This window comes from Mesorhizobium sp. AR07, from assembly GCF_024746815.1.
Lineage (GTDB): Bacteria > Pseudomonadota > Alphaproteobacteria > Rhizobiales > Rhizobiaceae > Mesorhizobium.
Map to the genome: position 1 here is coordinate 4685079 of NZ_CP080525.1, position 53697 is coordinate 4738775.

A 53697-nucleotide genomic window follows, 5' to 3' on the forward strand; every position below is an offset into this window, starting at 1 on the left:
ATCGGCCTGTCCGACGGCATCATCTCGATGTTCTTCTCGCCGACGCTGGCCAAGATCATCGCCACGCTTCTGGTCGCCATGGTGCTGGTGTTCCGGCCGCAAGGCCTGTTCGGGACTGCATCGCGATGAGCGAAGCTTCGCCGGCAAAGGCCTACGCCTCACATCTCGGCGTCATAGCGCTGCTGTTCGTGCTGAGCTTCCTTTTGCCGGAATATTATCACGGTCTGCTCGCCCGCATCATGGTGCTGGCGGTCTTCGCCATGGGCTACAACGTGCTGTTCGGCTATGTCGGCCTGCTCAGCCTCGGCCATGCCATGTTCTTTGCCGCCGGGCTCTATGGCGCCGGCCTTGCCGTCATCCAGCTCGGCTGGAGCGTGCCGGCGGCATTCGCCGCGGGTCTCGGCTGTGGTGTTGTTCTTTCACTGGTCATTGGCCTGCTGGCGCTGCGTACATCAGGCGTCGCCTTCATGATCGTCACCATGATGTTCGCCCAGGTCTTTTATCTCGTCATCCTCTATTTCGCGGCATGGACCGGCGGCGACCAAGGCATGGTCGTGCCGCAGCCGGTGCGCGTCCTCACCTTCGGCGCGACGTCGCTCGACCTCACCAATCCGACCGTCCGCTACATGACGGCGCTGGCGCTTTTCTCGCTCGTGCTGCTGATCACGCTTGCGATCGTGCGCTCCCGATATGGCCGCGTGCTGGTTGCCATCCGCGAGAACGAGGAGCGGACGAAGATGCTGGGATACGACACCTTCTCCAACAAGCTCGCCGCCGTCGTCGTCTCCGGCACCATCTGTGCGGCTTCTGGCGCTGCCTATACGCTGCTGTTCGGCTATGTCGGCTCGAGCTTCGCCTCGGTGCAGTATTCGATCCTGCCGCTGCTCTGGGTGCTGCTCGGCGGCGCCGCCACGACGCTTGGGCCGCTGCTTGGCACGCTGTTCATGTACTATATCATCGACATCACCAGCGGCTACACCTCGGCCTATCTGCTGATCGTCGGCGTCGCGCTTATCCTGCTCGTGCTGTTTTTCCCCAAGGGCATTCTGGGCAGCATCCGCCAGCGCTGGCTCGGGTGGCTGCCATGATGCCGCTTTTGACCACCAAGGGCCTGTCGCGCAACTTTGGCGGCCTGCGCGCCGTCGATGGGGTCGACTTCGCGCTGATGCCGGGCGAGATTCGCGCCGTCATCGGGCCGAACGGTGCCGGCAAGACCACTTTCGTCAGCCTGGTCAGCGGCCGCATCCAGCCGTCTTCCGGCATGATCGTCTTCGATGGCGCCGACATCACCGGCCTGCCGGCCTATGTCAGGGTCCGCCAGGGCATCGCCTACACGTTCCAGATCACCAGCGTCTTCGCCAACCTCACCGCCTACGACAATGTCGCGCTGCCTGTGCAGCGCACGCTGAGCGACGGCCGCTCGAAGGGCGCGGTGCGGGCCGGCGTCACAGCGGCGCTCGAACGCACCGGACTGGCTGATCGCGCCCACATGCTTGCCTGGCAATTGTCCTACGGCCACCAGCGCCTGCTGGAGGTGGCGATGGGCCTGGCGCTGAAGCCGCGGCTGCTGATCCTCGACGAGCCGACGCAAGGCCTGGCCGACAGCGAGATCGACAATTTCATCACCCTGGTCCGCGAGATCGCCGGCAGCGCCACCGTGCTCCTGATCGAGCACAACATGCCGGTGGTCATGCAACTCGCCGACCGCATCACCGTCTTCAATGCCGGCAGGATCCTGGCCGAAGGCACGCCCGAGGCGATCCGCGAGAACGCGGCGGTGCAGGAAGCCTATCTGGGGACGGTCCATGACTGATGAACGGTCAGCGGCGCTGAAGATCACGGGACTGGACTGCTTCTATGGCGAGGTCCAGGTGCTCCATGGCCTCGACCTCGTGCTGAACAAGGGCGAGGTGCTCTGCCTGTTCGGCCGCAATGGCGCCGGCAAGACGACGACGCTCAAAGCCATCATGGGGCTGGTTGCCCCGAGCGCCGGTTCGATCAGGCTCGGCGGAAAGGAACTGACCGGGCTGCCGGCGCATGAGGTGCCCAAGGCCGGGGTCGCCTATGTGCCGCAAGGCAGGCGGCTGTTCGCCGAGATGACGGTGGCGGAAAACATCGAGATCGGGCTGATGGCGCGCGGCAAGGGCACGGCGACGCGCGAAAGCGTGCTCGACCTCTTCCCGCTGCTGCGCCAGCGGCTGAGGCAGCGCTCGGGCACACTGTCCGGCGGCGAGCAACAGATGCTGGCGATGGCGCGCGCGCTCTGCCTCGAGCCGCAGGTGCTGCTGCTCGACGAGCCGACCGAAGGGCTGATGCCGTCGATGATCGCAAAAATCCGCGAGACGGTGTCGAAACTGCGCGACTTGGGCGTTTCCACGATCCTGGTCGAGCAGCGGGTCGATGCGGTGCTGTCCGTCGCCGACCGGGTTTCGTTCATCGAGAACGGCCGCAACCGCGAGACCGTCGACGTCGAAGAGTTGCGTGCCGACCCATCGGCGGTCAGGCGCTATGTCGGCGTGGGATAAAGCCGCGTCGGCACAATGCCAGTGAAAAGCCTGCGGACGATAGCGCCGCCCCTCACCCTTGCCGATACCGGGCGAGCCGCTTGTCTCGCCCGTCCTTCGGACCCCGTGAAGAACGGGGAGAAGGGGGGGCGCCAGCGTTGGAGCCTGTCCCTTCTCCCCGTTCCTCACGGGGAGAAGGTGCCGGCAGGCGGATGAGGGGCAGTGCTGACGGCGCAATCCGTGCACTCGGTTCACCGATGGAAGAACAGAAAGCCCGCAACCAGGAATGTCGGGATCAGCATCAGCCCGGACCACAGCATATAGCCGAAGAAGCCCGGCATCTTCACGCCGCGATGCCTGGCAATGGCATAGACCATGAAATTGGGCGCGTTGCCGATATAGGTGTTGGCGCCCATGAACACGGCACCGGCCGAGATCGCCGCCAAGGTCGACGCAAGCTCAGTCATCAGGTGATGCGGATCGCCACCGGCCAACTCGAAGAACACCAGATAGGTCGGCGCGTTGTCGAGGAAGGACGACAGCGCCCCGGTCAGCCAGAAATAGGCGAGGTCGTTGGGCGTGTCTTGCGCCGAGGTGACGAGTGCGACCAGCGGCGCCAGTGCGCCGTCATGGCCGGCCCTGAGGATGGCGATGACCGGCACGATGCAGATGAAGATGCTGGCAAACAACTTCGCCACTTCTGATATAGGCCCCCAGTTGAAGCCGTTTGCTTCGCGGTATTCCCTGCGCGAAACCGCCAGCGAAACGAAGGCGAGCCCCAGGATGATGGCGTCACGCACCAGGTTCTGCAGTTCGAGGCTGACGCCCTGGACGGAGAAGCTGACACCCGGCTTCCAGCTCGCCGATAGCAGGATGGCGCCGATCACACCAGCCAGCAGCGGAAGGTTGGCCAGGCCGCGCAGGCGCACCTTCGTATCCGGTGTCGGGCCCTTGATCTTCGGCGTTCCGGCCTCGCGCCGGTGCAGGATGATGTCGATCATCAGGAACGCCGCCAGCACGACGCCACCGACGAACAGCGTCTCGCGCCAGAGGTAGGCGGTGGTCCAGAAGAAATCGACACCGCGCAGGAAGCCGACGAACAGCGGCGGGTCACCCAAAGGCGTCAGCGAACCGCCGATGTTGGAAACCAGGAAAATGAAAAAGACGATGACATGGGCGTTGAACGGCCTGGCGTCGTTGGCGCGGATGATCGGCCGGATCAGGATCATCGACGCGCCGGTCGTGCCGATGACCGATGCCAGCAGCGCACCGACCAGCAGCAGCCCGGCATTGACCAGCGGCGTGCCATGGATGTTGCCGGCGACAAGAATGCCGCCCGAAATGGTGAACAGGGCGAACAGCAGGACGATGAACGACATGTATTCGGTGAGCAGCGCATGCAGCACCGCTTCGGTCGCCGAGGGGACACCGAAGGCCAATGCCAGCGGCACGATGACCAGCGCCGCCCACAGGGCCGCGATCTTCCCGTAATGATGCTCCCAGACACGGTGGAAGAGCAGCGGCCCGGTGGCGATCGACAGCAGCAAGCCGGCAAAGGGCAGCGCCCACCACAGCGACATCGAGGCGCCGGGCAGGCCGTGTTCCTCCGCCGCCAAGACCTGTTCTGGAAACAGCATCGCGAGAGCGATGACGATCACGGCATTCGCGGATGAGAAAGGCCCCCTCATCCGGCCGCTGCGCGGCCACCTTCTCCCCGCTGGGGAGAAGAGGCGGGCATCAACGCTGGCGCCCTCCTCTCCCCTCGGGGAGAGGTCGGATTGCCCCGAATTGCCCTTCGCAATTCGGTTGGCAATCCGGGTGAGGGGGTCTCTGACCAAAGGCGAGTATGGCAGCTTTACCTGATGCCCCACCGCCGGTTCAGTCCGACAACTGGTCTTCAAGCGTCACGCCACCATCGCGCATGCGCCGCAGCATTGTCTCGAGCGAGCCGTTGAGATCGATGGCGCGGCAGGCATCGAGCCGGACGGTGGTCTTGAAGCCTTGGCTGACGGCATCCAGCGCCGAAAAGCCGACGCAGAAGTCGGTCGCCAGGCCGACCAGGGTCAGCGTGTCGATGCCGCGTTCCCGGAGATAGCCGGCAAGGCCGGTCGGCGTCGTGCGGTCGTTCTCGAAGAAGGCCGAATAGCTGTCGATGGAAGGGCGAAATCCCTTGCGGATGACGAGCTCGGCCTTGGTCCACGCGAGGCCGGAGTGAAAGTCCGAACCCAGGCTGCCCTGGATGCAATGGTCCGGCCACAAAGTCTGCTGGCCGTAAGGCATGTCGATCATGGTGAAGGGCTGCGAACCCGGATGGCTGGAGGCAAAGCTCGAATGGCCGGCGGGATGCCAGTCCTGCGTCAGCACGACATGGTCGGCGCGCCGGATCAGGTCGTTGACCAGCGGCACGATCTCGTCGCCGCCGGCAACCGCCAGCGCGCCGCCGGGACAAAAGTCGTTCTGCAGGTCGATGACGACAAGTGCTTCGTCGGCCATGGGCTTTCCTCTTCCGTATGCAGGCTCCAGTGGAAAATGCCGCTGACGCGACCGGACGCAGAAACTTGACCAGATGGCCGGCCGCGTCAACCTCTCGCGACATAACAAATGCGTGCCGACCGGGTGCCCGCAAACTCCGGCTTTGACAATTCCTGCCGGCTTGATATCATTTGCATACGAATGAATTTTGCCCGGCACCGGCGCCGGCAGGGTCTTTCGAAATACCGGTTTCTGGAAGGCCTCTTTTCTGGAAGGCAAAGCGTGATCCGTTACGCGAAACCCACCACGGTCGACGAGGCGCTCGCTCTGCTTGGCGAGGGCGCCTGGCGCATCCTTGCCGGCGGCACCGATTTCTATCCGGCACAAGGCAGCAAGCCGTTCCGCGATGACGTCCTCGACATCAACGGCCTTACGGCGCTGCGCGGCATTGCCGAGACGGATGACCACTTCGTCATCGGCGCGCGCACCACCTGGACCGACATCATCCGCCATCCCTTGCCGCCCGCCTTCGATGGGCTGAAGCAGGCGGCGCGCGAGGTTGGTTCGGCGCAGATCCAGAACGTCGCCTCGGTTGCCGGCAATCTCTGCAATGCCTCACCTGCCGCCGACGGCGTGCCGGCCCTGCTGACCCTCGATGCCGAAGTCGAACTGTGTTCAGTGGCGGCGACGCGTCATCTGCCGCTGCAGGACTTCATTCTCGGCAACCGCCGCACCGCCTTGCGGCCCGGCGAGATGGTTACGGCCATCCGCGTGCCGAAACCTGCTGCCGCCGGCACGTCGGCTTTCGTCAAGCTCGGCGCCCGGCGCTACCTCGTCATTTCCATCGCCATGGTGGCGGCGCGGCTGGTCGTGGACGACGGCATTGTCGGCCGTGCGGCTGTCGCCGCCGGCTCCTGCTCGGTGGTGGCCAGGCGGCTTGCCGGCGTCGAGGCCGCCTTGCGCGGGCTGCCGGCCGGCCAGGCGCTGGCCAATGCGGTCCTGGCCGCGCCGATGGCTGAGCTGTCACCGATCGCCGATGTGCGCGGCAGCGCCGAATACCGGCTCGATGCGGTGCGCGAGATTGTCGCCCGCGCCGTGCTCGCGGCTGCGGGTTATCAGGCTGATGGTAGCAGGGTGGCGGCATGAGCCAGGTCTTGCCTGAAATGCGTGAAGCTCCGACCGATGCGGGCGGCGTTCGGCCTGGCCTCGGCCTTGAGCGAGCCGACATCGCCTTCGAGGTCAATGGCACCGCCATCTCGGTCAACGTGCCGCCGCTGCGCCGGCTGTCCTCGGTGTTGCGCGACGAACTGCTGTTGACCGGCACCAAGGTCGGCTGCGATGCCGGCGACTGCGGCGCCTGCACGGTGCTGGTCGACGGCGATCCTGTCTGCGCTTGCCTGATGTCGGCGGCTTCCGCCGCGGGAACGGCGGTGACAACAGTCGAAGGGCTCGCCAATGGCCGGCTGTCGGCATTGCAGGCATCATTCCTGGCCCATGGCGCGGCGCAGTGCGGCATCTGCACACCGGCGCTGCTGGTCGCGGCAACGGCATTGCTGGACAAGAAGCCCAGCCCGACCGAGACCGAGGTACAGGACGCACTGGGCGGCATCCTCTGCCGCTGCACCGGCTACCGGAAGATCATCGCGGCGGTGATGGATGCATCCCTGCAGGCCGGAAGTCTCGATTTCCGTCTGCCTCAGTCCGGCCATGCCATCGGCTCTTCCCCCGTCAGGCTTGATGGCGTGCCGAAGGTCACCGGCGACGAGAAATTCGGCGGCGATTCTTTCCCCGCCGACGCGCTGGCCGTGCTGGTGGTGCGCTCGCCGCATTGTCATGCCAGCTTCGCGTTCGGCGATCTTGACGGCTGGGCGAAGGCGCATCCTGGCATCGCCGGTGTGTTTATTGCCGCCGACATTCCGGGGAAAAACTGTTTCGGCGTTATCGGCCCATTCGCCGACCAGCCGGCGCTGGCCGAGGGTTTTGCTCGCCTTCGCGGTGAGGCGGTGGCGCTGGTTGCCGGCGAGCGCGAGGCGATCCTCGATCTCGATTTGTCAGATTTCCCGATTCGCTGGACCGAACTGCCGCATGTCCTGCAGCCTCGCGATGCACAGGCCGATGGTGCGGCGCTGATCCATGAGAACCGCCCTGCGAACCTGCTCACCTCCGGCTTTGTCGAGCGCGGCGATCCCGAGGCGGCGCTTGCCGGCGCTGCCGTCACTGTGTCCGGCGCCATCGACACCTCCTATGTCGAGCACGCCTATATCGAGCCGGAAGCCGGCTACGCCTATATGGACGGCGACACGCTGGTCGTCGTCGCCTGCACGCAGGCGCCCTATATGGACCGCGACGAGACGGCGAAAGTGCTTGGCCTCGCCGTCGACAAGGTGCGCATCGTGCCGACCGCGACCGGCGGCGGCTTCGGCTCCAAGCTCGACGTGTCGCTGCAGCCGCTGATCGGCCTCGTGGCGCTGAAGACCGGCAGACCGGCGGCGCTCGCCTACACCCGCACCGAATCGATGATGTCGACGACCAAGCGCCATCCCGCCGAGATGAAGGCGACCATCGGCGCCGATGCCGACGGTATCGTCACCGGCATGATCTTTGCCGGCGATTTCAACACCGGCGCCTATGCCAGCTGGGGGCCGACCGTCGCCAACCGCGTGCCGGTGCACGCGTCCGGCCCCTATGCGACGCCGAACTACCGCGCCGAGGGCCGCGCCATCCACACAAATGGGCCGATCTCGGGCGCCTTCCGCGGCTTCGGTGTGCCGCAAGCGACGATCATGCAGGAGACGCTCTATGACGAGCTGGCCGGCAGGCTCGGCATCGACCGGCTCGACTTTCGGCTGAAGAATTGTCTTCGGAACGGCTCCGAAACGGTTACCGGGCAACGGCTGGACTCCGGCGTCGGCATCGCCGAATGCCTTGAATCGCTGCGGCCGCATTGGGCGCGCGCGAGGGCCGATGCAGATATATTCAATTATGCTAATATAAAGAGAAAACGCGGCATAGGCGTCGCTTCCTGCTGGTATGGTTGCGGCAACACTTCGCTGCCAAACCCCTCGACCATCCGTGTTGGCATCGCGGCAGACGGCGCCGTCATCCTGCATCAGGGTGCCGTCGATATCGGTCAGGGCTCGAACACGGTCATCGCCCAGATCTGCGCCGACGCGCTCGGCCTGCCGCTGGACAAATTCCGGCTGAAAAGCGCCGATACGGCAATCACCCCCGATGCCGGCAAGACATCGGCCTCGCGCCAGACCTTTGTGACCGGCAAGGCGGCCGAGAAAGCCGGCCGCGCCTTGCGCGAAAAGATCCTGCGTTTTGCCAATGTCTCGGAGAAGGCATCGCTGCAGCTGGATGGCTCGGCGATCGTCATCCGCGAGGGCGAGGCCGCGCGCCGCATCGATCTCGCCGCTCTCGACGTGGATGGCGATGGCTTCGTCTTCCGCGCCGAGGAGACCTATGATCCGCCGACGCTGCCGCTCGATGCCAAGGGCCAGGGCAAGCCCTATGCCGTCTATGGCTACGGCGCGCAGATCGCCGAACTCGAAGTCGACCTCAAGCTCGGCACGGTGAGACTGATCAAGATTACCGCCGCGCACGATGTCGGCAAGGCGATCAATCCGCTGCTGGTCGAGGGCCAGATCGAAGGCGGCATCGCGCAAGGCATCGGCATGGCGCTGATGGAAGAGTATATCCCCGGCCGTACCGAGAATTTGCACGATTATCTCATTCCGACCATTGGCGACGTGCCGCCGATCGAGACCATCCTGATCGAGGTTCCGGACCCGGAAGGACCCTTTGGCGCCAAGGGTCTGGGCGAGCATGTGCTGATCCCGACGGCACCGGCGATCCTCAACGCCATCCGCCACGCCACCGGCGTCCTGGTCACCAAGGTTCCGGCGACGCCGACGCGTATCCGCGCCGCCATTCTCGAGGCCGCCATTATCGAGAGGGAGGCACGCCGATGAGCGAGCTTGCCGAACGTTTTGAGACGCATGACCCCGGCGAGAAGCAGGTGGCGGAGAAGATCCGCTGCGATGCCTGCCCTGTCATGTGCTACATCGCCGATGGCCGCACCGGCGCCTGCGACCGCTACGGCAATGTTGGTGGCAAGATCGTACGCATGGACCCGCTGACCATCCTCGACCATGCGGCGGAGACGGGCGCAGCAATCGTGCCCTTCGTCGCCGAGGGCGAGGCGTGGGACGGCGAACTGGTCAACACCGGCCGCCGCTTCGTCACCGCCATCGGTGCGGGCACCACCTATCCCGATTACAAGCCGGCCCCGTTCATCGTCAGCCAGGAAGTCGAGGGCGTCGATCTCGTCACCGTCGTCACCGAGGGCATCTTCTCCTATTGCGGCGTCAAGGTGAAGATCGACACCGACCGTCATCTCGGACCCGAAACGGCTGTGGTGCGATCGCAGGGCGAGGCGATCGGCCATGTCACGACGGGCGAATACGGCTCGCAGATGCTGTCGCTGGGTGGCGTGCATCACCTGACCGGCGGCTCGAAGTCGGAAGGTCGGGCCACCTGCGACGCGCTGCTCAGTCTGTGCAACCGCAAGCCGGTGGAGCTTGCCATCGACGGCGGCGCCACCATCATCGTCCAAGCCGGCAAGCCGCCTGTTATCGACGGCAAGCAGGAGCACCGCATGCGTGTCGGCTGCGGTTCGGCCACCATCGGCATGTTCGCCACGCAATGGCGCGGGCTGGTCGACGAGGTTGTGGTGGTCGACGACCACATCACCGGCGTCGTTTCCGAGCATCAGGCCGGCAAGGTGCTGGGCTGGCAGGATACCGGCATAAAGATCATCGGCCGCCGTTCGACGCCTGGCCGCTATTTCAAGGTGTCCGAGCCCGGCCTCGGCTGGGGTGGCACCAGCATTTCCGACCCGCTGTCGATCCTTGGCGAATGGAACGCCAAGAAGGGCGCGCGTCCTGGGCTGTCGCTGCTGATGGTTTCCACCACCGGCGAGCAATTCGCCTATTACGAACTCGACGACGAACTGAAGCCGGTGCAAAAACCGTTCCCGGAGCGTTTGCAAAAATCCGTCGGGCTGATCGAGGACAATTGCGAGCCGGCGCTGTGCACCGTGCTGTTCATCGGCGGCGCCGGCGGTTCCCTGCGCGCCGGCGTCACCGAGAACCCGGTCAACCTCACCCGTTCCGTGCAAGGCTTGACCACCTATGTGACGGTCGGCGGCGCGCCGGTCTATGTCTGGCCAGGCGGCGGCATCACCCTGATGGTCGATGTCACGAGGGTGCCGGAAGGCGCCTTCGGCTATGTGCCGACCCCGGCGCTGGTGGCGCCGATCGAATTCACTCTGCGCCGCGACGACTATGTCAGGCTGGGCGGCTACGAGGCCGAAATCCGCAGCGTCGACGACATCGTTGCCAAGGGCGGCGAGTACCTCAATCCGCGACGCGGCACGGGTGCTGCGGCCGGCAATCCATGGCCGCCGCTGGCGCAGTTGCGCCGCGCTGTCCCGAACGAGGCCGGGTGATGTCCGGCCCGCAAGCGCATTGGCTGCAGGACGGCAAGCGGCTGCATCTCAACCATGGGCCGATCGACCTGATCGTGGAGGCTTTTGGCGATGAGCACGAATGCCGCGAAGCCTATGAGCAGGCCACAGCGCGTTTCCAGACCATTTTGGCCGAACTGGTTGAGGAATTGCCCGAGTTGCGCCAGCCGGCCACACCGCGACCGCGCGCCTTCGTTGGCCCGACAGCGCGGCGCATGGAGGCAGCGGTTGCGCCGCTGGCGGAAAAATTCCTCACGCCGATGGCGGCCGTCGCCGGTTCGGTAGCCGACGAAATACTTGGCGCCCTGGTTGTCGGGCGGGGGCTTGACCGCGCCTATGTCAACAATGGCGGCGACAGCGCCATCCATCTCGGCGCCGGCCAGTCGATGACGCTTGCCATCGCCGGCACCGGGCACGGTCTGGCTGACCGCATCGTCATCCGTGCCGAGGACGGGATACGCGGCGTTGCCACCAGCGGCTGGCGCGGACGCTCGTTTTCGCTTGGCATTGCCGATGCCGTCACGGTGCTGGCGCGGACCGGTGCCGAGGCTGATGCCGCGGCGACGCTGATCGCCAATGCCGTCGACCTGCCCTTCCATCCGGCCATCCGGCGTGCTCCGGCGCGTGAGCTTGCTCCCGACAGCGACCTTGGCGACCGGCCGGTCACGCAAGAGGTCGGCCGGCTTTCTCCAGCGGAAATCGCCACGGCGCTGGACAGCGGACTTGCCGTCGCCGAAGATTTCCGCCGCAGGGGATTGATTGCCGCATCGGCGCTGTTCCTTGCCGGACAGACCCGCATCGCTGGTTCCATGGCGCTTGCCGCGCCCAACAAAAATCCAGGGAAGGAAGTTGCCCATGCCTGAGTTTCCGATCCGCAAGATCGCGGTGCTGACCGAGGAGATCTTTCACGAGGGCGGGCCGATGGCCAAGGTGCCGCGCCGTCGCGCCGCCGCGATGGCGCTGGTCAAGAACCCGTTCGCCGGGCGCTATGTCGAGGAGTTGCAGATCGCCATGGACGATCTGAAGCCGCTCGGCCTGCTGCTCGCCGACCGGCTGATCGCGGCACTCGGCGGCGACGTGAAACAGATCGACGGCTATGGCAAGGGCGCCATTGTCGGCACGGCTGGTGAGCTGGAACATGGCGCGCTGTGGCATGTGCCCGGCGGCTATGCCATGCGCGAGCGGCTCGGCGACGCCAAGGCGATCGTGCCGTCGGCCAAGAAGGTCGGCGCCTTTGGTTCGCGGCTCGACGTGCCGCTCGGCCACATCAACGCCGCCTATGTGCGCAGCCATTTCGACGCCATGGAAGTCGGCGTCAGCGACGGCCCGCGCCCTGACGAGATCCTGTTCTGCCTCGCCATGACCTGCGGTCCGCGCGTGCATGACCGCATGGGCGGCCTTGCGGCCAAGGATATCAAGGCTTGGGACGGGCTGCGGTGAGCGGCGAGGACAATCTGCTGAAGCTCGTCGAGGCGCAAGAGCCCGACGAAAACGATTATCGCTTGCAGGAGCAGGTCGGTTTCATCCTGCGCAAGGCGCACCAGCGCCATGTCTCGATCTTTGCCGCGCGCATCGCCGACCTGACGCCGCCGCAATTCGCCGCGCTCGCCAAGCTGCACGATGTCGGCGAGACCTCGCAGAACCAGCTCGGCACGCTGATCGCCATGGACGCTGCAACGGTGAAGGGCGTCATCGACCGGCTGAAGGCACGCGGTCTGGTCGAGCTTTCCAAGCATGAGGTCGACAAAAGGCGGCTGCTGGTCAATCTGACCCCCGAGGGCCGCGAGGCGATCGAACGCCTGATCCCGCTGGCGCGCGACATCACCCAGGAAACACTGGCGCCGCTCTCGACCAAGGAGATCGCCACCTTCATGAAGCTGCTGGCGAAACTGGCGTAAGGGCGGCGAGGCAAGGCGTTGGGTTCCTCTCCCCCACTTTCGTGAGGGAGAGGAACCCATATCCTGCGAGGTCGGCGCTCATCTCCGGCGATAGACCTCAGAGGCCGTTGTCCTTCAGCACCTTGGCGGCATTTTCCTTGGTGATCTTCTCAGTCGGCAAAGTGATGGTCTTTTCGACCTTCTCGCCTTTGAGGAATTTGATCGCCTGCCGCAGGCCTTCGGCGCCGGGGGTGACATAGGTGAAGGTCGCCGTCAGTTCGCCCTTGTTCACCATTTGCACACCTTCGTTGGGCAGACCGTCGATGCCGATGAACTTGATGTCCTTCTCGCGGCCGACATCCTTGGCGGCGAGATAGGCGCCATAGGCCATCGGGTCGTTGTGGCCGTAGACGAGATCGATCTTCTCGTTGCTCTTCAGCGCATTGGCCATCAAATTGTAGGCCTGGTCCTGCTTCCAGTCGCCCGACTGCTTGTCGAGCAGATACTTGATGCCCGGTTCCTTGTCGGTGAATTCATGGAAGCCGTCATGGCGGTCATGCGCCGGCTGGGTGCCCATGCCACCCCAGATCTCGACGACATTGCCTGATGCCTTGCCCTTGCCGCCAAGCAGTTCGACGGCATATTCGCCGGCCGCGCGGCCGATCAGCGCGTTGTCGCCGCCGACGAACTGGGTGTAGTCCTTGGTGTCGACATTGCGGTCGAGCACGAAGACCGGAATCTTGGCGTCGATCGCCTGCTGCACCACGCCGGTCAGGCCGGCGGATTCCTTCGGCGAGACCAGCAGCGCGTCGACCTCCTGGCGGATCAGGTTCTCGACATCGGCAACCTGCTTTTCGGTCTTGTCCTCGCCGTCGGTGATGATCAGCTCGACCTCGGGATGCTTGGCGGCCTCGGCCAGGATGTCCTTGTTGAACTGTGCGCGCCATGGCTCGATGGTCGTCACCTGCGAGAAGCCGATCTTCCACTTCTTGTCCTGGGCGAAGGCGTTGCCGCTGGTCAGCAGCGCGGTGGTGGTCAGCAATGCCGCGGTCACGGCGGCAAGCTTCAGCATGTCACGTCGTTTCATTCCTTGTTTCCTCCAAGATTGAGAGACGAGGTCTCTGATGACAGCCGCTTAGCCGCGGCCGTTTCCTTGCGCGCCGCTTGCCCGCCGGGCAGGCGCAGATAGCCGAGAAGATCCGCGGCATTGCGCTCCTGCACGAGCACGGTGCCGATGATGATCATCCCCTTCAGCACCAGCTGAAGGTTCGAATTGATGTTGTGGAGCTGCAAGATGTTGGACAGCAGGCCAAAGATCAGGACGCCGCAGAACGTGCCTGTCAGACTGCCGCGCCCGCCCATCAGGCTGGTGCCGCCGATGACGACGGCGGCGATGGCGTCGAGCTCCAGCCCGGCGCCGGCATCCGGCTTGCCTTGCCGGTACTGCGCGACATAGAGCACGGCGGCGATGCCGGCGAGCAGTCCGGAGACGGCATAGGTGGCGATCTTGACGCGGCCGGCGGCGATGCCGGAAAGCCGCGCCGCCTCCTCGTTACCGCCGATGGCATAGACATAGCGGCCGAAGGGCGTGAAGCGCAGCACGGCGCCATAGATCAGGATAGCACCGAGGAAGAACAGACCCGGCATCGGGATGACGCCGAACACCAGCGAGCGCAGCATCTCGAAATCGGCGGTGGCATTCGAACCGGTATAGACCGGCAGCACCGCATTGTTCTGGCCGGCAGTCAGCCGGGCGATGCCGAGCGCCGTCACCATCATCGCCAGCGTGACGATGAAGGGCTGCAGCCGCCCGGCAACGATGATGAAGCCGTTGAGCGCGCCGAACAGCAGGCCGACGCACGGCGCCACCAGGAGGACGCCGAGCACGCCGAACTTCGGCTCGATCTGCGGCAGAAGGTACCACAGGGAAAGACAGCACAGGATCACGCCGACGACAGCGGGCGTGACCACGCCACGAACGCCATCCAACCTGACGTCACGCGCGGCATCGGCGCCGGCGCGGGATTTTTCCACGTTGAGGAAGATGAAGCGGGTGACAACAAAGCCGAGGCAAAGCGCCACCACGGCGACGGTCGGCACGCCCAGCACAGCGCCCGGCGTCACGCCTGGAACCGTCAGCAGCATGGCGCAGACCACCGAGCAGATGGCCATCAGCGAGCCGACGGAAAGATCGATGCCGCCGGTGATGATCACCGCCGTCATGCCGGTGGCGATCAGCCCGGTTGTCGAGACCTGGCGCAGCACGTCGAGCAGATTACCGTAGGACAGGAAGATGTTGTTGCCCTTCGAACTGACCGGCGAGCCCAGCACGCCGATCAGGAAGATGGCGATCAGGCCCCAATAGAGCTTGGTCCGCGACAGGAGTTTCAGGGCAGTCATGCGGCGGGTCTCGAGATCGTCCGGCGGGGTGCCGCGAGGCGCATGATGGCCTCCTCGCTGGCCGCATCGCGGGAGAGGATGCCTGTCTGGCGACCGTCGGCCATCACCAGGATGCGATCGGAAAGATGCAACAGCTCCGGCAGTTCCGAGCTGATGACGGCGATGGCGAGACCGCCCTGCGCCAATTGGAAGATCAAGTCGTAGATCTCGCGCTTGGCGCCGACATCGATGCCGCGCGTCGGCTCGTCGAGCAACAGCACCCTTGGCCTGGTCGCCAGCCATTTGCCGATGACGACCTTCTGCTGGTTGCCGCCTGACAGCGTGCCGGCGGGCTGATCAATGTCCTGGCAGCGGATGCCGAGTGCCTTGACCGCCTGCCGCGCCAGCCCCTGCTCGCCGGCCAGCGAACGGATGCCGAAGCGCGCCAGCGATCCGACCAGCGGCAGCGCGACATTGTCGGTGATCGAAGCCTGCAGATGCAGGCCTTGTGTCTTGCGGTCCTCGGTCACCAGCGCGATGCCCAGCCGTCTTGCGTCGCGCGGCGAACGGATAGAAACGGGCTCGCCATCGACATGGATCGCGCCGCCGGTACGGCCATTGCTCGAGCCGAAGATCGCTTCGAGGATCTCGGTGCGGCCCGAACCCAGCAGCCCGCCGATGCCGAGGATTTCTCCGGCGGCAAGATCGAAGCCGACGCCGTCGATCACCATGCGCCAACCATGCGCATCGGGCTTCGACAGTGACAAATTGCTGACCGACAGCACGATCTCGCCACCGGGGCGGCGCTCTTCCTGGGAGGAGGCAAGCAGGTTGCGGCCGACCATCGCCGAAATGATCGCATCTTCGTCGAGCTTGGCCATCGGCTCGGTCAGCACATGGCGGCCGTCGCGAAACACGGTGACGCGGCTGGCCAGAAGCATGACCTCGTCGATGCGGTGCGAGATGTAGACGATGGCAACGCCGCTGTCGGCAAGCTGGCGGATGATGCGGAACAGCCGCTGGCATTCGGCCGGCGACAGCGCCGAGGTCGGCTCATCCATGATCAGGATGCGCGCCGACATCGACAGCGCCTTTGCGATCTCGACCAGTTGCTGTTCGCCGACGCGCAAAGCGCCGACCCGCGCCTCCGGATGGAGTTCGATGCCGAGCCGCTGCAAAAGGGCACTCGCCGCGTGGCTGCTCGCCTTGCGGTCGATGATCAGCCCTGCGATCAGCTTCTCGCGTCCGAGAAAAATGTTTTCGGCGACGCTGAGTTCGGGAACCAGGTTGAGTTCCTGGTGGATGATGGCAATGCCGGCATCCTCGGCGTCGCGCACGCCGGCAAAGCTGACCGACCGGCCATCGACACTGACCGTGCCTTCGTAGCCGGTGTAGACGCCGGAGAGGATCTTCATCAGCGTCGACTTGCCGGCGCCGTTCTCGCCCATCAGGGCATGAACCTCACCGCGCCGCAATTCGAAGCCGACATCGACGAGGGCGGCGATGCCGCCGAAGCTCTTGGAAATGTGCTGAGCGCTCAGAACCGTGTCCGAACGATCCGCCGCACTGTGCTCCGAGGACAGGGAACTGCTCTCTTCCATGACAATGGCGGCCTCCCTTCCGTCTTCGTCTGTCTCTCAAACGCTAATCTAAACGTTTCGATCGTGTCAAGCTTATATCTGGTGACGCAAGTTTGATGCGTTTAGATTCTTGCTTAAAAAGGCAGGATTCCGTAGGTATTGGCAGCAAGGGGTGACGAAACGTTTCGAAAATGACAGCGCCAAGGCTAAAAAGACAACGCAAATCGACCGCACCCACCATGCTTCACGTGGCAGAAGCGGCGCGTGTCTCGGTTGCCACCGTGTCGGCGTTGATCAACGGTACCGCGACCGTCAGCCCTGAGCTCAGCCAGCGCATCGAGCAGGCGATCCGCGATATCGGCTACAAACGCAATGCGATTGCCCGCAGCCTGAAGATGGGCACGACCCGCACCATCGGACTGACCGTGCCGCACATCACCAACCCGTTCTTCACCGATGTTGTTTCGGTCATCCAGCAGGCCTTCGACCGGGCCGGCTATGCCGTCATGCTGTGCTGCACGGATGAGGACCTGAACACCCAGGACGACCAGATCAGGCTGCTACTCGACCGCATGGTCGACGGACTGATCGTGGCGCGTGTCGGCGATGGCGCGATCCTCAAGGGGATCGTCGATGACGCTAATGTGCCGGTCGTGCTGCTCGACCGCATCTGCGAAGGTGTCGACACCGATACGGTGGTGCTCGACAACCAGCGCGCGGTGTTCGACGCCATCACCTATCTGATCAACCTCGGCCATCGACGCATCGGCTACATCACCGGAACGTCAGACATTTCGCCGATGCATGACCGCATGGCGGGATATCGCGAGGCGCTTCACGCCGCCGGCCTGCCGATCGCGGAGGAGCTGATCCGCTTCGGCAATTTCCACGAGATCGACGGCTACAACGCGACCATGCAGCTGCTTTCCTCGCATGATCGGCCAAGCGCGATCTTTTCGGCCAACAACCCGATGGTGATCGGCACCATGAAGGCGATCCGCGACATCGGCCTGTCCTGCCCGGAAGATATTTCCGTCGCTTGTTTCGACGACTTTCCATGGTCGGATGTGTTCCAGCCGCAACTGACCACGGTGGCGCAGCCGGTGCAGGCGATCGGCGAACAGGCGGCCAATCTCTTGCTTGACCGTCTCGCCGGCAATAGGGACGCACCGCCACGCAAGCTGGTGCTCAAGGGCCGCCTGATGATCCGCAATTCATGCCGGCCGCTCGGGGTGGCGGCTCAGAGTGTGAGCGCGTAGGTCCTCGGTTTGGAACCCTGGAGAGGCCGCGGGACAGCGCCCCCCTCTGGCCTGCCGGCCATCTCCCCCTCAAGGGAGGAGATCAGCTGTCACTCCGGCTTTCGCCAATTGCCAACCTGGCAAAAGAGAGCGAAGCGCCCAAGCTGCCAATCTCCCCACTTGAGGGGGAGATGTCCGGCAGGACAGAGGGGGGCGCGAAGGATCGCCGCGCTGCAAAGCACAGTGCCGAAGAATTAAATCTTGAACGCCCCCGAACAAAGCTCCCGCAGCTTCGGAAAGACGCCCTTGCCGCCAGTGACCACCAGCGTCCCGTCCTGCAAGACTGTCTTCGGGTCGGGCTTCACCACCGTGCCACCGGCTTCCTCGACCAGAAGCATGCCGGCCAGGCAGTCCCAGGCGTTCATGTGCTCTTCGACATAGCCGAGCAGCCGGCCGGAGGCGACATAGGCCAGCATCAGGGCGCCGGACGCGTTGCGGAAGAAGACGCCGCCTTCGGCCAGCAGCATGCCGACCAGCACGGCGACATTTTCGGTGTCGGCCCGGTTTGAAAATCCGGTCCCGACGGAGCCTTCTTCCAGGCTGGTCGCCGCACTGGTCTTGATCGGTTTGCCGTTGACGAAGGCGCCGCCGCCGAGCCGGCCGTGAAACATCTCGCCGGTCGACGGCTCGTGGATCACGCCAACCACGGTCTCGCCATCCCTGGCGCAGGCGATCACCACGCACCAGGCCGGAATGCCGCGCACGAAATTGGCGGTGCCGTCGATGGGATCGATGACCCAGACATAGCCTGTCGAGCCGGCAACCGAGGCATGCTCCTCACCGACGATGCCGTCCTGCGGATAGTCGGCGGCAATGGCGGCCCGAATGAACAGCTCGACTTCGCGGTCTGCTTCCGAGACCAGGTCCTGATGGCCTTTGCTCTCGATGGTCAGGCTGTCGAGGTCGCGGAAATATTTCAGGCCAAGCTCACCCGCCCGCCGCGCCAGCTCGATGGCAAACTGCATGCGGGCGTCATGGTCATTTTTCACGGGGGGAACTCGATCTTGCGGAAGGGTGCCTCGCCCTTAGCAGAAGCGGACCACACCTTCCAAGCCGAGAGTGTCGTGTTTCGAGAAAGTCAGGCCGCTTGCGACAGCGATTTGTGGGCCTCGGCCAGGATCTCGAACGACCGCACCCGTGCCGCATGGTCGAAGATCTGCGCGGTGACCATCAGCTCGTCCGCCCCGGTGCGGCGCACGAACGCATCGATGCCTTGCCGGACCGTGTCCAGGGAACCGACGACGGCGCAGGACAGCGCCTGGCCGAGCATGGTCTTTGCCATCGGGTCGAGATCGCGATCATAGTTCTCGACCGGCGGCGGCAGCCGACCGGGCCTTCCGGTGCGCAGATTGACGAAGGCCTGCTGCAGCGAGGTGAACAGCAGCTTCGCCTCGGCATCGGTGGGCGCGGCAAAGACGTTGAGGCCGAGCATGACATGCGGCTTGTCGAGCTGTTCCGACGGCTGGAAGCGCGAGCGGTAGATGTCGAGCGCATGGTCGAGTTCCGCCGGCGCGAAATGCGAGGCGAACGCATAGGGCAAGCCAAGCATCGCGGCGAGCTGCGCGCCGTAGAGGCTGGAGCCGAGGATCCAGATCGGCACGTTCTGGCCTTCACCCGGCACGGCGCGGATGCGCTGGCCCTCCTCGGCCGGCTGGAAATAGCCCATCAGCTCGATGACATCCTGCGGGAAATTGTCGACGCCGGCCTCGAGGTTGCGACGCAAGGCACGTGCCGTGCCCATGTCGGTGCCGGGCGCGCGGCCAAGGCCGAGATCGATGCGGCCCGGATGCAAGGCGGCCAGCGTGCCGAACTGCTCGGCAATCACCAGCGGCGCGTGGTTGGGCAGCATGATGCCGCCGGCGCCGACGCGAATGGTCCTGGTGCCGCCGGCGACATGGGCAATGACGACCGCCGTGGCCGCACTGGCGATGCCCGGCATGTTGTGATGCTCGGCCAGCCAATAGCGCTTGTAGCCCAATCGCTCGGCGTGACGGGCAAGATCGAGCGAGTTGGCGAGCGACTGCGAGGCATCGCTGCCTTCGATGATCGGCGACAGGTCGAGAACGGAAAGGGCGGTCATGAACGGGATCCTGTGTCAGGACCGCATGTAGGATGCGCCCGGCGGGGCCGCAAATTCAAAAATATTGATCAGCCTTTTGCCGGTTCGGTGTCGGCAATGTCATCTTCCTCGACGACCGTCGTCTGCTGTGCGGCGAGGAAATTGCCGACATGGCTGAGCCCGTCGAAATGATCGCAGAACACCTTGATGACGACCAGCAGCGGCACCGCCATCAGGGCGCCGACGAAACCCCACAGCCACGACCAGAAGGCGATGGCGATGAAGATAGCCACGGCATTGATCTCCAGGCGCCGGCCGACCACCATCGGCGTCACGAACTGGCCTTCGACGATGTCGCACAACAGCACGAAGGCCGGCGCCAGCAGCGCATAGGAGATGGTGTCGAAGCTGATCAGCGCCATCACCGCGACAAGCACGAAGGTCAGCATCGCTCCGACATAGGGCAGGAAGTTGAGGAGTGCCGCGGCGACACCCCAGACCAGTGGGTTGGGCATGCCGAGCGCCCACAGGCCGAGGCCGATGACCGTGCCGAGGCCGGCATTGATGATGGTGACGGTGAGCAGATAGTGCGAGATTTCGCGCTCGACGTCGTAGACGACGCGCAGCGCCCGCTTCTTTTCGCTCAGGCTGGCGAAGGACTGGATGATCTTCTCGTAGAACATCGTGCCCGAGGCGAGCAGGAACAGCGACAGCACGAAGATGATGGTGAGGCTCGTTCCCGCCGACAGGATGTTGCTGGCGGCCGCCGACAGAATGCCGGACTGCGCCACAGCCACTTTCTGGATGCCCGGTTCCTGCGATGTCTCGGTCATCTGTTCGACCTGATGCGAGATCTGCATGATCATCTCGAGCGGACGCCGCAATTGCGCCAGCCGCTCGGTCAGCTTCTGGCCTATCGACGAGGTGTTGTTGAGGAGGTCGATGACCGGGCCGCTGAGCAGGTAGCCGGCACTGGCGAAAATGCAGATCGACAGCAGCACCAGCAGGGTCGCCGACACCACTTCGGGAATGCCGCGCTTGCGCAGCAGCCGGACGATCGGCGTCAGCGTCAACGCCAGCAGGAAAGCCAGGATCACCGGCATAAAGAAGGCGCGGGCGAAATAAAGCGCGTAGATGGCCATGAACAGGAAGATGCCGACAAGCAGCGAACGCATCAGATGCGTGTCCGCGCGGGTTTCGACGCGCGCGTCTTCAGCCTCTGCAACGCCTGTGCCTAAAGCGGCGGGTTCGGCTTTCATCATGGACCCTCACCGGCGCACCGCAATTGGTGCAATCCATTGACGAAAACGCCTCTACCGCCGCTTAGGTTCCGTTAGCGGCAAGGTCCGCGGCGCGGACCTTGCCGCTGGCCTATGCGACGGGCGTCGCCAGCACCGGCGCGGACTTCGCCGTTTCCTTGCGCACGATCGGCGCCACCCTGGTGCCGTAGAGCTCGATCGCCTTCATGATCTTGGCATGCGGCATGGTGCCGATCGCCATTTGCAGCAGGAAGCGATCGTTGCCGAATATCCTGTGCTGGGCGACGATCTTCTCGGCGACCTGCTCGGGACTGCCGACGAACAGGGCGCCGTTGGGACCACGCGACTGGTCGAAATGCGCCCGCGATGTCGGGCCCCAGCCGCGCTCGCGGCCGATGCGGTTCATCACTTCGGCCTGCGGGCCGTAGAAATCATCAGCCGCCTGCTCTGTCGTTTCGGCAATGAAGCCATGCACGTTGATGCTGGTGGCGAGGCCTGCCGGGTCGCTGCCGGCGTGCTCGGCGGCCTGGCGGTAGAGATCGAACAGCGGCGCGAAGCGCGCCGGCTCGCCGCCAATGATGGCGAGCGCCAGCGGCAGGCCGAGTGCGCCGGCGCGCGCCGCCGATTGCGGCGTCCCACCAATGGCGATCCAGACCGGCAGCCTGTCCTGGAACGGCCTGGGATAGACGCCGCGATCGTTGATCGGTGCGCGCAGATTGCCGGACCAGGTGACCTTCACGCTGTCACGGATGGCAAGCAGGAGATCGAGCTTCTCGGCGAACAGCTCGTCATAGTCCTCGAGATTGTAGCCGAACAGCGGGAAGGATTCGATGAACGAACCGCGCCCGGCCATGATCTCGGCGCGGCCGCCCGACAGAAGATCGAGCGTGGCGAACTGTTGGAAGACGCGCACCGGATCGTCGGAGGACAGAACGGTGACCGCGCTGGTCAGCTTGATGCGCTTCGAGCGCTCGGCAGCGGCGGCCAGCGCCACGACCGGCGCGGAGCCGGCATAGTCGGGCCGGTGATGCTCGCCGAGACCGAAGACGTCGAGGCCGACCTGATCCGCCAGTTCGACCTCTTCGATCAGGTTGCGCAGCCGCTCATATGGGCCGATCGCGCCGGGACCCGGCTGCGGGCTGACGTCGGCGAAGGTGTAGAGACCGAGTTCCATTCGAATGTCATCCTGGTGTTGAGGTTTCCGGCTAGAGGTAGCCATCGACCCGCTTCGCCGCCAGAGGGGCGGACGGTGAACAGTGCATGTCGATTTCGTCAGAAAAGGCGTCTCCCGGCTGCAACAACGCGGAATTTCATGGCTGGCATGCCGTTTTGGCGCTTGAACTCTCGGTATTCGCGCGTATGTAAGCGTCGCGAATTGACTTCAGGGAAGTGGACTTGGCTATTTACAGGGAAAAAGACGTTTTCGAGCGGCGCAACGCCGCAAACGAGGCAAAGAAGGCGCTTCTGGAGCGCTTCAAGGCAAAGCCGGCGGCAGACGATCCCGCAGTGCTGGCGCGACAGGCCGAACGCAAGGCGATCCTCGAGGCCCGCGAAATCCGCGAGGCCGAGAAGGCCAGGCTGAAGCAGGAAAAACTGGCACGCGAAGCGGTCGAGAAGGCCGAGCGCGAGGCAGCGGCCGAAGCGGCGCGTATCGCAGCCGAAGAAGCTGCCCAGGCGGAAGCCAAGATTCGGGAAGCCGAAGAAAACGAGCGCATTGCCCGTTTGCTGGCTGACGAAGCTGAGCGCAAGGCCAAGCGCGACGCGCGCTATGCGGCGCGCAAGCAGCGCACGGGCAGGACGCCTCCAGGCTTCTCCGCCCGCTAGCCTCCAGGCTACGGAAGCAATCTGCTTCGAAGAACAGGGTCGCCTTGCAGCGGCCCTGAACGTGTTTGTCTGCCGCTACGATCAGGCGGCGAACTTCAGCCCCATGATGCCGCAGACGATGAGCGCGATGCAGGCCAGCCTGATCGCGGTGGCCGGCTCGCCGAGCAGCCAGATGCCGAGCAGGGCCGTGCCGACGGTGCCGATGCCGGTCCATACCGCATAGGCGGTACCGACGGGCAGCGCCTTCAGCGCCAGGCCGAGCAAAGTGAGGCTGACGATCATCGAGGCGACCGTCAGCATGGTCGGCACCAGTTTCGAGAAACCGTCGGTGTATTTGAGGCCGATTGCCCAGCCGATCTCGAACAGGCCGGCAAAAAACAGAAGAATCCACGACATCGGGAAACGCTCCATCCGAGCATCGAACCGAAAAATGGTTTTCGGAGTCCGAATGCTCAATCAAAATGGCGGGTCGTCCCGGCCTGATTTTCGGGGAAGCGCGAGGTCGTCCCCGCCACGCCAATATAAGAATTTCGAGCGTTCGATCAACAACGACCGGCAACATCGTTGCCAGTCGTAATCCGTCTCGAAGCGGATTGACCGGACCTACTTGTCCTTGAGTTTCATCGCCTTGACCGGCGGCGCCTTCAGGGCCGGAGCCGCGGCGGGCTTCTTGGCGTCCTTCTTCGGCTTGCGGGCTTCCTTGCCTGCCTTCATCGCACCTTTAGCCATGATTCGTTCCTCCGATTGCGAGAAGCGAAGTGAAACAAGAGAAACGCCCGACTGCAAGAGGCCAGAGCAATTCCCGGTTTCTAATTTGCTCGTAAACCATGGCGGTCCGTGCAATGCTTGTCTTCGCACTGCAGCATCGGCCCGGCTTTTCGCCGGGTGATGAACAGGCAGGCCGGTCAGGACGACAATGCGAATCCACATCGGCTGCGAGATGAGCTTCGACTTTCCGCAGGAAACGCCGCTCATCGCGATGCTGAATGTCCACTATTCCCGCGCCTCAAATCTCGAGCGGCCGGACTTTTTGACCACCAACCCGCCAGTCCCTATCGAAAGCTATCGCGACAGTTTCGGCAATTGGTGCAGCCGGTTCGTCGCCCCGCCCGGGCGTTTCACCTTTGGCACCGACGCGGTGATCCGCGATCCCGGCACTTTCGAGATGGGCGACCTGATGGCCTGGCAGCACGAGGTGCGCGACCTGCCGGCGGACACGCTCCTGTTTCTGCTGCCCAGCCGCTTTTGCGAAAGCGACCTCTTGGCGAGCGAGGCATGGCGGCTGTTCGGCCACACGCCATTAGGCATTCCGCGCGTGCAGGCGGTGTGCGATTTCGTCCACAATCATATCGTCTTCAGCTACGGCAATGCGCGGCCGACACGCACCGCGGCCGAAGCCTATCGCGAACAGAGTGGAGTATGCCGGGACTTCGCGCATCTTGCCGTCACCTTCTGCCGGGCGCTCAACATCCCGACCCGCTACTGCACCGGCTACATCAGCGACATCGGCACGCCGAAGCCGTGGTCGAGCATGGATTTCGCCGCCTGGATGGAAGTCTATCTCGGCGGCCGCTGGCATGTCTTCGACCCACGCAACAACGCGCCGCGCATCGGCCGCATCCTGATCGCCTCCGGCCGTGACGCCGCCGACGTGCCGCTGACCCATATTTTCGGACCGGGCACGCTTGCCGGCTTCAGGGTGTGGACCGACGAGATCGTCGAGTAGCCACGCCGCACCCGTGAACGACTAGAGATTTCGCGCGTTGTGAATGGCTGTGGAGCTTCGATAGGTGCTCCGCTAAGCTTGGCCGCGTCAAACAGGGCAAGACACCATGGCCGGGCATGGCGGCTCGAAAAGGGTCATCTACACGGCGCTCGCCGGCAATCTCGCCATCGCGCTGACCAAATTCGCCGCCGCCTTCTTCACCGGCAGCTCGGCGATGCTGTCGGAAGGTGTGCACTCTCTGGTCGATACCGGTAATGGCGGCCTGCTGCTCTACGGCATGCATCGCGCCGCCCGCCCGGCTGATCGCACGCATCCGCTCGGTCACGGCCGCGAACTCTATTTCTGGAGTTTCATCGTCGCCCTTCTGGTCTTTGCGCTGGGCGCCGGTGTCTCGTTCTACGAGGGTGTGACCCATATCATGGCGCCCGAACCGGTCGCCAACGCCAAAGTGAACTACATCGTCCTCGGCCTGTCCTTCCTGTTCGAAGGCAGCTCCTGGCTGGTGGCGCTAAGGGAGTTCCGCAAGCAGAAGGGCAAAGAGGGCTGGCTGCAGGCCGTGCAATCGAGCAAGGACCCCAGCGTCTACACCGTACTGTTCGAGGACAGTGCAGCCCTGCTCGGCCTGGTCGTCGCCTTTGCCGGCATTCTGGCGGCGGAGCTGCTGGAAATGCCCGAGCTCGACGGTGCCGCCTCGATCGGCATCGCGCTGATCCTCGGCGCGACCGCGATCTTCCTGGCCCGCGAGAGCAAGGGCCTGCTGATCGGCGAGCCGGCATCGTCCGAGGTGCAGAGACAAGTGCTGGCGATCGCGCAGCAGGACCCTGCGGTGCAGCGGGCGAACGGCATTCTGACCGTCCATATGGGGCCGCAAGAGATTGTCGCCGGCCTGAGCATCGAGTTCGAGGACGATCTGACGGCGCCGGAGATCGAAGCCTGTGTCGAGCGCCTGGAGGCGCGGCTGAAGACAGAGATGCCGGAGATCACGCGGCTGTTCGTCAAGCCGCAGACCACCGGCACTTGGAAACAGCGGCGCAAGATTGTTGAAGCCGCGTCAGGAGACGAGCCGGAACCGGCCGGTTAAGATGCCGGCGAAGCAGGGAGAAGCAAGATGAAAATCGACGGCGGCTGCCATTGTGGCGCCATCACCTACGAGGCGGAGGTCGACCCTGAAAAGACCTCGATCTGTCACTGCACGGATTGCCAGCAACTGACCGGCACGGCCTTTCGAGTGACCGTTCCCGCGCCCGAGGACCATTACCGGATCACCAAGGGCACGCCGAAAATCTATACCAAGACCGGGGCGAGTGGCGCCAAGCGCGCCCAGGCCTTTTGCGCCGACTGCGGTTCGCACCTTTACGCCACGTCGGTCGGAGATGGTCCAAAGGTCTATGGAATTCGAGCGGGAACCGCGCGGCAACGCGAGGATTTGATCCCGACACAGCAGAAATGGCACCGCTCGGCACTACATTGGCTGCCGGAATTTCAGGGGATGACGACCGTGGAGGAGCAGTAGCGCTCCTCGGGCCGTTCAATCGTCGCCTTCGACGACCCTCAGCCTGAGTTGCCCGGTCTTCGAATCGGCAACACGCGCGCCTGCTTCGACTTTCGCGGCGGGAGCCCGTGTTGCCGCGTCCGGACCGGCATCGCCGCCGGGCTGCGCGCCGAACTCCAGAGCCTCGATCTTCTGGCCACGTTTGGTCACCTTCGACGTCGAGACGAGAATGTCGTCGATGTCCTTGGCCGACTGGCCGAAATGGACCTGCAATTTGCGCACCCGCTCGTCGACGCGCGCAACATCCTCCATCAGCCGGATGACTTCGCCCTGGATCAGATGCGCCTGTTCGCGCATGCGGGCGTCCTTGAGGATCGCCTGGATAACCTGGATCGACAGCATCAGCAGCGATGGCGAGACGATGACGACACGGGCGCGGTGCGCCTTGTGAACGATCGCCTCGAAATTCTCGTGGATCTCGGCGAACACCGATTCCGACGGCACGAACATGAAGGCGGTGTCCTGCGTCTCGCCCTGGATCAGGTATTTTTCCGATATGTCGCGGACATGGATCTCGATGTCGCGGCGGAAGGCCTGCGAGGCAACCTTCTGCAGGTCGGCGCCATCGGCGGCGCGAATGGCGTTCCAGGCTTCCAGCGGAAATTTAGCGTCGATGGCAAGCGACGGCGCGCCGTTAGGCATTTTTACCAGGCAGTCGGGCCGGCTGCCATTCGACAGCGTTGCCTGGAATTCATAGGCGCCATGCGGCAGGCCATCGGCGACGATCGCCTCCATGCGCGACTGGCCGAAGGCGCCGCGCGTCTGCTTGTTGGAGAGGATTGCCTGCAACTGCACGACCTGGCCGGCAAGCGACTGGATGTTGCCCTGCGCGACATCGATGATCGCCAGCCGCTCCTGCAATTTGGCCAGGCTCTCATGCGTCGATTTCGTCTGCTCGGTCATGGTCTGGCCGAGGCGGCCGGTCATGGCGTCGAGGCGTTGGCCGATCGACTGCGTCAGCTCCGCTTGCCGTGCCCCGAACACTTCGGCGATGGCGCCCATGCGGCCCTGCATCTCGGCCTGCGATTGCAGAATGCCGGCCATCCGCGCCTCGGCGTCGCGGGCATGGTCGGCGGCTTCGGCTGCGGCGACGGCACGCGCCTTGGCCGACCGCCACAGCGCGACGACAAGCGCCACGAACAGGCCAAGAAACAGCAAGGCGCCGACGGCAAGCGCATGGCCGAGCGTGATCGTGGTGGCGCCAAGTCGCGCGACAGGCTCCGAAAGGATAGTGCTCAGATCATTCATGTGGACAGCATAGCCGATTCGCGGGGCCGGCACAGATCAAAACGTGAACGAGCGCGGGGCGCACCGGTTGACGCTTTTCGCTGGAGGTCTTAGGTGGAACGCCATGCCGATCAAGCCGCTCATCATCCTTCCCGACCCCATCCTGCGCCAGGTTTCGAAGCCCGTGGAGCGCGTCGACGCGCCTTTGCGCAGATTAGCCGACGACATGCTGGCGACCATGTATGACGCGCCCGGCATCGGGCTGGCGGCGATCCAGATCGGCGAACCGGTGCGCATGCTGGTGATCGATCTCGCCAAGGAAGACGAGACGCCGGCGCCGCATGTCTTCATCAACCCGGAAATCCTGGAGAGCGCCGATGCGCGCTCCGTCTACGAGGAAGGCTGCCTGTCGATCCCGGACTACTATGCCGAGGTCGAACGCCCGGCCGCCGTGCGGGTCAAATATCTCGACCGCGACGGCAAGCTGCAGGAGCTGGAAGCCGAGGGCCTGATGGCGACCTGCCTGCAGCACGAGATCGACCACCTCAACGGCGTCTTGTTCATCGACCACATCTCGAAGCTGAAGCGCGACATGGTGGTGAAGAAATTCAAGAAGCTCGCCAAGGACAAGGCGCCGGGCAAGCTGGTGGGATAGGGGAAATGCCCCTTCGCGTCATCTTCATGGGCACGCCGGAGTTTTCGGTGGCGACGCTGCGCGCGATTGCCGAGGCCGGACATGACGTCGTCGCCGTCTACACCCAGCCGCCGCGCGCCGCCGGACGGCGCGGTTTGGAGCTGACGCCGTCGCCGGTGCAGCGCGAGGCAGAGCGGCTGGGCATCGAGACGCGCACACCGGTATCGCTCAAGGGCGAGGCCGAACAGACGGCCTTCCGCGCCTTGCGGGCCGACATCGCCGTGGTCGTCGCCTATGGTTTGCTGTTGCCGAAGGCGGTTCTGGAGGCACCCCGGCTTGGCTGCGTCAACGGCCATGCCTCGCTTCTGCCGCGCTGGCGGGGTGCGGCACCCATCCAGCGCGCCATCATGGCCGGGGACCGCGAAACCGGCATGATGGTGATGCGCATGGAAGAGGGTTTGGACACCGGCCCGGTCGGAATGGTTGAAAAATGCGCCATCGAACCCGATATGACAGCCGGCGATCTGCATGATCGGTTGATGAGTGTCGGTGCTGCCCTGATGGTGGAAGCACTGGCGCGACTGGAAAGGAACACCCTGACATTTACCCGCCAAGCGGTGGAGGGGGTGACCTATGCCAAGAAAATCGATAAATCCGAGACTCGCGTGGACTGGACTCGCTCGGCGAGCGAGGTCCACAATACCATTCGTGGCCTGTCGCCCTTTCCCGGTGCCTGGTCCGAGATAGACATTGGCGGCCGCCAAGAGCGGCTGAAACTGCTTCGCTCGACGCTGTCCGAAGGCGCCGGCGAGTCGGGAGGAATTCTCGATGACCGGCTGACGGTCGCCTGCGGAGCAGGCGCCATCAGTCTGGTCGAAGTTCAACGGGCGGGCGGAAGGCCCGCTGCCGCGTCGGAATTCCTGCGCGGGGCCAAGATCGAAAAAGGAATGAAATTCTCATGAGCATGATGTCGATACGCGCGGCGACGCCGCGGGATCGCGAGGCCATCCGCCTCGTCGAGGAACACGCTTTCGGCCAGCAGGCGGAGGCCGGGCTGGTCGACGCGCTGGTGACCGGCGGCGACGCCGTCACCGAACTGGTGGCGGAAGAAGACGGCCAGGTGGTCGGCCATATCCTGTTTTCGCGGCTGTTCGTTCAGAAGGGCGGCAAGAGCTTTGCGGCCGTGGCGCTCGCGCCGTTGGCGGTGGAGCCTTCGTTCCATGGCAGCGGCATTGGTGGCGCGCTGATCCGCGAGGCGCATATCCGCCTCAGGGATGTTGGCGAGACGCTGGCCGTGGTGCTGGGCGATCCGGCCTATTACGGTCGTTTTGGCTACAGCCACGCGCGCGCTGAAAAGTTCGAGAGCGAATACCAGGGCGAGGCGCTGCAGGCGCTGGCCTGGGGCGACGCCCCGGAAGCCGGCAGGCTGGTCTACGCCTCGGCCTTCGGCTCGGCGCTCGCCGCGTAAGCGGCAACCGCCCTAAAGCGCGTCGCGTTTGAACGGATACACGCAACGCGCTTTAGGTCTTTGTTTTTATGCATGTCGTCCTCCCGAAACCGGGGCCGCTTTTGGGCGACATGCATTTGAGCCGGATGATTTCAGGTCGGATCGACCTGAAATCTGAATCCGCCTCTAACTCAAGAGATAGAGCATGATGTCGTCCGAAAGCCGCTTCATACTTTTCGGCATCATGCTCTAGAATGCCGCGTTTTCGCCTCGACATCGAATATGACGGCAGCCTCTACGCCGGCTGGCAGCGCCAGGCCGACCAGCCTTCGGTGCAGCAGGCGATCGAGCAGGCGATCGAGAAATTCTGTGGCGAGCAGGTTTCGCTGCGCGGCGCCGGCCGCACGGATGCCGGCGTTCACGCCACCGGTCAGGTGGCGCATGTCGACCTCGTCAAGGCATGGCCAAACGACAAGGTGCGCGACGCCATCAACGCGCATCTGCAAATGGCCGGCGCGCGCATTGCGGTGCTGAAGGCGGCCGCTGTCGCGGACGGATTCGACGCCCGCTTTTCGGCGACCGGCCGCCACTACATCTACCGCATCGTCAACCGCCGCGCGCCGGCGGCGCTCGACAAGGGCAAGGTGTGGTGGGTGCCGAAGCGGCTCGACGCCGGCGCCATGCACGAGGCGGCAAAAGCCCTGCTCGGACGGCATGACTTCACCACCTTCCGATCCACCCAGTGCCAGGCCAACAGCCCGATCAGGACGCTGGAACGGCTCGATGTGAGCAGGCAAGATGACCTGATCGAGGTCAGGGCCTCGGCGCGCTCCTTCCTGCACAATCAGGTACGCTCGATGGTCGGCTCGCTGAAGCGCGTCGGCGAAGGCGGCTGGACCGCCGCCGACCTGAAAGCTGCGCTGGACGCCCGCGATCGCGCCGCCTGCGGTCAGGTGGCGCCGCCCGATGGGCTGTTTCTCGTTGGCGTTGATTATCTGGGTGTCGACTATCCAGGATAGAGCCAGAAGGCTCTATCCGGAGATGAGCCCGGAAAGGCTCTGAGTCCCGGCATTGTCCGGCACGGAGATGCCGAGCAGCATCTGCAGGCCGAACAGCACCAACAGCGAAGCGATGAACATGCCGGCGAAAACGGCGGTGCCGACTGCCGCGCCCTTGCCGATGGTGGCGTTGGTCATGCGCCAGGTCAGCACCATCGACAGGGCAAACAACAGCAGCGAGACAATGCTGGAAACCTGGCTTGCGGACGAGAGGAAAAGCCTGATCAGCGCCGACGGCAGCATCAGCCATGCGGTGATGGCCGAAGCCCAGTTGCTGGCAACGACGTAGTGGACGAAGCGGCCGCCGATGCCGGCGCGCGGCGCGACCAGGGCCAGGACGACCAGCGGCAGCACCCAGGAGCCGATGTCGACCGTCGCCAGGCGCACCAGCATGCTGAAGCGCCCGGCGAAAGCGTCGGGATCGCCGATCTCATTGGCGATGCCGACCCAGCCGACGATCAGCGGCGGCGCGGCAACGATGATGGCGAAAAAGGAATTCCAGAAGCCGTCGGCCGACAGGTCGAGCAGGCGCAGGCCGTCGGCCTTGCCCAGCATCAGCCGCCAGGCGCCGGTCAGCGAGGCTTGGGTTTCGTCCGCCGAAAGCATGCTCAGCCCTGTCCGAACCAGTCTTCGATGAAGCGTTGGTAGATTTGCGTCAACGTTTCGAGATCGGCAATGGCGACGCGCTCGTCGACCATGTGCATGGTCTTGCCGACCAACCCGAACTCGACCACCGGGCAATAATCCTTGATGAAGCGCGCATCGGACGTGCCTCCCGAGGTCGACAGCGTCGGCTCCTTGCCGATAGCCGATTTGATCGAGCCGCGCAGCGTTTCGATCAGCCTGTCGTCGCGGGTCAGGAAGACATGGCTCGGCCGGTCGCGCCAGACGAGGTCGTAGTCGACCGGCGTCTTCTTGCCCTGCCGGTACTTCTTGCGTTTGGCCGCCTGGTCGAGGCGATTGTGGATTTCCGCCTGGACGGTCTCGGCCGTCCAGCTGTCGTTGAAGCGGATGTTGAAGGTCGCGGTCGCCTTGGCCGGGATGACGTTGGTGGCCGGGTTGCCGACATCGATGGAGGTCACCTCCAGATTGGTCGGCTGGAAATCCTTGGTTCCCTTGTCGAAGACAGGATGCAGCAAGGCATCGACCAGGCCCATCAGCCCGCGCACGGGATTGTCGGCAAGCAAGGGATAGGCGACATGGCCCTGGCGGCCATTGACGATGATGGCGCCCGACATCGAGCCGCGGCGGCCGATCTTGATCATGTCGCCCAGCGCGTCCGGATTGGTCGGCTCGCCGACGATCGAGGCATCCCATTTCTCGCCCCTGGAAGCCGCCCATTCGAGCAGCTTCACCGTGCCGTTGATGGCCGGCCCTTCCTCGTCGCCGGTGATCAGCAGCGAGACCGACCCCTTCGGGCCACCACTCTTCTCGACATGGCGCGCCACGGCGGCGATGAAACAGGCAATGCCGCCCTTCATGTCGACGGCGCCACGGCCGTACATTTCGCCATTGGCGATCTCGGCACCGAAAGGCGGATGCGTCCAGGCTTCCTCGTCGCCAACCGGCACCACGTCGGTATGGCCGGCAAACATCAGATGCGGGCCGTTGCCGGAGCGTCGCGCATAGAGGTTCTCGATATCCGGCGTACCGTCTTCGGAGAACACCGGGCGATCGACCAGGAAGCCGAGCGGCTTCAGCATCGTCTCCAGCGCGGTCAGCGCGCCGCCTTCGGCGGGCGTCACCGAAGCACAGCGGATAAGGGCAGCGAGATTTTCGGCGGGATCGGTCGGCAGCGTCATGGCAAAAGCGATAGTCGAAAGCGCAGGGCCTGTCACGGCCAGACATGAGGGCCAGTCCAATGGCCGACGATACCGCCGACATTATGGTTTTCATGTCGTATAGTCGCGGGCCGGTGCGGAGTGACAGGGTGGCAAACGCGGACAAGACGATCGTCATTGCCGGCGCCGGCAGCATCGGCTGCTATGCCGGCGGCTGCCTGGCGCTCGCCGGGCACCGGGTGATCCTACTGGCGCGGCCGCGCATCGAGGCGGCCTTGCGGCAGGGCGGATTGCGGGTCAGCGACCTCCAGGGCCGCGATCGCTCGATCAAGCCGGACGCACTTGTCGTCACCGCCGATGCGGCTGTCGCCCTGCCTCAGGCCGACGTGATCCTGGTCACGGTCAAGAGCGGCGCCACCGAAGATGTGACCACCCTCATCAAGACGCATGCCCGCCCGGATGCGGTGGTGGTCAGCCTGCAGAACGGCGTCGACAATACCGACAGGCTGCGCGCCGGGCTCTCCGGGCGAACGGTGCTGGCCGGCATGGTGCCGTTCAATGTGGTGCAGTCCCCGGACGGCGAGCTGCCGCTGCGCGTGCACCGGGCCAGCGACGGCAAGGTGATGATCGAAGACGCCGGCCTGGTCAGCCTTCTCGGCGTCGAAGGGTTCTCGGTCGAGGCGCATGGCGAGATGAAGGCGGTGCTGTGGGGCAAGCTGCTGATGAACTTGAACAACGCGCTGGTGGCGCTTTCCGGTCTGCCGCTGGCGACCGAATTGGCCGACCGGCGCTGGCGGCTGATCCTGGCCGGCCAGATCGACGAAGCGCTGAAGGCGATGAAAGCGTCCGGCATCGAGCCGGCGAGAATCGCCGGCCTGCGGCCAGCACTATTGCCGAAGGTGCTCAGGCTGCCGGACTGGCTGTTCAAACTGCTGGCGCGGCGCATGCTGGCGATCGACCCGCAAGCGCGCTCGTCGATGTGGGACGATCTGCAGCGCGGTCGGCCGACGGAGATCGACGACTTGCAGGGTGCTATTTTGCGGCTGGCGGAACAAGCCGGCACGCCGGCGCCGATGGTCAAGCGGATCACCGCTCTGGTGCGCGAGGCGGAAGCCAGCAAGCGCGGATCGCCCGGGCTGATGCCAGGTCAAGTCACCGCGTCAGCGGACGGCCGTCGATCAGGGTGATCTTCTGCCAGATCTTGCGTGACAGGTTGGAGCTCAAATTCTCGATGTCGTTGACGCCGTCGATGACGACGTCGTCATTGACCGACTGGGCGAAGAGTGCGGCGACCTTGCCGGTGATCGACAGCATTTCCGAGCAATAGTCGAGATAACGGGCAAGATCGGCGGCGTTGGTGATGCGGCGGGCCGGAGAGTGAGCGGTTGGCTTGAAATTGGCCGAAAGCGTGGCCGGATCCTTGGTCAGCTGATGCATGTCGATGACATGGATCAGCGAGCGCAGGCCATGCAGCTGGCGAAAGACCCGCTTGCGCTTGATGCGCTCCTCGGTGCGGATCAGGGCAAGCAGGCCCAGCACCGCCAGGATGACGGTGTTGATCGAGGCTTCGATGCCTTGCACCGACTGCAGGGCATCGTCGGTTCCCGAGATGCGGTCGAGCGGCAGGATGGTGCCGACGAAGAGGAACACCAGCACACCGGCGACGAAGGCGGCCATGATCAGCCCGCGCAGCCACCAGATCGGCGCTTCGAGCGCCTTGGCCGCCTCGGCCAGATCGCGCGACAGCGAGACCAGCTCGGCGGCGACGCCACGCAATCCGGCTTCCGGGAAACGGTCGGCGATCCGGCCTTCCAGGCGTTCGGCGGTTTCGACGATCAGTTTCGGATCAAGCGTGCGGTAGCGCATGTCCGATCGACCCTCAGGGTTGTGCCGGCTCATTGGTGCGCCGGCCATAGCGGTTGGGCCCAGGCTGCCCTGGAAACAGGCACAACACAAGGAAGGCGACGATCGAGACCACCGGCACGAACAGGATCAAGGCGGCAATGCCCGGCTTGTCGAGATCGTGCAGCCGCTTCACTGCCAGCGCGATGTTCGACCACAGCGAGGCGATGAAGGCGATGAAGAAGATGAACGACCACATGTTGCTCTCGGCCGAGCCTTCCGGCACCAGCGTGAAGCGGTAGAGCGGAAAGGCCTGTATGATGGCGACGAGCAGCCCGCCAAGAAAATAGGCCGCGCGACTGACGCGGCCCGATGTTCTGAAGAAAAGCCAGGTGAGATCTGATCTGTCAGGCAAGCGGGTCCGGTCCATATTGATTGGCACCCCTGGTGCCTTCGAGGATGCCGAGTTCGACCAGCAGCCAGATGCCGCCGATAACGGGTACGAGGCCGATCAGCGTCCACCAGCCCGACTTGTTGCGGTCGTGCCAGCGTTTGGCATAGAGAGCAATCGCGAAATAGATCGATGCCAGTGCGAAGAGGATGCCGATGATGCCGATCTGGGCGCCACTGGCGGTGGTGAAACGTGTGCCGAGGATCGCATCGAGAATGAAGGCTATGATGCCAATAACGATGAATACGCCGATGCCAGCCCAGAACTTGCCACGGTTGATACGACCATCAAAGCTTGTGAGCAGATATTTCCAGTCCATGTCACCCCTCCATGTTGAACCAGCGCGACGGATTGTCGCGCGGGCGGAAGGTGCGCTCGCTTTGTGCAAAGATCAATCGCGCAGCAATTCGTTGATCGAGGTCTTGGAGCGGGTCTTGGCGTCGACACGCTTGACGATGACGGCGCAGTAGAGGCCTGGACCCGGCTCGCCATTCGGAAAAGGCTTGCCCGGCATCGTGCCGGCGACGACGACGGAATTCGGCGGCACCTCGCCATAGAAGACCTCGCCGGTGGCGCGGTCGACGATCTTGGTCGACTGGCCGATGAAGACGCCCATGCCGAGCACCGAGCCTTCGCGCACGATGCAGCCTTCGACCACTTCCGAGCGCGCGCCGATGAAGCAATTGTCCTCGATGATGGTGGGACCTGCCTGCATCGGCTCCAGCACGCCGCCGATCCCGACGCCGCCCGACAGATGCACGTTCTTGCCGATCTGCGCGCAGGAGCCGACCGAAGCCCAGGTGTCGACCATGGTGCCGCTGTCGACATAGGCGCCGACATTGACGAAGGACGGCATCAGCACGGCGCCCGGCGCGACATAGGCGGAACGGCGCACGATCGACGACGGCACGGCGCGGAAGCCCGCCTTCTCGAAGTCGACGGCGCTCCAGCCGTCGAACTTCGACGGCACCTTGTCCCACCACACGGCCTCGCCCGGCCCGCCCTTGATGATCTCCATCGGGTTGAGCCGGAAGGACAAAAGCACGGCCTTCTTCAGCCACTGGTTGACATGCCATTTGCCGTCGGCCTGCCGCTCGGCGACGCGGGCGGCGCCGCGGTCGAGCAGGTCGAGCGCCGACTGGATGGCGTCGCGCGTTTCGCCGCGGGTCGCGGTCGAAATCGCGTCGCGTTCCTCGAAGGCCTTCTCAATGGTCTTTTCGAGGCTCGCCAGATCGGGCTTCGACATGAATTCGCTCCATTACCAAGCTGTTAAGGGGCTGCGCCTTAACCTGTTTTGAAAGTCGCGCGGACCCCTGGCAGGCTTTGCCTGCTCGGGTCTTTGCATGTAGCAGGTTCTTGTCGCAAAACCGCCGGACACTTTTGCGGAACCTGCTTATGTTAAGGCTCAATGGGGGTCAATCGCGGCTGCGCCACGGGACGGCGCAACTGAAGAATTTGGACGGGTAAGGCAATCATGACTCCTATGGAAAAGGCGGGGTGGACGCCGCTGCCGCATTCGGACGAGGATCTGGAGCGGTCGAAGAGCGTGCCGGACACGCCGCAGACGCGTGCCGAGACCTACAGGCTCGCCTGGAACGACCCCGACTTCATGACGCGGCGCGAATTGCGCGCGGTCAGGCTGCAGCTCGAACTCTTGAAGCCCGAAATGATCCTGGCCGAACGCGGTATCCGTTCGACGGTGATCCTGTTCGGTGGCGCACGCCTACCGGAGCCCGGCGGCGAGGCCTGGGCGGCCAAGAACGAGACGCAGAGGAAGAACCTCGAGGCCAACAGCAAATATTACGAGGAGGCGCGAAAATTCGCCCGCCTCTGCTCGCAGCAGTCGGCTGCGTCATATTACCGCGAATATGTCGTGGTGACCGGCGGCGGGCCTGGTGTGATGGAGGCGGGAAACCGTGGCGCCGACGATGTCGGCGCGCCGTCGATCGGCCTCAACATCGTCTTGCCGCACGAGCAGGCGCCGAACCCCTATGTGACGCCGGAGCTCTGCTTCAACTTCCACTATTTCGCCATCCGCAAGATGCATTTCGTCATGCGCGCCAAGGCTGTGGCGGTGTTTCCCGGCGGCTTCGGCACGATGGACGAGTTCTTCGAGACGCTGACCCTGATCCAGACCGGGCGCATGGAGCGCGTGCCGGTGATCCTGTTTGGCAAATCCTTCTGGAAACGGGCGATCAACCTCGATTTCCTCGCCGAGCAGGGCACGATCAGCCCCGGCGACCAGGACATCATCGACTTCGTCGACACCGCCGACGAAGCCTGGAGCATCATCAGCCGCTTCTACAAGTTAGGGGAGTAAGGGAGTAGGGCAGTAGGGGAATAAGGGAATAAGGGAATAAGGGAATAAGGCGATTGCAGTCTCTGCGTTCCAGATCAATTTCCCCTACTCCCCTACTCCCCTACTCCCCTACTCCCCTACTCCCCTACTCCCCTACTCCCTAACAATGATCGCCGTCAGGAAGCTGGCGAGATCGTCGGTGACGAAATCGACGTCGTCTTCCTGCGTTGGGTCGCGTTCCCAGATCTCGGAAAAGGTCGGCTCGAAATTGCGCGGCACCACCAGCACCGTGGTCATGCCCAGCGACTTCGGCACCGAAAGGTTGCGGGCAAGATCCTCGAACATCACCGCATTGTGGCCGGTGACGGCGTGGAGTTCGGCGAACTTCTCGTAGGTCTGGCGCGCCGGCTTGGGATTGAGCCCGGCGGCGACGATGTCGAAGATGTCGTCGAAATGGTCGAGGATGCCGAGCTGGCGCGCGGTGCGTTCGGCGTGCCTGCGGTCGCCATTGGTGAAGATGAACTTGCGGCCCGGAAGCTGGCGGATGGCGGTGCCGAGAACGGGATCGGGCACCAGCCATGAATAGTCGATGTCATGCACCTTCTCGAGGAAATCGTCGGGGTCGATGCCGTGGCGCGTCATCAGCCCGTTCAGCGTCGTGCCATATTCGCGGTAGAGCTCCTTCTGCAGCTTGCGCGCTTCCTCGCGCGGCAGTGCCAGCAGTTCACCGACATAAGCGGTCATCTTCACGTCGATCTGCGAGAACAGATTCGAATGATGCGGATAGAGCGTGTTGTCGAGGTCGAACACCCAGTCGGTGACATGGGCGAAGCGGGCGGCATCAGGGAGCGTGGTCATGCGCTCCTTATGGCATGAAACGAGCATTCCGAAAGAGACTTTATCCACAACTTATGCGCGTCGAGAGTGGCGGAAATGGCATCACGATTCAAATTTTAGCCATCCGGGAAAGGTGGCCTTCAGGCCTTGCTGGCAGAGAGACAGTCCTGTGGGAGCAAGCGATGAACAGCATAATTCTGAGATCCGCCGCCGTTGCTTTCGCCTCTGTCGCGGCCTCTCTCCTGCTGACGCTGATCATCGTTCCGGCGATGGGATTTCCGGTCAACCGCACGATCTGGCTGACCTCCACGCTCTGTCCGCTGGTCCTCGCATGGGCCGCCAGCGCAAGCACTTTCTGGCAAAGCGACAAGCTGAAAAACGCGCATCGCGACCTTGCGCGGGCCCATGCCCAGCTCGCCGCCGCGCATCGCCGCCTGGCGGAAAAAGCGAGCCGCGACGACATGACCGGCATGCTCAATCGGGAAAACTTCTTTGCCGCGCTCGACGGGTCCCGCCGCAAGTCCGACCGTGGGGCGCTGTTGATCATCGACGCCGACCACTTCAAGACGATCAACGACAATTTTGGCCACCTGACCGGCGATGACGCACTGCTTTTGATCGCCAGCGCGATCGAGCGCGGCGTGCGCGGCGGCGACGTGCTCGGCCGCATCGGCGGCGAGGAGTTCGGCGCCTTCCTGATCGGCGCCACCGAGCAGGAAGCCAAGCGGGTCGCCGAGCGCATCCGCCGCGAAGTCGAGCTGATCCGCTTCCGGCCCGTCGACGAGCGGACCATCCCGCTCACCGTCAGCATCGGCGGGACGGTGTGTGGTGAAGATGCAAACGTCTCGGAACTGATGCGCGCCGCCGACAAGCGCCTCTACCAGGCCAAGCACCGGGGCCGCAATCTGACGATCCTCGATACGGACATTTCCGAGGCGGCGTGATCCGGCCGCTGGGCCGCTGGGGATCCGGCCGTTAAGGAAATTCTAACCCTGTCTGCACTCGGTTGCGCCGTTTACCCGGTTTTCGCTGCTTTGCGGCTAGCGTGGCACAATACTGGCTTCTGCGGTGATGCATGTGTCGTTCCGGGAACGCCATGCGCAGTCGAAGCCCCATCCGAGAGACCAGTCATGAGTTTCTTCATCAAGAAAATGTCCCGCCGCACGATCGTGCAGGCGCTGATCGCCCTGCCTGCCCTGTCCTTGTTCCGCAAGCTGCCTGATGCCGATGCCCCCCATGCCGATCCGAACGAGATCGTCGAGGTCAATGGCTGGATCCTGAAGCGGAGCGATCTGGCATGATCTTCGACAGCTACGAGGCGTTTCGCGCCGCCAACTTCACCGCCAAGGTCTGCATCCTCGGCTCCGGCCCGGCCGGTACCACCATTGCCCGCAAGCTTGGCGCCGCCGGCATTCCGGTCGTGGTGCTGGAGGCCGGCTCGCGTGAATTCAGCGACGAGTCGCAGGATTTCTACCGTGGCACCACGGTCGGCGATTTCTACTTCGATCTCGACATCACCCGGCTGCGGTTCATGGGCGGCAGTTCGAACCACTGGGCCGGCTGGTGCCGCGTGCTCGACAAACAGGACTTCGAGCCGAAGGCCTGGGCACCCGATACGGGCTGGCCGATCCGCCGCACCGACATCGAACCCTATCTGCCGGAAGTGCACGATATTCTCGAACTCCCCGATTTCCGGCCGGATGTGCCGGTCTCCGACGACATTCGCTGGGTACAGCTGATCAAGAGCCCGGCGGTGCGCTTCGGCGAAAAATTCGCCGACGAGCTCGACAAGAGCAGCAACATCGCGGTCGTGCTCAACACCTATGCCACCGAACTTGCCGGCGACGGCAAGCGGGTAACCGGCGCCAGGCTGTGGTCCAACGGGCAGGACGCCGGCGCTTTCAGTGCCGACTATTTCATCGTCTGCACCGGCGGGCTGGAGAATTCGCGGCTGCTTCTGTGGTCGAACCAGCGCTCGAACGGTGGCGTCGTGCCGAATGCGGCAGCGCTTGGCCGCTACTGGATGGAGCACCCGACCTTCGAGGGCGGCAATGCCATCCTGGCCGACTATGGCGAGTTCGAGGTCGATGCGGTCAACGAAGCCTTCTTCTCGCCGACGCTTGCCGCGATGGAGCGCCTGCAGATCATGAATTTCGGCGTCCGGCTGATCGAGACGCCGTATCCGGGCGTCAAGAGCCTCATCGCCGATCTCGCCTGCACGGCGCCCAACATGGCCGAATGGATGGCCTCCAAGCTCAGCCAGAATCTGCGCTGCGCGGCCCAGCTTTATGTCGCCTGGGAACAGGCGCCGCTGGCCTCCAACCAGATCGAACTGTCGAAGACCGATGTCGACCCTGCCGGCGTGCCGCGCATCGAGCTGCACTGGAAGAAATCGGAGCTGGAACGCCGCACCCTTCTCGAAGGGCTCAGACTGTTCGGCACGACGCTGATCGAGAAGAATCTCGGCCGGGTGCGCATTGCCGACTGGATCACCAATGGCGGCGACTATCCGACCAACGACGAGACGGCGGGCCATCATCACATGGGTGGGACGCGGATGGGTACCGATGTCACCAAGAGTGTTGTCGACGCCAACTGCAAGGTGCACGGCATGGACAATCTCTATGTCGGCGGCTCCTCGGTGTTCTGCACGTCGGGCGAATGCAATCCGACGACGACGATCACCGCGCTGGCCTGCCGGCTGGGCGACCATCTGAGCAAAGTGGTCGGCGTCTGACGGTTCCACGGCAACCTTGCCTTTGATGCATCCCGACAATGCCGGCGCCAATGACGGCGCCGGCAGAGGGCGGCACGGCTCAGAAGCCATGGACGGCGATGCGCACCAGCACCGCGGCGGCGGCCAGCGCCACGAGCAGAATGCCGAGGCCGATGGGGGAGCCCCAGCCATACCATTCCATTGCCAGCTTGGCGTATTTGAACTCCTCCTCTTGCGAGAGGGGGCCCGCTGTTGAATCAAGCTCATTTTTCACTCCTTGTCGGCGGCTGGGCTCTTGCCTTGTGGGCACCGCAGCCGCATATTGATGCGATAGTCTAAATGTTAGAAAGATTGATAATTAGATGATCGAAGTAAATTCGTCAAGCCGGAATCGTGCCGAAATGGCGACGGCCATCGGCCTTGCCATCATGCAATGGCAGGACGCGACGCAGGCCTATGACGAGGCGGTGGGGGCGAGGCTTGGGCTGAACATGGCCGAACGCCATTGCATCGGGCTGCTCTATGGCGGCCCGCAATCGGCCGGCGCGATCGCCACAGCGACAGGGCTGACGCCAGCCGCCGTCACCGCGCTGATCGACCGGCTGGAGGCGCGCGGCCTGCTGACGCGCACGCGCAGCCTCGAGGACAGGCGCAAGGTGGTCATCGAGGCGACCGAGGCGACGCGGAATCTGTCGGCGCGCTACTACGGCGCCATCGCGCGGGAAGGCGAAAAGGTCATCGCCAGCTTCAGCGACACGGAACTGGCCACAATATCGCGCTTCGTCAACGCGGCACTCGACCTGCAACGCGACCAGCTGGCGCGGCTGAAGGCCGAGGCCGGCTGAACGGTCAGACCGTCGCCGGGTCGAGCGCCGGCTGGCCCTTGCGGCGGGCGACGATCGCCTCGAAGTCGGCGGACTGGAAGGCATCGCGCAAGGCATCGAACGACGGCAGCACGAAATAGGCGCGCTGGAACTTGTCGATCTCGTAGCCGGTCCGCATCACCGTTTCGAGGTCGAAGGGCACATGGTGGGCGTCCTTGCCGTCGACGGCGAACTGCAATTCGGTGAACGACGACATTAGACCGGCGCCAAAGGCCTTCAGTGGCTGGCCGCTCTCCTGCATCAGGCCGTATTCGGCCGTGTACCAGTAGAGCCGGGTGATCATCTCGTCGCCGCCCAGCGCGATGATGTCGCCGGCCTTCTGGCCATACATCTGCATGAAGTCAGCGAATACCGGCTGCGACAGCACCGGGACATGGCCGAAGAAGTCATGGAACATGTCCGGCTCGACGATGTAGTCGAGCTCCTGCCTGGTCCGCAGCCAGTTGGTGACCGGGAAGCGGCGGTTGGCGAGATGGTCGAAGAAAGGTGCCGCGGGAATGAGACCAGGCACGGCGACGATTTCCCATCCGGTCAGCTTGCGCAGCTTGACGCTGATATCGTCGAAGTCGGGAATGCGATCGAGCAGGCCGAGCTTCTCGACGCCATCGAGATAGGAGTGGTGGGCGAGCTTGCGCGTCAGTTTGGTCTGGCGGTCGCACAGCATGCGCCACACCGCCTGCTTCTCGGCGCTGTAATCGTAACCTTGCGCCACGGTGAAATCGGCGCGGCAGACCGAATAGTCGCCGCGCAGGCCCTGCACCGCGCAGTCGCGGGCATATTCGGCAACACTCATCGTCGTCATGGTTTTTCTCCCTGCAAATCATGAATGGCTGACGTGCCGCGAGGTTAACTGGATTTGTCGAGGCAAATCGGTTTTGATGATGGCTAGAACGCGATATTTTGGGTAATATTCACTCAGAAAATATTTGATCGGAGTGAAAATGCCTCAGTTCGATGATTTCGAGATCAAGATGCTCGATGTCCTGCAGCGCGACGGGCGCAAGCCGGTGTCCGAGCTGGCGCAAGAAATCGGCCTGTCGACGACGCCGTGCGCGCGCCGTTTCGAGGCGCTGCAGGAGGCCGGCATCATCAAGGGCTTTGCCGCGGTGATCAGCCGCCGCGCGGTCGGGCTGATGGTCGAGGTGTTCATCGAGGTGCGCCTCACCAGCCACAGCGACGGCTCGCCCGAAAGCTTCATTGCCGCGGTGCAGCGCATGGACGAGGTGTCGTCATGCTGGACGATGACCGGCGACCACGATTTCCTGCTGCATGTCATGGTGCCGTCGGTCGACGAGCTCAACGCCTTCGTCATGCACCGGCTGATGCGGCTCGACGGCGTGCGCGACGTCCACACCCAGCTGGTGCTGCAGAACATCAAGGGACCCGGCCACGTGCCGCTCGGCCACCTCAGGCGGTGATCGGACGTCCGTTCGGCGTTCCGGGTTTGCGGTCTCAGTGCGCGTTGGACTCGACCGCGACAGCCGGCCTGTCGCCGTCGACCAAGGTACCCGCGATTGTCAGGGCGAACGAGATCGCCAACAGGGTCAAACCCCGTTGCAAATAGCGCTTCTCCTGCGCCAGTTCCTTCAGCGCTTTCTGCAGCAACGTCTTCTCCTGTTCGGCAAGAAGTGCCTGATTGTCGACCGCGAGCTTCAGTTGCGTGAGTTTGATGAGTGTTCCTCTCGAGTCGATCGACAGGAATGCCGGTGCCGCCATCATGATAGCGGCAAAGAAGCCACTGACCCCGCCGGCCAGCATCAGCCATGTCGTCCAGGAAAATCCGGACAGAGGTTCCATCAGTCGTCCTGCTCAGCGCTGCCGTGCGTCTTGCCCGCGCCCGGCGGCTTCGATGCTGGTTTCGGCGTTCGTGTAGGCGCGGCCGGCGGCTCGACTGCAAGCCCGAGCGACCGCATTTCCTTGACGAGAACGTTGAAGCTTTCCGGAATGCCTGCTTCGAACATACCGCCGCGTGCGGCGAGTTCTTGCGTCATCGCAGCCGATCCGACAGCGCCGGCCGGCAGCTCCTTCTCAAGTTCGAGATCGATCCTGATCGACCTTTCGCTCGAACGGTTGTCATCATGCACGCCTGTAACAGTTCCGAAAATCCCTGATGGCACTCGCAAGGACGTATCGCGAACATCCGTTGCCTTCTCGCCGAATATGGCGCGAAGGAGTTTCTCTTCCGGCGTCATCGAATTTTCGCCCTGCGGCGTGATTTTACCGACCAGAATGTCTCCGGGCTCCATATGCGAGCCAACCCTGACGATCCCGTTTTCGTCGAGATTCTTCAGAGCCTCTTGCGACAGATCGGGAATGTCGCGCGTTATTCTTTCCGGCCCAAACTCCGTGTCATGCGCAACAACATGGTACGTTTCTATGTGTCGCGTCGAGGCAGCATCAGTGACGGCCGGCCAGCGACCCTCGACGGCATCCTCGTCTTCGCCCACCGTCCGTGCCGCCATCGGCACAGCGGCCACCGCTTCCTTATCCTGCGTGCTCAATGTCAACCGCGCCCCGCAGGCATCGGTGAACAGATAGATGAAATCCAAAGGCGGGAGATGGTCCAGCACGCCGCTTTCGACCTGCGAAATCCGTGCTTGGCTGACGCCAAGCTTTGACGCGATCGCCTGTTGGGTCAAGCCGGCCCGCTTGCGCAAATCGCGCAGCAGGGCAGCGGTCTCGCGCGCGGCGCGCACACGCAGGAGAGCGGCGGCATAGGCGCCGTCATGCTCTATATCGGCGAGCAACCTTGAATCATGATCGTTCACAGGGTCCATTCCAATTCCGATCCGACCGACAATCGCCATTTCACCAGGTCGAGAAATTCCGTTTTCGTTGCCTTGCCGCCATCCGCCGCGGTCGTCCTCTCGGATCCAATGAGGCAAAAATCATAGGTCTCAGCGCGCCCATCGCCTGGGATAGTGGCTGCGATGCGGAACGACAGAGAGCGAAAGGTCCATACATCCTTGAAGCCTTCCTGCTGCCAAAGATGTCTCCGATCGATAAATCCGTTTCGCCTGATGTCGGAGAGTTCAAAAAGGCAGCCGATCACAGCGGCGGCGTGGTTGCTGTCGATCACTTGGCGCAACCATTGCTCAATCTCGTTTCCGGCATGAAACCCAGGCCCGCTGCGCACCCAAATTCTCACGGAACTCCCCAAGAATATAATCTATAGGTTATGAAAAGTCCATACCGATGAGAAAATGGATAACAAAGCGTGCCGCGCGGCTTGTCAATGAGCCGTCTCACGGCATGACCGGCGTGCCAGTACTTGGGCCGCTCGGCCACCTCAGGCGGTGATAGCGCCTGCCCACGGCATCCCTGCCGAAAAGCTGCACGCAAACTGCTGAAACGGGCCAAGCGCCTGTCCACATCGCCGGCCAGCATCCGCGGACCATCAGCCCAAGAGGTCCGCCATGAAGATCGTCCTGATCAATCCGCCGCACACCGCCATCGGCAGCCGCGTGCCGGACGATCATCTGCCGCCGCTCGGCCTGCTGGCGTTGGGCGGCCCGCTGATCGATGCCGGCCACGAGGTGCGACTGGTCGACGCCGAATTCGGGCCGATGCCGCTCGACATTGTGGTGCGCAATGCACTGGACGATGGCCCCGACTTCGTCCTGATCGGCCATTCCGGCTCGACCTCGGCTCACCCCACCGCCTTGCTGATCGCGCGGATGATCAAGGAGCGCGAACCGGCGACCATCATCATCTATGGCGGTGTCTTCCCGACCTATCACTGGCGCGACATCCTGGCTGGAACCGATGTCTTCGACTTCATCGTGCGCGGCGAGGGCGAGGCGACCGTCGTGGCCCTGGTCGAGGCGCTGGAAATGCATCAGCCGCCGGCGAGCGTGGCCGGCATCGCCTTTCGCGACGATCTGCGCCGTCCCTTCGCCACGCAACCGGCCATGACCATCGCCGATCTCGATGCCTATCGCGTCGGCTGGGAGCTGATCGACCATACCAGCTACAGCTATTGGGGCGGCAAGCGTGCCGTGGTCATGCAGTTTTCGCGCGGCTGCCCGCATCTGTGCAACTATTGCGGCCAGCGCGGCTTCTGGACCCGTTGGCGCCATCGCGATCCCTTAGAATTCGCCAAGGAGATCGCCTGGCTGCACCGCGAGCACGGCGTCGAGCTGGTCAACCTCGCCGACGAGAACCCGACCGTTTCGAAGAAGGCCTGGCGGGCTTTTCTCGACGCGATGATTGCCGAGAACGTGCCGGTGCTGATCGTCGGCTCGACCCGCGCCGACGACATCGTGCGCGATGCGGACATCCTGCGTCTCTACCGCAAGGCCGGCGTCATCCGCTGGCTGCTCGGCATGGAAAACACCGACGAACAGACGCTTCAATTGATCCGCAAGGGCGGCAGCACCTCATCCGACCGCGAGGCGATAAGGCTGTTGCGCCTGCACGGCATCCTGTCGATGGCGACCTGGGTGGCCGGCTTCGAGGATGAGGGGTTTCGCGATCTGTGGCGCGGCTTTCGCCAGCTCATCGCCTATGATCCCGACCAGATCCAGGCGCTGTATGTGACGCCGCATCGCTGGACACCGTTCTTCAGGATCGCCCGGGACCGCAAGGTGATCCAGAAGGATGCCCGGCTGTGGGATTACAAGCACCAGGTGCTGCGGATGCCGCGGTTGAAGCCATGGATGCTGTTCTTCAGCGTCAAGCTGATCGAACTGGCGGTGCAGTCGCGGCCGAAGGCGCTGGCCCGCATCCTGTTCCACAAGGACCCCGAGCAGCGGCATTCGATGCGCTGGTATACGCGGATGGGCCGTCGTGTCTGGTTCCGCGAAGTCTGGGGTTTTCTGGTTCGCGACGGCCGGGCGAAAGACGGCCCGACGCTGGCCGAATTCTGGGGCGCGCCGCAGGACGCCGAGGAGGAATCGATGACCGTTCGACGCCCTGAACGCAAGCCGGCCGAAGCCGCGTTGTCGCGTAACGCCGAAGCGCAACTGCCTGCCGACCGAGCCGCCGGCGACGGCCGCTCAGGGTACGATCAGCGTGCCGGCGCCGTGTTCGGTGAACAGTTCAAGCAGCACCGCATGCGGCGTCTTGCCGTTGAGGATGACGACGCCTTCGACGCCGCGCTCGATCGCCTGGATGCAGGTTTCGACCTTGGGGATCATGCCGCCCGACACGGTGCCGTCCTTGATCAGCGCCTTGGCCTCGGCCACGGTCAGTTCGTCGATCAGCTTCTTGTTCTTGTCGAGCACACCCGGCACATCGGTGAGGAACAGCAGGCGTGTTGCCTGGCAGGCGCCGGCAATGGCGCCAGCGAAGGTGTCGGCATTGATGTTGTAGGTGTGGCCGTCGCGGCCGGGCGCCACCGGCGCCAGCACCGGGATCATTTCCGAGCGCGCCAAAAGGTCCAGCAAGGTGCGGTCGACCTCGACCGGCTCGCCGACGAAGCCGAGATCGAGCACGCGCTCGATGTTGGAGTCCGGGTCGATCATCGTCTTGCGCGCCTTTTCGGCGAAGACCATGTTGCCGTCCTTGCCGCACAGGCCGATCGCCCATTCGCCTTCGGCGTTGATCAGCGCCACGATCTCCTTGTTGATCGAGCCGGCCAGCACCATCTCGACGATCTCGACCGTCTTCTGGTCGGTGACGCGCAGGCCGCCTTCGAACTTCGATTCAATGCCCATCTTGGCCAGCATGGCGCCGATCTGCGGCCCGCCGCCATGCACGACGATCGGATTGACGCCGGATTGCTTCAACAGCGCGATGTCGCGCGCGAACGCCTTGCCGAGCTCGATATCGCCCATGGCGTGGCCGCCATATTTCACCACGACCGTCTTGTGCTCGTAGCGCTGCATGTAGGGCAGCGCCCGCGAAAGCAGGGCTGCCTGCATTTCGGCGGTGGCGGTTATCTCCGTCATCGGCGTGGTTCCCGGCTTACTGGAAAGGACGGCGGCGTCTTAGCGGGAATTGGGGCGAGGGGCAAATGGCTTTGCTGTCATATTCGGGCGTCTCACGACGACGTCATCATGACGGCACCCTCAGCGGCGCCCTTCGACCCAGCCAACCCGAGATCTTCTCCATCTGCGCGGCAAGCGACAACAGAGTCTCCTCGTCGCCTGGGCGGCCCGCGGCCTGGATGCCGAGCGGCAAGCCGGCTTCGGTGACATGGACGGGCAGCGCGATCGACGGCTGGCCGCTGACATTCTGGATCGCCGGCCAATGGGTGAAACACAGGCTCTTGTCCATCAACTGGCCGAACAGTGATTTCAGCTTCAGCAAGGGCGTCAGGTGAAGCTTGTCGAGCAGGTTCTCGATGAGTTCGTCGGCACCTTTCGGATCCATCGCGCCGCAGGCGAGCGGCGGGTGCGCGATGACCGGCATCAGCACGGCATCATAGTGCGCGGTCTCGGCGATCAGCCGGCGCGAGGTGGCGTGCAGCCGCTGCAGGCCGGCATAGGTCTCGCCGGCCGACACGAGTTCGCCGAGGCGGGCGAGCACACGTGTCGTCCGCTCGATGTCGCCCAGAACCGAACGGCCGACGCGCAGCGTTTCGGCCCGCATTGTGCCGGCGACGGCAGAGGCCACGCTGCTGGCAAAATCAGCGAAGAAATCGCGTCCGATAAACGGCAGATCGATGTCCTCGACCGTATGGCCGCCCTCGCGGGCGAGCGCCACCGCCGTGTCGAGAGCGACAAGCGTCTCGGCCGAGACCGGCAGGCCAAGCGGCGACTTGCGGTACACGGCCAGCCTGAGCTTGCCGGGATCGCGCGCGGCAGCCGCAGCGAAGCTGCCTTTCGGCGGCGGCGCGGCATAGGGCGACAAAAGGTCGGGACCGTGGGTGAGGTCGAGCAACAGCGCGCAATCGCGCACCGAGCGGGTGAGCGCATGGTCGACCACCATGCCATACCAGCTCTCGCTCACCAACGGCGTCAGCGGTATGCGGCCGCGCGACGTCTTCAGGCCGACAAGCCCGGTGCAGGCGGCGGGCACGCGGATCGAGCCGCCGCCATCCGAGGCATGCGCCACCGGCACCACGCCGGCTGCGACCAGTGCCGCAGCACCGCCCGACGAGCCGCCGCTGGTGTGACCGGTGTTCCAGGGATTGCGGGTGATGCCGAAGGCCGTGGATTCGGTCATCAGCCGCAGCCCATGTTCCGGCGACGTCGAGGTGACGATCGGAATGAGCCCGGCGGCGAGATAGCGGTCGGTCAGCACCGAATTGACATCGGCCAGCCATGCCGGAATGCGGCTGCCGCCATGCGTCGGCACACCCTTGATGGCGATGCCGAGGTCCTTGATGGCGAAGGGAACGCCGGCCAGCGGCAGCGAGCGGTCGACGGTCTTCGCGCGGGCGCGTGCGGCATCATAGAGCGGCTCGGCGGTGGCGTTGATGTCGGGACGCGTGGCCTCGGCGCGGGCGATCGCCGCCTCGGTCAGTTCGACCGGCGAGACCTCGCCCTTGCGGACCAGGTCAGCGAGGCCGGTCGCGTCTTGCGCCCACAGAGTATGCTCAACCGACATGCGCGTCCCCCCGTCACGACAGGCAAGCTAGAGCATGATCCCGAAAAGTGGAAACCGGTTTTCGGAGGAGATCATGCTCAAACGGAAAGACGGAGCATGATCCCGAAAAGTGGAAACCGGTTTTCGGGACGAGATCATGCTTAAACGGAAAAACGGAGCCAATGGCGATTTCAGTGGCAATCGGCGGACGGAACCCGGGCGACCAAAGCCGGGAACTTTAGGCGCACAAGACTGTTTCCATCGTTGCAAATACATCGCAATTGCCTAATTTGGCTCGCATGACGCCGCAGGACATCACCAAGCTGATCGTCCGGACTTCGATGAAGGACCGGGCCGCGTTCGACCTGCTCTACAGGCAGACCAGCGCGAAACTTTTCGGCGTCTGCCTTCGTGTATTGAACGATCGGGGAGATGCGGAAGAAGCGCTGCAGGAAGTCTTCGTCAAGATATGGATGAAGGCAGACCGTTTTGCTGTTTCCGATCTGAGCCCGATCTCCTGGCTGGTGGCGGTCGCGCGCAACCATGCGATCGATCGCATAAGGGCGCGACGCAAGCCTGCCGCCGATATCGATGCCGCGCTCGACGTGGCCGATCCGACGCCGGGACCGGAAGCCATGGTGGTGGCGGGCGGCGAAGCCGAACGCATTCATCATTGTCTCGATGAACTGGAAAAAGACCGGGCGGCGGCCGTTCGGGGCGCCTATCTCAAGGGCGAAAGCTACGCCGAGCTGGCGGAGCGCCATGGCGTGCCGTTGAACACGATGCGTACCTGGCTGCGCCGCAGCCTGTTGAAACTCAGAGAATGTCTGGAAAGATGACGCTGGCAGAAGACAACAGACCGGAACGTGGAGGCGACGACCTGCTCGCCGCCGAATACGTTCTCGGCGTGCTGTCGGCGGACGAGCGGCAGATCGCGTCCCGGCGCATCGACGCGGAGACCGGATTCGCCCGCCTTGTCGACGGCTGGGAGGTCGATCTTTCGCCGCTGGCCGCCGCCTACCCGGACATCGAGCCGCCGGCTTCGGTCAAGGCTGCCGTCGATCGCCGACTGTTCGCGTCCACCGCGGCCGTGGCCACGCAGGCTCAATCGCGCGGGCTGTGGTCCAGCCTGGCCTTCTGGCGTGGCCTTGCCACAGCGGCGGTCGCCGCGTTGGCGATCTACATTGCCGTGCCCTATCTCAACCCGCCGGTGGCACAGCCGCAGCCGCGGCTCGTCGCCTCGCTGGCCGCCGATGGCAGCGACGTCAAATATCTCGCCGTCTACGATGCCGCGCATCACGAGGTCGGCCTGTCTCATGTCTCCGGTGAGCGTGCCGCCGGCAAGGACTTCGAGCTTTGGATGATCGAGGGCAAGAACCCGCCGGTCTCCATGGGTGTCATCCCGGCCGGCGCGACAGCGCATATCGTCGTCTCGCCCGCGGCCCAGCAAAAACTCGCCCAGGGCGCGGTGCTCGCCGTCAGCCTTGAGCCGGCGGGCGGTTCGCCGACTGGCCAGCCGACCGGACCGGTGGTCGCGGCGGGCGACCTGAAGAGCATCTGACGGCTTTTCGCGTCCGCACGATTAAAATAGACTACCGAAAGTCTATCCTTCGCTGCATGTGTCCAGAGACAGCATGTTAGCCGGCAAGCCATTGCGCGTGAAAATCTCTTCGGCGGCACAAATAAAATAAAAAATCTCAATATTCTGAAACTCACGCATTTGTGGCCCGTATCTCCTCGCGTCCCCAAAAATGGGAAGAGAAGAACCCGAGGAGTTTGACATCATGCGTAGATTCGCCACCCTTTTGCTCGCCAGCACGATCGCTGTTTCCGCCCTTGCCACCGCGGCCTATGCCGAAAATCCGATGGTTGGCGGTGCCGCCATGTATGCCAACAAGAACATCGTCGAGAACGCCGTCAATTCGAAGGACCACACGACGCTGGTCGCCGCCGTCAAGGCTGCCGGCCTGGTCGAAACCTTGCAGGGCGCCGGTCCCTTCACCGTGTTCGCGCCGACCAACGAAGCCTTTGCGGCACTGCCGGCCGGCACGGTCGAGACGCTGCTCAAGCCCGAGAACAAGGACAAGCTCGTCAAGATCCTGACCTGCCATGTCATCGCCGCCAAGGCGATGGGAGCGGACGTGGCCGCGATGGCCAAGGCCGATGGCGGCACCCACAAGGTCAAGACGGTTGGCGGCTGCGAACTGTCGCTCAAGGCCGACGGCGGCAAGGTCACCGTCACCGACGAGAACGGCAATGTCGCCAATGTGACGATCGCCGATGTCGAGCAGTCCAATGGCGTCATCCATGTCATCGACAAGGTGCTGCTCCCCAAAATGTAAAAGAGGGGCGAAGATGTAACAAACGGCTTGCTGCAAGCGAAATTGCAGCAAGGGCCTTCCGTCGATTGCATGGTCTCGCTCCCATGACCCGCAATCGACCGCGCACTCCGCGCCGCCCACGTTCAGATGTGGAACGGCGCGGAGTGTTCGTCTGAGGGCCACCGTCACCGGCTTTTGATTTCCGCGTGGCGGTATAGTTTGGCAAAGAGACGACAGGAGGAACTGGTCATGAACCGTCGCGATTTTCTTTTGAGCGGTGTCGCCGCCATCGGCGTCGCCGGGGCCGCGGCAGCGGTGCTGCACATGGGCAGTCCGCAGGCAGCGCTGGCGGCCGAAAAATTCGAGGTCACCAAGACCGATGCCGAGTGGAAAGCCATCCTGTCGCCGGCCGCCTTTGACGTGCTGCGCAAGCAAGGCACGGAATATCCCGGCACCAGCCCGCTGCTCAACGAACACCGCAAGGGCGTCTTTGCCTGTGCTGGCTGCGACCTGCCGGTCTATCCCTCCGAGACGAAGTTCGATTCCGGCACCGGCTGGCCGAGCTTCTGGCAGGAGATTCCCAAGGCCATCGGCACGACCGTGGACAGGTCGCTCGGCATGACCCGCACCGAGGCGCATTGCCGTCGTTGCGGCGGCCATCTCGGCCACGTCTTCGACGACGGCCCGGCGCCGACCGGCCTGCGCCACTGCATCAACGGCGTGGCGCTGACCTTCAAGCCCGCCACGGCCTGACGCGCTTTAAGTCTTTGTTTTCATGCATGCCGCTGTCTCAAAACCGGGGCGAATTTTGAGCGACATGCATTGGAGCAATTCCAGGAAAGTGTGAAACGGTTTTCCCGGGAAAAGCGCGTAGCGCTTTCCCTTAGGGATTGCGTTAAAACAAAGAGATAGAGCGGTTCGGCGTTTCCGTGAAACGGCGAACCGTTCCAGTCGGAATACGAAAAAACTCCGGGCTTGCGGCCCGGAGTTTTTTTGCGTGGTCAGAGCTTTCCCGGTCTGGACTGGAGGAGCATCCCGAAAACCGCCGCCCACGTTTTGGGTTCAATGTCCGCCGCCCCCGCCGCCCGCCGGCGCCGGCTTCCTGATGACCATGGTGAAGAACGCCATTGTCGCGAACAGCGCCGTCAGCAGATAGAACACGTCCATGAACGACAGCAGCGTCGCCTGCTGCAACACCATGCCCGACAGCTTCGAGATCGCGGCCTTGGAGGCATCCAGGCCCGGATTCTGCTGGAAGTCGAGCGTCATGTTCTGCAGCTTTTGCTGCGCCGCGGCGCTGCCCCATTGGACATGCTCCGACAGCCTTGCGTAGTGGAACGCATTGCGATCGATCAGCACCGTGTTGATGATGGCAAGGCCAACGGCACCGCCGAGGTTACGGGTGAGGTTGAACAGGCCCGACGCATTCTTCAGCCGTTCCGGCGGCAAGGTGCCGAGCGCGATGTTGTTGATCGGCACCATGCACAGCATCATCGAGCAGCCGCGCAGGATCTGTGGCACCAGCAACTCCCAGAAATCCCAGTCGGCGGTCAGATAGGTCATGCGCCAGGTGCCGGCGGCAAAGCCGAAGAGGCCGATCATCATCATTACGCGCAGGTCCATCTTGCGCGACAGGATGCCGGAAATGGGCGCGGTGGCGAACATGGCCAGGCCGCTGACGAACAGCGCTTCGCCGATCATCAGGGAATCGTAGCCACGGATGCGTCCGAGGAACACCGGGTAGAGATAGGTCAGGCCATAGAGGCCGATGCCGATGACGAAGGAGAACAGCGAGCCGAAGGCGAAGTTGATGTTGGTGAAGGCTTTCAGGTCGACGATAGGCTCCTCGGCGGTGAACACACGCCAGAAGAACAGCACCGCGCCGACGCTCATGACGATGGCGCAGATGAACACCGCTTGATCCTGCAGCCAGTCGTTGTTGGGACCTTCCTCGAGCACATACTCCAGGGAACCGAGGAAGGCCGCCATGCCGAGAAGCCCCCACCAGTCGAATTTGCTGAACAGCTTGAGATTGGGCTTGTCGAAGTCGATCAGCGTCCAGGTCGCGGCCGTCACCAGAATGCCGGGCACGACATTGATGAGGAACAGCCAGTGCCAGGACAAGGCGTGGCTGATGTAACCGCCGACGGTCGGACCGATGGTCGGCGCCAGCGTCGCCACCAGACCGATCATCGGCGACACCATGGCGCGGCGCGACGGCGGAAAGATGGTGAAGGCGGCGGCGAAAACGCTGGGAATCATGCCGCCGCCGATGAAGCCCTGGATGGCGCGGTAGACGATCATCTGGTCGATGTTGGTGGCGGTCGCCGCCAATGCGCTCGCCGCGGTGAAGCCCGCCGCCGAAGCGGCGAACAGGACACGTGTCGACAGCATCCGGCTGAGGAAGCCGGACAGCGGGATCATGATGACCTCGGCAATCAGATAGGCGGTCTGCACCCAGGGGATTTCATCCGAGCTGGCGCTCAAGCCCGCCTGGATCTCGGCCAATGAGGCCGAGACGATCTGGATGTCCAGGATCGCCATGAACATGCCGAACACCATCGCCAGGAAGGCGATGAGGCGCCGCGTCGAGATGGTATCCGGCACCGCCGGCATCGCCGGCGGCGCTCCTGCTGTCAGGGTTGCGGTTGCCATGGCATTGCTCCC

At 63.9% G+C, this 53697-nt stretch carries 55 protein-coding genes and 3 pseudogenes (1 of these 58 cut by a window edge); 31 read left to right on the forward strand and 27 right to left on the reverse strand.

What is annotated here, in order from left to right; translation table 11 throughout:
* The 4 genes in view from BPNPMPFG_RS23640 to BPNPMPFG_RS23655 are tightly spaced (each overlapping or abutting the next) and all read left to right on the forward strand, a layout consistent with a single transcriptional unit that may run on beyond the window.
* A protein-coding gene (locus BPNPMPFG_RS23640; protein WP_258591050.1) for a branched-chain amino acid ABC transporter permease crosses the window boundary here: on the forward strand, nt 1-129 show its final stretch. It extends 753 nt beyond the left edge of the window; only the last 129 of its 882 coding nucleotides appear in the window; the start codon falls outside the window, past its left edge; the stop codon is at nt 127-129.
* The gene (locus BPNPMPFG_RS23645) at nt 126-1088 is read left to right on the forward strand and encodes a branched-chain amino acid ABC transporter permease (RefSeq protein ID WP_258591051.1); all 963 of its coding nucleotides are present in this window, start codon (nt 126-128) and stop codon (nt 1086-1088) included. The genes BPNPMPFG_RS23640 and BPNPMPFG_RS23645 overlap by 4 nt, the downstream gene beginning before the upstream one ends.
* Nucleotides 1085-1813: an ABC transporter ATP-binding protein gene (locus BPNPMPFG_RS23650; protein ID WP_258591052.1), complete on the forward strand. Its 729-nt coding sequence runs from the start codon at nt 1085-1087 to the stop codon at nt 1811-1813. The genes BPNPMPFG_RS23645 and BPNPMPFG_RS23650 overlap by 4 nt, the downstream gene beginning before the upstream one ends.
* Nucleotides 1806-2525, forward strand: coding sequence for an ABC transporter ATP-binding protein (locus tag BPNPMPFG_RS23655; protein ID WP_258591053.1), 720 nt, complete (start codon nt 1806-1808; stop codon nt 2523-2525). The genes BPNPMPFG_RS23650 and BPNPMPFG_RS23655 overlap by 8 nt, the downstream gene beginning before the upstream one ends.
* A gap of 230 nt (nt 2526-2755) precedes the next feature.
* Here the strand turns inward: BPNPMPFG_RS23655 and BPNPMPFG_RS23660 are convergent, their stop codons facing one another.
* Both BPNPMPFG_RS23660 and pncA read right to left on the reverse strand, forming a co-directional pair.
* Nucleotides 2756-4192 carry a sodium:proton antiporter gene (locus BPNPMPFG_RS23660; RefSeq protein WP_413776803.1) on the reverse strand — a complete coding sequence of 479 codons (1437 nt, stop codon included), beginning with the start codon at nt 4190-4192 and terminating at the stop codon, nt 2756-2758.
* A gap of 190 nt (nt 4193-4382) precedes the next feature.
* Complete coding sequence (gene pncA, locus BPNPMPFG_RS23665; RefSeq protein ID WP_258591054.1) at nt 4383-4997, reverse strand: bifunctional nicotinamidase/pyrazinamidase; 615 nt, start codon at nt 4995-4997, stop codon at nt 4383-4385.
* A 261-nt stretch (nt 4998-5258) separates the two neighbouring features.
* On the opposite strand from pncA, the gene BPNPMPFG_RS23670 reads away from it, so the two are divergent.
* From BPNPMPFG_RS23670 to BPNPMPFG_RS23695, 6 genes are read left to right on the forward strand one after another with little or no spacing between them, the layout of a single operon-like run.
* Nucleotides 5259-6122 carry an FAD binding domain-containing protein gene (locus BPNPMPFG_RS23670; protein ID WP_258591055.1) on the forward strand — a complete coding sequence of 288 codons (864 nt, stop codon included), beginning with the start codon at nt 5259-5261 and terminating at the stop codon, nt 6120-6122.
* A gap of 17 nt (nt 6123-6139) precedes the next feature.
* Complete coding sequence (locus BPNPMPFG_RS23675) at nt 6140-8950, forward strand: molybdopterin-dependent oxidoreductase (RefSeq protein WP_413776885.1); 2811 nt, start codon at nt 6140-6142, stop codon at nt 8948-8950.
* On the forward strand, nt 8947-10488 hold the full coding sequence (locus BPNPMPFG_RS23680; RefSeq protein WP_258591057.1) for a 6-hydroxynicotinate reductase: 1542 nt from the start codon (nt 8947-8949) through the stop codon (nt 10486-10488). Before BPNPMPFG_RS23675 ends, BPNPMPFG_RS23680 begins: the two co-directional genes overlap by 4 nt.
* A complete protein-coding gene (locus BPNPMPFG_RS23685; RefSeq protein WP_258591058.1) occupies nt 10488-11369 on the forward strand; it encodes a UPF0280 family protein in 882 nt (293 codons plus the stop codon). Before BPNPMPFG_RS23680 ends, BPNPMPFG_RS23685 begins: the two co-directional genes overlap by 1 nt.
* A complete protein-coding gene (locus tag BPNPMPFG_RS23690; RefSeq protein ID WP_258591059.1) occupies nt 11362-11946 on the forward strand; it encodes an amino acid synthesis family protein in 585 nt (194 codons plus the stop codon). The genes BPNPMPFG_RS23685 and BPNPMPFG_RS23690 overlap by 8 nt, the downstream gene beginning before the upstream one ends.
* Nucleotides 11943-12404, forward strand: a complete 462-nt coding sequence (locus BPNPMPFG_RS23695) for a MarR family winged helix-turn-helix transcriptional regulator (RefSeq protein WP_258596888.1) — start codon at nt 11943-11945, stop codon at nt 12402-12404. The genes BPNPMPFG_RS23690 and BPNPMPFG_RS23695 overlap by 4 nt, the downstream gene beginning before the upstream one ends.
* Before the next feature lie 97 nt (nt 12405-12501).
* Here the strand turns inward: BPNPMPFG_RS23695 and BPNPMPFG_RS23700 are convergent, their stop codons facing one another.
* The 3 genes from BPNPMPFG_RS23700 to BPNPMPFG_RS23710 are packed head-to-tail and all read right to left on the reverse strand — an operon-like array spanning nt 12502 to nt 16363.
* Nucleotides 12502-13470 (reverse strand): substrate-binding domain-containing protein, encoded by a 969-nt coding sequence (locus BPNPMPFG_RS23700; RefSeq protein ID WP_258591060.1) that lies wholly within the window; start codon nt 13468-13470, stop codon nt 12502-12504.
* Nucleotides 13467-14783 (reverse strand): ABC transporter permease, encoded by a 1317-nt coding sequence (locus BPNPMPFG_RS23705; RefSeq protein ID WP_258591061.1) that lies wholly within the window; start codon nt 14781-14783, stop codon nt 13467-13469. Before BPNPMPFG_RS23705 ends, BPNPMPFG_RS23700 begins: the two co-directional genes overlap by 4 nt.
* Nucleotides 14780-16363: a sugar ABC transporter ATP-binding protein gene (locus BPNPMPFG_RS23710; protein ID WP_258591062.1), complete on the reverse strand. Its 1584-nt coding sequence runs from the start codon at nt 16361-16363 to the stop codon at nt 14780-14782. Before BPNPMPFG_RS23710 ends, BPNPMPFG_RS23705 begins: the two co-directional genes overlap by 4 nt.
* A gap of 218 nt (nt 16364-16581) precedes the next feature.
* Here BPNPMPFG_RS23710 and BPNPMPFG_RS23715 point away from each other — a divergent pair, with 218 nt between their 5' ends.
* Complete coding sequence (locus BPNPMPFG_RS23715; RefSeq protein ID WP_258591063.1) at nt 16582-17601, forward strand: LacI family DNA-binding transcriptional regulator; 1020 nt, start codon at nt 16582-16584, stop codon at nt 17599-17601.
* 233 nt (nt 17602-17834) lie between these two features.
* On the opposite strand, the gene BPNPMPFG_RS23720 is transcribed toward BPNPMPFG_RS23715, so the two are convergent.
* From BPNPMPFG_RS23720 to BPNPMPFG_RS23735, 4 genes are all read right to left on the reverse strand, one after another.
* Nucleotides 17835-18629, reverse strand: coding sequence for an inositol monophosphatase family protein (locus tag BPNPMPFG_RS23720; RefSeq protein ID WP_258591064.1), 795 nt, complete (start codon nt 18627-18629; stop codon nt 17835-17837).
* An 89-nt stretch (nt 18630-18718) separates the two neighbouring features.
* Nucleotides 18719-19720, reverse strand: a complete 1002-nt coding sequence (locus BPNPMPFG_RS23725; protein WP_258591065.1) for an LLM class flavin-dependent oxidoreductase — start codon at nt 19718-19720, stop codon at nt 18719-18721.
* A gap of 68 nt (nt 19721-19788) precedes the next feature.
* Nucleotides 19789-20958 carry an AI-2E family transporter gene (locus BPNPMPFG_RS23730; RefSeq protein ID WP_258596890.1) on the reverse strand — a complete coding sequence of 390 codons (1170 nt, stop codon included), beginning with the start codon at nt 20956-20958 and terminating at the stop codon, nt 19789-19791.
* 112 nt (nt 20959-21070) lie between these two features.
* On the reverse strand, nt 21071-22132 hold the full coding sequence (locus tag BPNPMPFG_RS23735) for an LLM class flavin-dependent oxidoreductase (RefSeq protein WP_258591066.1): 1062 nt from the start codon (nt 22130-22132) through the stop codon (nt 21071-21073).
* Between the two features lie 221 nt (nt 22133-22353).
* On the opposite strand from BPNPMPFG_RS23735, the gene BPNPMPFG_RS23740 reads away from it, so the two are divergent.
* Nucleotides 22354-22782 carry a DUF6481 family protein gene (locus BPNPMPFG_RS23740; RefSeq protein WP_258591067.1) on the forward strand — a complete coding sequence of 143 codons (429 nt, stop codon included), beginning with the start codon at nt 22354-22356 and terminating at the stop codon, nt 22780-22782.
* A gap of 81 nt (nt 22783-22863) precedes the next feature.
* On the opposite strand, the gene sugE is transcribed toward BPNPMPFG_RS23740, so the two are convergent.
* Complete coding sequence (sugE, locus tag BPNPMPFG_RS23745; RefSeq protein ID WP_258591068.1) at nt 22864-23178, reverse strand: quaternary ammonium compound efflux SMR transporter SugE; 315 nt, start codon at nt 23176-23178, stop codon at nt 22864-22866.
* A gap of 207 nt (nt 23179-23385) precedes the next feature.
* Complete coding sequence (locus BPNPMPFG_RS23750; protein WP_258591069.1) at nt 23386-23511, reverse strand: hypothetical protein; 126 nt, start codon at nt 23509-23511, stop codon at nt 23386-23388.
* Between the two features lie 187 nt (nt 23512-23698).
* On the opposite strand from BPNPMPFG_RS23750, the gene BPNPMPFG_RS23755 reads away from it, so the two are divergent.
* The 3 genes from BPNPMPFG_RS23755 (at nt 23699) to BPNPMPFG_RS23765 (ending at nt 26021) form a co-directional block, all read left to right on the forward strand.
* The gene (locus BPNPMPFG_RS23755) at nt 23699-24508 is read left to right on the forward strand and encodes a transglutaminase-like domain-containing protein (protein ID WP_258591070.1); all 810 of its coding nucleotides are present in this window, start codon (nt 23699-23701) and stop codon (nt 24506-24508) included.
* A gap of 106 nt (nt 24509-24614) precedes the next feature.
* Nucleotides 24615-25589 carry a cation diffusion facilitator family transporter gene (locus BPNPMPFG_RS23760; RefSeq protein WP_258591071.1) on the forward strand — a complete coding sequence of 325 codons (975 nt, stop codon included), beginning with the start codon at nt 24615-24617 and terminating at the stop codon, nt 25587-25589.
* Nucleotides 25590-25616: 27 nt separating this feature from the next.
* The gene (locus BPNPMPFG_RS23765) at nt 25617-26021 is read left to right on the forward strand and encodes a GFA family protein (protein WP_258591072.1); all 405 of its coding nucleotides are present in this window, start codon (nt 25617-25619) and stop codon (nt 26019-26021) included.
* Nucleotides 26022-26036: 15 nt separating this feature from the next.
* On the opposite strand, the gene BPNPMPFG_RS23770 is transcribed toward BPNPMPFG_RS23765, so the two are convergent.
* A complete protein-coding gene (locus tag BPNPMPFG_RS23770; protein ID WP_258591073.1) occupies nt 26037-27308 on the reverse strand; it encodes a DNA recombination protein RmuC in 1272 nt (423 codons plus the stop codon).
* 103 nt (nt 27309-27411) lie between these two features.
* Between BPNPMPFG_RS23770 and def the strand changes: the two genes are divergently transcribed.
* From def to truA, 4 genes are all read left to right on the forward strand, one after another.
* Nucleotides 27412-27942 carry a peptide deformylase gene (gene def / locus BPNPMPFG_RS23775; protein WP_258591074.1) on the forward strand — a complete coding sequence of 177 codons (531 nt, stop codon included), beginning with the start codon at nt 27412-27414 and terminating at the stop codon, nt 27940-27942.
* A gap of 5 nt (nt 27943-27947) precedes the next feature.
* Nucleotides 27948-28883 (forward strand): methionyl-tRNA formyltransferase, encoded by a 936-nt coding sequence (gene fmt, locus BPNPMPFG_RS23780; protein ID WP_258591075.1) that lies wholly within the window; start codon nt 27948-27950, stop codon nt 28881-28883.
* Nucleotides 28880-29389: a GNAT family N-acetyltransferase gene (locus BPNPMPFG_RS23785; RefSeq protein WP_258591076.1), complete on the forward strand. Its 510-nt coding sequence runs from the start codon at nt 28880-28882 to the stop codon at nt 29387-29389. The genes fmt and BPNPMPFG_RS23785 overlap by 4 nt, the downstream gene beginning before the upstream one ends.
* A 233-nt stretch (nt 29390-29622) precedes the next feature.
* Nucleotides 29623-30387 carry a tRNA pseudouridine(38-40) synthase TruA gene (truA, locus tag BPNPMPFG_RS23790; RefSeq protein WP_258591077.1) on the forward strand — a complete coding sequence of 255 codons (765 nt, stop codon included), beginning with the start codon at nt 29623-29625 and terminating at the stop codon, nt 30385-30387.
* Between the two features lie 12 nt (nt 30388-30399).
* Here the strand turns inward: truA and BPNPMPFG_RS23795 are convergent, their stop codons facing one another.
* Both BPNPMPFG_RS23795 and dapE read right to left on the reverse strand, forming a co-directional pair.
* Entirely contained in the window at nt 30400-31032 is a 633-nt protein-coding gene (locus tag BPNPMPFG_RS23795) for a transporter (protein WP_258591078.1), read from the reverse strand.
* 2 nt (nt 31033-31034) lie between these two features.
* Nucleotides 31035-32228 carry a succinyl-diaminopimelate desuccinylase gene (gene dapE / locus BPNPMPFG_RS23800; RefSeq protein WP_258591079.1) on the reverse strand — a complete coding sequence of 398 codons (1194 nt, stop codon included), beginning with the start codon at nt 32226-32228 and terminating at the stop codon, nt 31035-31037.
* 128 nt (nt 32229-32356) lie between these two features.
* Between dapE and BPNPMPFG_RS23805 the strand changes: the two genes are divergently transcribed.
* Nucleotides 32357-33394 carry a 2-dehydropantoate 2-reductase gene (locus BPNPMPFG_RS23805; RefSeq protein WP_258591080.1) on the forward strand — a complete coding sequence of 346 codons (1038 nt, stop codon included), beginning with the start codon at nt 32357-32359 and terminating at the stop codon, nt 33392-33394.
* On the opposite strand, the gene BPNPMPFG_RS23810 is transcribed toward BPNPMPFG_RS23805, so the two are convergent.
* The 4 genes from BPNPMPFG_RS23810 to dapD all read right to left on the reverse strand — a co-directional run bounded on the left by BPNPMPFG_RS23810 (nt 33360) and on the right by dapD (nt 35746).
* A complete protein-coding gene (locus BPNPMPFG_RS23810) occupies nt 33360-34073 on the reverse strand; it encodes a hypothetical protein (RefSeq protein ID WP_258591081.1) in 714 nt (237 codons plus the stop codon). The two genes, BPNPMPFG_RS23805 and BPNPMPFG_RS23810, sit on opposite strands and share 35 nt — an antisense overlap.
* 13 nt (nt 34074-34086) lie before the next feature.
* Nucleotides 34087-34464, reverse strand: a complete 378-nt coding sequence (locus BPNPMPFG_RS23815) for a DUF805 domain-containing protein (protein WP_258591082.1) — start codon at nt 34462-34464, stop codon at nt 34087-34089.
* On the reverse strand, nt 34457-34819 hold the full coding sequence (locus BPNPMPFG_RS23820) for a DUF805 domain-containing protein (protein WP_258591083.1): 363 nt from the start codon (nt 34817-34819) through the stop codon (nt 34457-34459). The genes BPNPMPFG_RS23815 and BPNPMPFG_RS23820 overlap by 8 nt, the downstream gene beginning before the upstream one ends.
* A gap of 72 nt (nt 34820-34891) precedes the next feature.
* Nucleotides 34892-35746, reverse strand: coding sequence for a 2,3,4,5-tetrahydropyridine-2,6-dicarboxylate N-succinyltransferase (gene dapD, locus BPNPMPFG_RS23825; protein WP_258591084.1), 855 nt, complete (start codon nt 35744-35746; stop codon nt 34892-34894).
* A 228-nt stretch (nt 35747-35974) separates the two neighbouring features.
* On the opposite strand from dapD, the gene BPNPMPFG_RS23830 reads away from it, so the two are divergent.
* Nucleotides 35975-36820, forward strand: coding sequence for an LOG family protein (locus tag BPNPMPFG_RS23830; RefSeq protein ID WP_258591085.1), 846 nt, complete (start codon nt 35975-35977; stop codon nt 36818-36820).
* Between the two features lie 132 nt (nt 36821-36952).
* Here the strand turns inward: BPNPMPFG_RS23830 and BPNPMPFG_RS23835 are convergent, their stop codons facing one another.
* Nucleotides 36953-37657: a pyrimidine 5'-nucleotidase gene (locus BPNPMPFG_RS23835; protein WP_258591086.1), complete on the reverse strand. Its 705-nt coding sequence runs from the start codon at nt 37655-37657 to the stop codon at nt 36953-36955.
* 161 nt (nt 37658-37818) lie between these two features.
* Here BPNPMPFG_RS23835 and BPNPMPFG_RS23840 point away from each other — a divergent pair, with 161 nt between their 5' ends.
* The 3 genes from BPNPMPFG_RS23840 (at nt 37819) to BPNPMPFG_RS23850 (ending at nt 40373) form a co-directional block, all read left to right on the forward strand.
* On the forward strand, nt 37819-38580 hold the full coding sequence (locus BPNPMPFG_RS23840) for a GGDEF domain-containing protein (RefSeq protein WP_258591087.1): 762 nt from the start codon (nt 37819-37821) through the stop codon (nt 38578-38580).
* A gap of 186 nt (nt 38581-38766) precedes the next feature.
* Nucleotides 38767-38937: a hypothetical protein gene (locus tag BPNPMPFG_RS23845; RefSeq protein ID WP_258591088.1), complete on the forward strand. Its 171-nt coding sequence runs from the start codon at nt 38767-38769 to the stop codon at nt 38935-38937.
* Nucleotides 38934-40373: a GMC oxidoreductase gene (locus BPNPMPFG_RS23850; protein ID WP_258591089.1), complete on the forward strand. Its 1440-nt coding sequence runs from the start codon at nt 38934-38936 to the stop codon at nt 40371-40373. The genes BPNPMPFG_RS23845 and BPNPMPFG_RS23850 overlap by 4 nt, the downstream gene beginning before the upstream one ends.
* 79 nt (nt 40374-40452) lie before the next feature.
* On the opposite strand, the gene BPNPMPFG_RS23855 is transcribed toward BPNPMPFG_RS23850, so the two are convergent.
* Nucleotides 40453-40626: a hypothetical protein gene (locus BPNPMPFG_RS23855; protein WP_258591090.1), complete on the reverse strand. Its 174-nt coding sequence runs from the start codon at nt 40624-40626 to the stop codon at nt 40453-40455.
* Nucleotides 40627-40714: 88 nt separating this feature from the next.
* On the opposite strand from BPNPMPFG_RS23855, the gene BPNPMPFG_RS23860 reads away from it, so the two are divergent.
* Nucleotides 40715-41197, forward strand: coding sequence for a MarR family winged helix-turn-helix transcriptional regulator (locus BPNPMPFG_RS23860; RefSeq protein ID WP_258591091.1), 483 nt, complete (start codon nt 40715-40717; stop codon nt 41195-41197).
* A gap of 4 nt (nt 41198-41201) precedes the next feature.
* Here BPNPMPFG_RS23860 and phhA read toward each other — a convergent pair whose 3' ends face one another.
* Nucleotides 41202-42038, reverse strand: coding sequence for a phenylalanine 4-monooxygenase (phhA, locus tag BPNPMPFG_RS23865; RefSeq protein WP_258591092.1), 837 nt, complete (start codon nt 42036-42038; stop codon nt 41202-41204).
* 139 nt (nt 42039-42177) lie between these two features.
* Here phhA and BPNPMPFG_RS23870 point away from each other — a divergent pair, with 139 nt between their 5' ends.
* Nucleotides 42178-42654: an Lrp/AsnC family transcriptional regulator gene (locus tag BPNPMPFG_RS23870; RefSeq protein WP_258591093.1), complete on the forward strand. Its 477-nt coding sequence runs from the start codon at nt 42178-42180 to the stop codon at nt 42652-42654.
* Between the two features lie 34 nt (nt 42655-42688).
* Here BPNPMPFG_RS23870 and BPNPMPFG_RS23875 read toward each other — a convergent pair whose 3' ends face one another.
* The 3 genes and pseudogenes from BPNPMPFG_RS23875 to BPNPMPFG_RS23885 form a co-directional block, all read right to left on the reverse strand.
* Nucleotides 42689-42994 carry a hypothetical protein gene (locus BPNPMPFG_RS23875; protein WP_258591094.1) on the reverse strand — a complete coding sequence of 102 codons (306 nt, stop codon included), beginning with the start codon at nt 42992-42994 and terminating at the stop codon, nt 42689-42691.
* 275 nt (nt 42995-43269) lie between these two features.
* A pseudogene (locus tag BPNPMPFG_RS23880) lies at nt 43270-43635 on the reverse strand (hypothetical protein); the annotation flags it as partial.
* Nucleotides 43636-43806: 171 nt separating this feature from the next.
* A pseudogene (locus BPNPMPFG_RS23885) lies at nt 43807-44043 on the reverse strand (helix-turn-helix domain-containing protein); the annotation flags it as partial.
* 609 nt (nt 44044-44652) lie between these two features.
* Here BPNPMPFG_RS23885 and bchE point away from each other — a divergent pair.
* Nucleotides 44653-46158, forward strand: a pseudogene (gene bchE, locus BPNPMPFG_RS23890) (magnesium-protoporphyrin IX monomethyl ester anaerobic oxidative cyclase); the annotation flags it as partial.
* 75 nt (nt 46159-46233) lie between these two features.
* Here the strand turns inward: bchE and argB are convergent.
* Nucleotides 46234-47127 carry an acetylglutamate kinase gene (argB, locus tag BPNPMPFG_RS23895; protein ID WP_258596892.1) on the reverse strand — a complete coding sequence of 298 codons (894 nt, stop codon included), beginning with the start codon at nt 47125-47127 and terminating at the stop codon, nt 46234-46236.
* A gap of 106 nt (nt 47128-47233) precedes the next feature.
* Nucleotides 47234-48730 carry an amidase gene (locus tag BPNPMPFG_RS23900; RefSeq protein WP_258591095.1) on the reverse strand — a complete coding sequence of 499 codons (1497 nt, stop codon included), beginning with the start codon at nt 48728-48730 and terminating at the stop codon, nt 47234-47236.
* Between the two features lie 278 nt (nt 48731-49008).
* Between BPNPMPFG_RS23900 and BPNPMPFG_RS23905 the strand changes: the two genes are divergently transcribed.
* The 4 genes from BPNPMPFG_RS23905 to msrB all read left to right on the forward strand — a co-directional run bounded on the left by BPNPMPFG_RS23905 (nt 49009) and on the right by msrB (nt 51783).
* The gene (locus tag BPNPMPFG_RS23905; protein WP_258591096.1) at nt 49009-49548 is read left to right on the forward strand and encodes a sigma-70 family RNA polymerase sigma factor; all 540 of its coding nucleotides are present in this window, start codon (nt 49009-49011) and stop codon (nt 49546-49548) included.
* Entirely contained in the window at nt 49545-50270 is a 726-nt protein-coding gene (locus tag BPNPMPFG_RS23910) for an anti-sigma factor (RefSeq protein ID WP_258591097.1), read from the forward strand. Before BPNPMPFG_RS23905 ends, BPNPMPFG_RS23910 begins: the two co-directional genes overlap by 4 nt.
* Before the next feature lie 223 nt (nt 50271-50493).
* Nucleotides 50494-51051, forward strand: a complete 558-nt coding sequence (locus tag BPNPMPFG_RS23915) for a fasciclin domain-containing protein (protein WP_258591098.1) — start codon at nt 50494-50496, stop codon at nt 51049-51051.
* A gap of 228 nt (nt 51052-51279) precedes the next feature.
* Entirely contained in the window at nt 51280-51783 is a 504-nt protein-coding gene (msrB, locus tag BPNPMPFG_RS23920) for a peptide-methionine (R)-S-oxide reductase MsrB (RefSeq protein WP_258591099.1), read from the forward strand.
* A 309-nt stretch (nt 51784-52092) separates the two neighbouring features.
* Here msrB and BPNPMPFG_RS23925 read toward each other — a convergent pair whose 3' ends face one another.
* Entirely contained in the window at nt 52093-53685 is a 1593-nt protein-coding gene (locus tag BPNPMPFG_RS23925; protein WP_258591100.1) for a DHA2 family efflux MFS transporter permease subunit, read from the reverse strand.
* Nucleotides 53686-53697: the final 12 nt, after the last annotated feature.

Bases quoted from the DNA above. Each gene is read 5' to 3' on its own strand.
- pncA (WP_258591054.1), bottom strand. From the start codon at position 4,997: ATGGCCGACGAAGCACTTGTCGTCATCGACCTGCAGAACGACTTTTGT.
- BPNPMPFG_RS23755 (WP_258591070.1), top strand. From the start codon at position 23,699: ATGCGAATCCACATCGGCTGCGAGATGAGCTTCGACTTTCCGCAGGAA.
- BPNPMPFG_RS23910 (WP_258591097.1), top strand. From the start codon at position 49,545: ATGACGCTGGCAGAAGACAACAGACCGGAACGTGGAGGCGACGACCTG.
- BPNPMPFG_RS23770 (WP_258591073.1), bottom strand. From the start codon at position 27,308: ATGAATGATCTGAGCACTATCCTTTCGGAGCCTGTCGCGCGACTTGGC.
- BPNPMPFG_RS23835 (WP_258591086.1), bottom strand. From the start codon at position 37,657: ATGACCACGCTCCCTGATGCCGCCCGCTTCGCCCATGTCACCGACTGG.
- BPNPMPFG_RS23860 (WP_258591091.1), top strand. From the start codon at position 40,715: ATGATCGAAGTAAATTCGTCAAGCCGGAATCGTGCCGAAATGGCGACG.
- BPNPMPFG_RS23710 (WP_258591062.1), bottom strand. From the start codon at position 16,363: ATGGAAGAGAGCAGTTCCCTGTCCTCGGAGCACAGTGCGGCGGATCGT.
- dapD (WP_258591084.1), bottom strand. From the start codon at position 35,746: ATGTCGAAGCCCGATCTGGCGAGCCTCGAAAAGACCATTGAGAAGGCC.
- BPNPMPFG_RS23905 (WP_258591096.1), top strand. From the start codon at position 49,009: ATGACGCCGCAGGACATCACCAAGCTGATCGTCCGGACTTCGATGAAG.
- phhA (WP_258591092.1), bottom strand. From the start codon at position 42,038: ATGACGACGATGAGTGTTGCCGAATATGCCCGCGACTGCGCGGTGCAG.
- fmt (WP_258591075.1), top strand. From the start codon at position 27,948: ATGCCCCTTCGCGTCATCTTCATGGGCACGCCGGAGTTTTCGGTGGCG.
- BPNPMPFG_RS23645 (WP_258591051.1), top strand. From the start codon at position 126: ATGAGCGAAGCTTCGCCGGCAAAGGCCTACGCCTCACATCTCGGCGTC.
- BPNPMPFG_RS23840 (WP_258591087.1), top strand. From the start codon at position 37,819: ATGAACAGCATAATTCTGAGATCCGCCGCCGTTGCTTTCGCCTCTGTC.
- BPNPMPFG_RS23850 (WP_258591089.1), top strand. From the start codon at position 38,934: ATGATCTTCGACAGCTACGAGGCGTTTCGCGCCGCCAACTTCACCGCC.
- BPNPMPFG_RS23875 (WP_258591094.1), bottom strand. From the start codon at position 42,994: ATGCTGGCCGGCGGGGTCAGTGGCTTCTTTGCCGCTATCATGATGGCG.
- BPNPMPFG_RS23680 (WP_258591057.1), top strand. From the start codon at position 8,947: ATGAGCGAGCTTGCCGAACGTTTTGAGACGCATGACCCCGGCGAGAAG.
- truA (WP_258591077.1), top strand. From the start codon at position 29,623: ATGCCGCGTTTTCGCCTCGACATCGAATATGACGGCAGCCTCTACGCC.
- sugE (WP_258591068.1), bottom strand. From the start codon at position 23,178: ATGTCGTGGATTCTTCTGTTTTTTGCCGGCCTGTTCGAGATCGGCTGG.
- BPNPMPFG_RS23765 (WP_258591072.1), top strand. From the start codon at position 25,617: ATGAAAATCGACGGCGGCTGCCATTGTGGCGCCATCACCTACGAGGCG.
- BPNPMPFG_RS23925 (WP_258591100.1), bottom strand. From the start codon at position 53,685: ATGGCAACCGCAACCCTGACAGCAGGAGCGCCGCCGGCGATGCCGGCG.
- BPNPMPFG_RS23915 (WP_258591098.1), top strand. From the start codon at position 50,494: ATGCGTAGATTCGCCACCCTTTTGCTCGCCAGCACGATCGCTGTTTCC.
- BPNPMPFG_RS23900 (WP_258591095.1), bottom strand. From the start codon at position 48,730: ATGTCGGTTGAGCATACTCTGTGGGCGCAAGACGCGACCGGCCTCGCT.
- BPNPMPFG_RS23795 (WP_258591078.1), bottom strand. From the start codon at position 31,032: ATGCTTTCGGCGGACGAAACCCAAGCCTCGCTGACCGGCGCCTGGCGG.
- BPNPMPFG_RS23730 (WP_258596890.1), bottom strand. From the start codon at position 20,958: ATGAAAGCCGAACCCGCCGCTTTAGGCACAGGCGTTGCAGAGGCTGAA.
- BPNPMPFG_RS23760 (WP_258591071.1), top strand. From the start codon at position 24,615: ATGGCCGGGCATGGCGGCTCGAAAAGGGTCATCTACACGGCGCTCGCC.
- BPNPMPFG_RS23655 (WP_258591053.1), top strand. From the start codon at position 1,806: ATGACTGATGAACGGTCAGCGGCGCTGAAGATCACGGGACTGGACTGC.
- BPNPMPFG_RS23660 (WP_413776803.1), bottom strand. From the start codon at position 4,192: ATGAGGGGGCCTTTCTCATCCGCGAATGCCGTGATCGTCATCGCTCTC.
- BPNPMPFG_RS23750 (WP_258591069.1), bottom strand. From the start codon at position 23,511: ATGGCTAAAGGTGCGATGAAGGCAGGCAAGGAAGCCCGCAAGCCGAAG.
- BPNPMPFG_RS23705 (WP_258591061.1), bottom strand. From the start codon at position 14,783: ATGACTGCCCTGAAACTCCTGTCGCGGACCAAGCTCTATTGGGGCCTG.
- BPNPMPFG_RS23785 (WP_258591076.1), top strand. From the start codon at position 28,880: ATGAGCATGATGTCGATACGCGCGGCGACGCCGCGGGATCGCGAGGCC.
- BPNPMPFG_RS23685 (WP_258591058.1), top strand. From the start codon at position 10,488: ATGTCCGGCCCGCAAGCGCATTGGCTGCAGGACGGCAAGCGGCTGCAT.
- argB (WP_258596892.1), bottom strand. From the start codon at position 47,127: ATGACGGAGATAACCGCCACCGCCGAAATGCAGGCAGCCCTGCTTTCG.
- def (WP_258591074.1), top strand. From the start codon at position 27,412: ATGCCGATCAAGCCGCTCATCATCCTTCCCGACCCCATCCTGCGCCAG.
- BPNPMPFG_RS23725 (WP_258591065.1), bottom strand. From the start codon at position 19,720: ATGACCGCCCTTTCCGTTCTCGACCTGTCGCCGATCATCGAAGGCAGC.
- BPNPMPFG_RS23870 (WP_258591093.1), top strand. From the start codon at position 42,178: ATGCCTCAGTTCGATGATTTCGAGATCAAGATGCTCGATGTCCTGCAG.
- BPNPMPFG_RS23810 (WP_258591081.1), bottom strand. From the start codon at position 34,073: ATGCGCTACCGCACGCTTGATCCGAAACTGATCGTCGAAACCGCCGAA.
- BPNPMPFG_RS23700 (WP_258591060.1), bottom strand. From the start codon at position 13,470: ATGAAACGACGTGACATGCTGAAGCTTGCCGCCGTGACCGCGGCATTG.
- BPNPMPFG_RS23845 (WP_258591088.1), top strand. From the start codon at position 38,767: ATGAGTTTCTTCATCAAGAAAATGTCCCGCCGCACGATCGTGCAGGCG.
- BPNPMPFG_RS23715 (WP_258591063.1), top strand. From the start codon at position 16,582: ATGCTTCACGTGGCAGAAGCGGCGCGTGTCTCGGTTGCCACCGTGTCG.
- dapE (WP_258591079.1), bottom strand. From the start codon at position 32,228: ATGACGCTGCCGACCGATCCCGCCGAAAATCTCGCTGCCCTTATCCGC.
- BPNPMPFG_RS23820 (WP_258591083.1), bottom strand. From the start codon at position 34,819: ATGGACTGGAAATATCTGCTCACAAGCTTTGATGGTCGTATCAACCGT.
- BPNPMPFG_RS23830 (WP_258591085.1), top strand. From the start codon at position 35,975: ATGACTCCTATGGAAAAGGCGGGGTGGACGCCGCTGCCGCATTCGGAC.
- BPNPMPFG_RS23735 (WP_258591066.1), bottom strand. From the start codon at position 22,132: ATGGAACTCGGTCTCTACACCTTCGCCGACGTCAGCCCGCAGCCGGGT.
- BPNPMPFG_RS23690 (WP_258591059.1), top strand. From the start codon at position 11,362: ATGCCTGAGTTTCCGATCCGCAAGATCGCGGTGCTGACCGAGGAGATC.
- BPNPMPFG_RS23650 (WP_258591052.1), top strand. From the start codon at position 1,085: ATGATGCCGCTTTTGACCACCAAGGGCCTGTCGCGCAACTTTGGCGGC.
- BPNPMPFG_RS23675 (WP_413776885.1), top strand. From the start codon at position 6,140: ATGCGTGAAGCTCCGACCGATGCGGGCGGCGTTCGGCCTGGCCTCGGC.
- msrB (WP_258591099.1), top strand. From the start codon at position 51,280: ATGAACCGTCGCGATTTTCTTTTGAGCGGTGTCGCCGCCATCGGCGTC.